We start from the raw sequence: 57,671 nt of genomic DNA, 5'->3' as shown, positions 1-57,671 counted from the left end.
GCGGTTCAACTCCGCGAAGTGCCGTGCAGCAGCATGCGGTATTCGGTCGGCGTGATGCCGACGGTCGCCTTGAACTGGCGCGTGAACGCGCTGTGGTCGGTGTAGCCGCACAGCGCTGCGACGTCGGTGACCTTGTCGTGCGACACCAGCAGCGCCGTGGCGGCGTCCAGGCGGGTTTTCAGCAACACCTGGCGCGGCGTAAGATGAAACACTTTGTGAAAGTAGCGCTCCAGTTGCGCGACCGACATATTCGCCATGGCCGCGAGCTGCTTCAGATTCAAAGGCTGAACGTAATTTTCCTGGATGGACTGCACGACCGCGGCGAGGCGGCTGTAGGCGGGATGGCTGCTTTCGTCCGCTTTCAGATCGCGGGAAATACCGGCCAGGCCCACCACTTTGCCGGCAGGATCGCGCAGCGGCTGTTTGCAGGTCAGACACCAGCCCGGCTGGCGGCCGGGATACAGATGCAGTTCCAACTGGTCGATCATCTGGTTGCCGACGTTGATGATCGCCTTGTCCTGCGCCGTGTAGATACGCCCGAAGCGGCGCGGGAACACGTCCTCGGCCGTGCGGCCGAGCAGCGCGGACTTTTCCTTGAAGCCGCAGCGCGACGCGAGCGTGCGGTTGACAAGCGCGTAGCGCGCCTCGGCGTCCTTGACGAAGAACACGACGTCCGGCATCGCGTCGAAGACAGGCTCGAGGAGCCTGAAGTGCGACAGCATGCCGGAAAGCGTTGCGTCGTCCGGTTCGAGCGGATGAGCCACCGTGTTCATCGTGCGGGTTCCGTTGGTCGGGGGCGTTAGTGGGAGCGGTTGGGGGAGTGTTTGGTTTTGTGGTCTAGGAATTCGGGTTGCGGGTTGCGGGTTGCGGGTTGCGGGTTGCGGGTTGCGGGTTGCGGGTTGCGGGTTGCGGGTTGCGGGTTGCGGGTTGCTCGGTTGCGGACCGACGCTCGGTGCGAAGAGCTCGGCGCTCGGCCCATGCGCCCGACACGTGCGGTCGATTATAGGGCCGCGCCGCCACCGACAATATCCGCTGGACGCGTGGACGCGTGAACGTCCCGCAACTCATTCAACGGGCGGCGCCTCCACAACCAACCCCATCAACGTACCGATTTGGGCCGGACTGAAGGGCGGACACGGCGCGCCGGCCTGCCATCCAAAATACACGCTAGCCGCCGTGCCGCAGATTCTTCCCTGGCAGGCGCCCATGCCGCAACGCGTATGCAGCTTGGCCTCGCGCCAGTTGGCGAGGGCGCGCACCTCGCCGATGCTCACGTCCTCGCAGCGGCACAGCAGCGTGCTATCCGCCGGCGGCGTGCGCGCCAGGTCCCGCAATGCGAACGCCGTATCGACGCGGCGCCCGAACCGGCGCCAGCGTGCACGTTGCGCGTCGAGCGCGGCATGGTCCGCGCCGGCGCCGCTTGCCGCGAGACCCGCGATCTCGCCTTCCACAGCGGCCAGCTCCGCGCCGCCGACACCGGTGCATTCGCCCGCCGCGAACACGCTTTCGACCGACGTACGCTGCGCGCCGTCGACAATGATCTCGCCCGCTTCGCCGATCGCGCAGCCGAGCGCCTGGGCCAGCGTGATGTTCGGCACGAGTCCATAGCCGCAAGCGACGCGATCGCAATCCAACGTCACTCGCCTGCCGTCGCGGCCACGCCTGACGGTAACGCGCTCGACGCGGCCCTCGCCCTGCACCTCTTCGACGATGCTACCGGTCCAGTAGTGCAAGCCCGCGAAACCACGCGTCATGCCGACGGCTTGCCGCAACTTTGCAGGCGCCGCCAGCAGGGAAACGCCGAAGCGCGCGACGTCGAACGCCGAAGCCTGCTCCACCACCGCCACCACCCGTGCTCCGGCCGCGCGCGCCGTAGCGAGCGCGGCAATCAACAAAGGACCGCTGCCGGCAATCACGATCCGCTCGCCACGCACCGGCATGCCGCCCTTGATGAGCGCCTGCAACCCGCCCGCGCCGGTCACGCCGGGCAAGGTCCAGCCGGCGAACGGCAGGAGCCGTTCACGTGCGCCGGTCGCGAGAATCAGGTGCTCGTAGGAGACGCACGCGCCGCCGAATTCCGTCGATTCGAGCAGCAGGCCGCGAGAACTCAACGGCGCAACGACGCGTGTCGACGGCCAGTGTGTGATGGCGCTTTGCCCGCCGATCGCTGTGAGGAGGTTCTGCAGTTGCGCCTGCGGCGCGTGGCCCGGACCTTGACGCCAGATCTGGCCGCCCGCGCGCGGATTGTCGTCGACGAGCGCAACCTTAGCGCCCGCGCGCGCGGCAGCGGAGGCGGCGTTCAAACCAGCGGGACCAGCGCCGACGATGACGATGTCGAAGTGCTGTTTCATCGGATGCCCGCTCATTGGTTCGACTTGGCCAGGCCGGCGCCCGTGGCGACGATATCCAGGTGTCGTTTCATCGGGTGAGCGTCCGTTGGTCCCAAGTTGGCCGAGCCAGCGCCGAAGGCGACATTATCTGAGCGCACTTTCATCGAGGGTCCACCGCTTCGTTCGACTCGTCCAGACAAGCCTCCACGACCACAATATCCAAGTGCAACCTCATTGCGCACCCGCCGTGTCCTGAGTACGAACCACCTGCCCTTCCCGACACAAAGTCTGGCACGCCAACGCATGCGCCCGGGCGTCGATCGTCACGCGGCATTCCTGACACACACCCATGCCGCATAGCGCGGCGCGAGGTTGGCCGCCCACCGACGTCCGCGTGCTGCGAACGCCCGCTAACACGAGCGCCGCGGCCACGGTCGTGCCGGCATCGACATCGATACGGTGGCCGTTGATCGTCACGCTCACGCGCGTCGCTGCACCCGCGCTATTCATGAATCACCTTTTGGGCAAAACGAACCGGCAAATAAGGATCGAGAGGAATCGCCGTGCCAATCTCCACGATTTGCGCTGCAAGCAGCTTCGCAGTCGCAAGCGAGGTCGTCACGCCCAGCCCCTCGTGTCCAGCGGCGAGCCACACACCTGGCGCAAAATCGCCGGCTGGACCGATCAGCGGCAGGCCGTCCGGCGATGCCGCGCGAAACCCGGTCCACGCGCGAATGCCATGAAGAGTCGGCAGCACCGGCAAATAACATGCAGCGCGCTGCAGCATCTGCGCGAGCACGGGCAGGTCGACGGCGGGATCGGTGGTGTCGAACTGGCGCGATGAGCCGATTAACAATTGTCCCGTCGGTCGCGGCTGCGCATTGAATGCCACCGAGGTACCGGCCGCATGATGCGCGCTCTTGATGTAGCCGAGTTCGAGCAGTTGATGCCGGATCAGGCCGGGATAGCGGTCCGTGATCAGCAGATGGCCTTTCTTCGGCTGCAACGGCAGCGACGCCACCAATTGCTGCGCACCCAGACCATTCGCCACGATCACGTGCGCCGCGCCGATGTGTTCGCCGCTCGTCAGCGTGACGCCGCTCGCGCTGACCGACGCCACCGCGGCCCCCAAACGTAGATGGATTTTTGCCGCGCCCGGCGATCGCGTCAGCAGCCACTCGGCGACGGTCGGCGCGTACACGATGCTGTCGTGCTCGATCCGCAAACCGCCTGCCATCGATGCCGCCAGCGCCGGCTCGCAAGCCCGCAGCGCGGGCGCGTCGAGCAATTGCGCGGCGATTCCCTGAGCCTCGAACGCGGCATGCATCGCGCGCGCGGCCTGCCACTCTTCTTCGTCGGCGGCGACCCAGAGCGTGCCGCAGCGCGCGAACGCGTCGCGCGGCCGAAGTTGCCGCGCGAGCTCCAGCCACAAGTCTCGTGAATAGCGGCTCAGCGCGAATTCCGCCGGCGAGTCGTTCATCACGACGATGTGGCCCATGCCCGCCGCCGTCGCGCCGCCGCCGATGCCCTGCGCGTCGAGCACCTCGACCCGCATGCCGAGCGCGGCCAGTTCCGCCGCGCATGCCGCGCCGACAATGCCTGCCCCGACGATCAGCGCGTCCGCCGTCATGCCGCGGGGATGCCCCACGCGAACGGATCGCGCTCGTCGAAGCAAAGGCGCGCTTCTGCCGTGATGTACGCGTGACCGGTGATGGTGGGAATCACGTGGACGCCGTCGCCGGCGTGGCGATAGCTCGCCTCGAACACGCTGCCGATAATGCTTTCCTGCCGCCAGACCGCGCCTTCGGCCAGCTTGCCGTCGGCAGCAAGGCACGCCACTTTGGCGCTCGTGCCGGTGCCGCAAGGCGAGCGGTCGTACGCACTGCCGGGACAGAGTACGAAGCTGCGGCTGTCGAGGCCATCGCGCGAACCCGGTCCGAACAGTTCGATATGGTCGATCAACGCGCCGTCCGCGCCGGTGATGCGCTGTGCGATCAGCGCATCGCGAATCGCGCCGCTGAACGTGGTCAGTTCGCCGATCCGCGACGCTTCCAATGCGCGCCCGTGGTCCGCGACGAGAAAGAACCAGTTGCCGCCCCAACCGATGTCGCCGGTCAGCATGCCGCAACCCGGCACTTCCACTTGCACCGACTGGCGATACCGGTATGCGGGCACGTTGCGCACGGCAACGCTGCCGTCGTCGTTGAGCGTCGCTTCGACAATGCCAACCGGCGTCTCGATCCGATGCCGTCCCGGCCCGATCCGTCCCAAGTGCGCCAGCGAGACGACGAGTCCGATCGTGCCGTGCCCGCACATGCCGAGATAGCCGACATTGTTGAAAAAGATCACGCCGGCCGCGCACGTCGGGTCGTCCGGCTCGCAGAGCAGCGCGCCCACCACCACGTCCGAGCCGCGCGGTTCGGTGACGATGCCCGCGCGCCAGTCGTCGAACTGCGTGCGCAACACGTCGAGCCGTTGCGCCAGCGTGCCGCCGCCGAGATCCGGGCCGCCCGACACCACGAGGCGGGTCGGTTCACCGCCGGTGTGCGAGTCGATGATATCCAAGGTTTTCATGATGCCCATGTTAGAAACGGCGGGCGGGCGAGTCTTGGTGTGCTTACGCGCGGATTGTGACGATTTCGGCATAGCCATGCGATGACGCCATGGCCTTTCACGCTCCTGTTGACACCACTCGGGACAGGCGTGCACCAGGCACCGTTTGCGTAACCCGCAGCGCATGCCGTCATGCTGCTCACGCGCACTTAGCGCCACCTCGCCCTTCATCCTAAAATAGGCGGCCCACCCTGATTCGATGACTCGACGGGCAAATCCGCTATGCCGAAATCGTCATCTGCCACGCGCGATTCACGCAAGACGGCAGGATTTTCCCTGCTTACACTGCGCTGAACACATCAACACTCAGGAGAGCAGTCGTGGCGCATATCTGGGAAGGCGTATTGCCCGCAGTCACCACCAAATTCAACGCAGATTTCAGCATAGACCGCGCGTGGACCGGCAAGAATATCGAGGCGCAGATCGACGCTGGTGTGGACGGCATCATCGTGTGCGGATCGCTGGGCGAAGCGTCGACGCTCTCGCTCGATGAAAAGCTGCAAGTGCTCGACATCGCCGTCGAGGCTTCGCGCGGCCGCGTGCCGGTCCTGCTGACGATCGCCGAAAACAGCACGCTCGACGCCTGCCGCCAGGCCGAGGCCGGCAGCCGTCATGGCGCGGCCGGTTACATGGTGCTGCCGGGTCTGCGTTACCTGTCGGACCGCCGCGAGACGCTGCATCATTTCCGCAGCGTCGCCGACGCGAGCACGCTGCCGCTCATGATCTACAACAATCCGCTCGCCTACGGCGTCGACATGACGCCCGACATGTTCGCGGAGATCGCCGACGAGAAGAAGATCGTCGCGATCAAGGAATCATGCGGCGACGTGCGGCGCGTGACCGACCTGATCAACGCGGTCGGCGACCGTTTCGCGATTCTCTGCGGCGTCGACAATCTCGCGATGGAGGCGATCCTGATGGGCGCGCATGGCTGGGTGGCCGGTCTCGTATGCGCGTTTCCGCGTGAGACGGTGGTGATCTACAAGTTGCTGAAAGCGGGACGCCTCGAGGAGGCGCGGGCGATCTACCGCTGGTTCGCGCCGCTGCTCGCGCTCGACGTGTCGGCGAAGCTGGTACAGAACATCAAGCTTGCCGAAGCGATTGTCGGACTCGGCACGGAGCCGGTTCGGCCGCCGCGTCTGCCGCTGGCCGGCGACGAACGCAAGGCCGTTGAAGCATTGATTCGCAAGTCGCTCGAAACGCGGCCCGCGCTGCCGCAGATTTGATCCGACGCGACTGGTTGGCGTCAGGCCGCCTGCTTTTCGACGTCGATCTGCGCATTGATAACCGCGGCTTCAGCCTGACGCAGATGCAGCAGCCGGTAGCCGCTTTTGTAAACCGGTTGCAGCCGGAATTCGTTTTGCGGCTCGATCTCGAGCAGGAGGCGCAGCCGCGAAACGTGGCTGTCGATGGTGCGGGTGAATTCGCGGAACTCGCGACCCCATACCATCGCGAAGATGTGGTCGCGCGACAGCACGCGGCCGATGTTGGAGAAGAACAGCGACGCCAGCCGGTACTGCGTGCCGGACAGCTGAACCGGCTGGCCGCGCAGCATGACGAGCTGACGGTGCGTGTCGAAATGGTAGGGGCCGACATCGAAACTGGCGGAGCTGAACCGGTCCGGATACGCCCGCCGCAGCAGTGCCGCGACCCGCTCGCGAAACTCGGCGGCGCGCAGCGGCAACGCGGCATAGTCGTCCGCGCCGGCGACGAACGCCCGCACGATGTTTTCCTCGGCCGTGTCCGCCGACGCGAACATGACCGGCAGACGGTCGCCGCCCACCGCGCGCGCCGCGCGCAATACCTCGGCGCCCGAGAGGCGCAGGCCCTGCCAGTCGAGCACGAGCAGATCGACCGTGGAACGCGCGAGCGCTCTCGACATGCTCAGGCCGTCGTCATAGGTCGAGCAGGAATGGCCGGCGCTCGTCAGGACCTTTTCGATCGACTGACGCATGACCAGGTCACGCTGAAGAATCGCAATACGCATGGGATGACTCGTAAGATAGCTCGGACGCGATTCTCAGAGGCGGCCCCATTCCATCCCATAGGAGCAATCCTAATTTACATATGAATCGATCCGCCCGGACAACGCCGCTCCGCATTCCTACATTCGCTAGCGACAAGTCCTGAAAGCACCGTCGTCGCGCTTGATGTCGAAAAAGCACATTCCCGGGAACTTTTCTTAATCTAATTAAGCACCTCCCGAAGCAGTCGGCTTTCATCCTGTAAAATCCCGCCTGGCCTCAATCGTTATCGCGCTTGCCCTACCCGGGCCGGCGCGCCGGTGTCCCGTGCTCTACCCAGCGCTTGCCACACTTCTCGCCCGACGACCGCCGTATTTCCACGCGCTACGTGTGGCTCCCAATTCAAGACATGACATAAGCAATGCAAGCGACAAATCTGGGTGGAGCGCAGGCTGTCACCCCACGCCCTCTTGGGCGCAGCGATTACAAAACGCTCGGACTCGCCGCCCTCGGCGGGGCGCTGGAGTTCTACGACTTCATCATCTTCGTATTTTTCGCGCCGGCGATCGGCCAGCTGTTCTTCCCGGCGGCAATGCCGGACTGGCTGCGTCAGGTACAAACCTTCGGCATCTTCGCGGCAGGCTATCTGGCGCGGCCGCTGGGCGGCATCATCATGGCGCATTTCGGCGACCTGTTCGGCCGCAAGCGCATGTTCACGCTGAGCGTGCTGCTCATGTCGGTGCCCACGCTGATGATGGGCCTGCTGCCCACTTACACCAGCATCGGCGTGCTGGCGCCGGTCCTGCTGCTGCTGTTTCGCGTGATGCAAGGCGCGGCGGTCGGCGGTGAAGTCCCGGGCGCGTGGGTGTTCGTCTCGGAACACGTGCCGCCGCGGCACATCGGCTATGCATGCGGCACGCTGACGGCCGGCCTCACGGCGGGCATCCTGCTCGGCTCGCTGATCGCCTCGGCGGTGAACCGCAACTTTGCGCCGGCGGAAATCTCCGCCTACGCGTGGCGCATTCCGTTCCTGGTGGGTGGCGTGTTCGGCATGTTTTCGGTGTATCTGCGCCGCTGGCTGCATGAAACGCCGGTGTTTGCCGAACTCAAGCAGCGCAAGGCGATTGCCGCCGAAGTGCCGCTCAAGGCCGTGCTGCGCGACCACGGCCGCGCCGTGGTCGTCTCGATGCTGCTCACGTGGATGCTCTCCGCCGCGATCGTCGTGGTGATCCTGATGACGCCGACGCTGCTGCAAAAGCAGTTCCACATCGCGCCGGCCACGGCGCTGCTGGCGAACTGCGTGGCGACGCTGTGCCTGACGATCGGCTGTGTCATGGCGGGCTCGATTGCCGGCCGCATCGGCGCGGGGCGCACGATTTTCATCGGCGGCCTCGCGCTGGCGGTGACGTACTACGTGATGTTCCAGCAACTTGCCGTCGACGCCTCCACGCTCGTGCCGCTGTATGCGGTGGCGGCCCTGTTCGTCGGTGTGATCGGCGCGATTCCGTTCGTGATGGTCAAGGCGTTCCCGCCGGTGGTGCGTTTCTCGGGCATCTCGTTCTCGTACAACGTGGCATACGCCGTGTTCGGCGGCCTTACGCCGATCGCCGTCTCGCTGATGATGAAGTCGAACCCGATGGCCGCGCCGATGTACGTCGGCGCGATCTGCATTCTCGGGGCATTGACCACGCTGTTCATCAAGGACGCGCCGCAAAAGCACTGATCGGCTGCTTGTGCTTTGCAACGACGGCGCACCGCAAACGGTGCGCCGTTTGTGTTTGCATCGTCGGGCTCGACGACGGCTTTCGCTTGCGCGTGACAGCGTGACATCCACACTTCACGCCGCTCCGAAACATGGTGCGCTGCATCGAGCCTACGATGTATCGCATGAACTCCTCAAACTCCCTCCATTCGTCCGCACTCGGCCGTGTTCTCGCGACGGTCAGTGTCGGCTTCGTCGTCACCCAACTCGATGTGACCATCGTCAACATCGCGCTGCCGAAACTTGGCGCGGATCTGCATGCGAATGTCGCCGGCCTGCAATGGGTCGTCGACGCCTACACGCTCGCGTTCGCCGTGCTGATGCTGTCCGCCGGCGCGCTCGGCGACCGCTTAGGTGCGAGGCGGCTGTACGCGGCCGGCATCGTGCTATTTGCGCTCGCGTCGCTCGCCTGCGGCCTCGCGCTCGATTCGGCCATGCTGGTCGCAGCGCGCGCGGTGCAAGGCGTCGGCGCCGCCGCCATGCTGCCGAACTCGCTGGCGCTGCTCAATCAATCGTACGGACACGATCCCAAACTGCGGGCGCGTGCGGTCGGACTGTGGACCGCGGCGGGCGCGATCGCGATCGCGGCGGGGCCGGTGGTCGGCGGCCTGCTGATCGCGGCGTTCGGCTGGCGCAGCATCTTTCTCGTCAATCTGCCGATTTGCGTTGCAGGCTTCCTGGCGACCTTGCTGTGGGTGCCACGGCCAGCAGCCGCGACGCGTCAAAAGCCGTCGTCGCCCGCAACTGCGGCCTCCGACACGAAGCCACGCGGGATCGATCTGGGCGGCCAGTGTCTTGCCATCGTTGCGCTGACCGCGTTCGTCGCTGCCGTGATCGAATGGCGGCCACTAGGTCTCGGCCACCCGCTCGTGGCCGGCGGCTTCGTGCTCGCGCTGATCGCGGCGAGCGCCTTTGTCCTCGTGGAATCGCGCGTCGCGGCGCCGATGCTGCCGCTCTCGCTCTTCAGCAAACGCTCCTTCAGCGTGGCGGTGCTGTTCGGTATCTGTGTGAATCTGACGTACTACGGCGTGGTGTTCGTTCTGAGCCTGTATTTGCAGCGCGTGCGCGGCTATACGCCGTTGCAGGCGGGCCTTGCATTCCTGCCGTTGACGGGCGGCTTTTTGCTGTCGAATGTGGCGAGCGGCTGGGTGGTCGGCCGCTTCGGCGTGCGGGTGCCGATGATCGCCGGCGCGATCACCGCCGGGCTCGGCTATGGTCTCCTGCATTTCGTCGATGCCGGCACGCCGCTCATCGGCCTGCTGCTGCCGTTTCTGCTGATTCCGTCGGGCATGGGCCTGGCGGTTCCGGCGATGACCACCGCCGTGCTCGCCTCGACGGACGCGCCCCGTGCAGGCACGGCGTCCGCCGTGTTGAACACGGCACGGCAGGCAGGCGGCGCGGTCGGCGTGGCGGCTTTCGGCGCGTTGGCGAGCGGCGCGGCTGCGGCGCAGATCGTGGCGGGCATGCGGGTATCGACCGCCGTGTCGGTCGGCTTGTTGGTGATCGGCGGCGTGCTGAGCTGTTTCGTGCATCCGCAGCCACAGTCGTCGGACGCCGCGCATCGCCATACGGGTCGCGAACGGGTCGGCGAATCGCGCTGAGGGTGTCGCCTGTCAGGATCGTGTGCACAAAAAACGACCCCCGCGATGCTTGCGCATGGCGGGGGTGGTACCGCTGGTTCGGCGGCAAATGGCTAGTTCGCCACGCCGCCTCCCGGCTTACAGCGACGCTTCCTGAATCGTGCCGGTGTCGATGGCGCGCTCGATCAGCCCGTCGTTTTGCGCTTTGGCGATGGCGTCGGCGATCAGCTTTTCCGGTTCCTCGATCTCGGCCTTGATCGTGCTGATGAACCCGGACGCATCCAGAACCACCAGCGTCTTCGCCGAATCAGCCAGGCTGATGATCACCCGATGCGGCGTGGGCCCCTCACCAAGACTCGCGCACAACTGCGTGGCCTTGCCGGCAATGATTTGCTCAAAACTTTGAATCATTATTTGCTCCCTTGGTTACGGCCAGAATCGAAAGCGACTCGCACAGACTACCTCAACCGCCGCGTCAAAGCCCGAGTCCGCTGCGCGGCGCTCGCGCACCGTCGATGCTGATACGGCCCGCGCCCGTCACGAACAGCAGCAGGAAACCGCCGGCAATGCCGATGTTCTTCCAGAAATGAATCACCATGTCGCGCTGCAAGGCGGCGTCGGTGACATTCCAGAAATCGTGGCCCAGAACGGCGGTCGCCACCGTGTACACCGCCATGATCAGCGCGAGCGGCCGCACCTTGAAGCCGACGATCAGCAACAGGCCGCCGAGCGCCTCGACCGCCGTTGCGATCGGTGCGGCGATCTGCACGAACGGCACGCCCTTCGAATGCAGGTAGCCGACAAAGCCCGCGTAGCCCAGCAGCTTCATCACACCGCCCCACAGAAACAGCACAGCAAGCGCAATACGGGCGATGAGGATAACGCCGGAATCGACGGGACGCGACATGAGGCACTCCAGTAGATGAATAAGCAGCAGACCCGGCCAGCAGCCCGCAGTTCCCCACTTTGCACCGGACGACAGGGCGTTTGCCCGCCTTTTCCTAGCACGAACCAGGATGAACGGCACGCAACCCGCGGCATGCCGGGAATGGAAAAGCGTCCATGCGGCCCTCCAGGTAGCGGCCACGGCGAGCGCCGCTGGCGCAATCGCCGCCGTGCTTATACGTGAGGATACGTTGCGACTTCGATCAGATTGCCGTCCGGATCGCGGCAATACACCGAGGTCATCTTGCCGCGCGCGCCGTCGCGCTCCACCGGACCGGCCTCGATTTCGACGCCTTGCGCGAGCCAATGCGCCTTGACTTCGGCCGGGCTCGTGGTCGTGACGAAGCACAGATCGGCGCTGCCGGGCACCGGTTCGCGGCCGGTGAACCACCCGACAGTGTCGGCGGTCACGGGGCGCAAATTGATCTTCTGATTGCCGTAGAACATCGCCACCCGCGTGCCGGTGCGCGACTCGAACTCGGCGCGCCGCATGCCGAGCATACGTGCGTACCACGCCGCGCTGACTTCCACGTCGGCGACGTTCAGAACGAGATGATCGAGCGTGTCTATCGAGAAGCTCATGGTTTTCGTCACCGTGATGTAGGGCGATGCGCGGCGACGGATCAGCTCGATCCGCCGTCAGCGGCCAGACGAAAAATTAGCACGTGCGCGAGATCCGCGTGCGGCGGCCGGCGCGTTGCGCTCATGGCTTCGCGCCGCAATGGAGTTGGCGAAGGTTACGACTGAGGCGCGTCCGGCGCGAGCAGAACGCCCTTGGTGAAGACGAAGCAACCATAGCCGCGCTCTTCACCGGTCGCGATCACGCAATACGCTTTGCGCGCCCGTTCATAAAACGCAAACCGTTCAATCGACGCGAACGGCACGTCGCGCCCTTCCGCGGCGTTGATCTCGGCCTGCGCCTCGCGCTGCACGGCCGGAATGGTGTGCGGCTCGGCCACCACTTCCATGCGCGACGCGGGGTGCTCGATGAAGGTGTCCAGCGGCATCACCGACAGCACCGCGCGAATCGCGCGCGGCGAGCTCACGCCATCGAGGCGGAGCACTTTGCCCAGCACGCTCTCGCGCGCAACCGAATCGCTGGGGAAATTGGCGTCGCAGATGACGAGTTCGTCGCCATGGCCCATCGCGCGCAGCGCATGCAGGATATCGGCATTCAGCAGCGGGTCCAGATTCTTCAGCACGGTGTCTCCTTGTAGTCCGGTTGGCGGCTGACCGCCGAGGTTTGGACGTGGGTTATCGGGTCGCGCGAAGCGGGCGGTCACGCGAAACGACCGGTTCATGCCCGCACTCGGGTCGGGCCGAAGCAGCGGGCGCCCGGCTCGGCGAACGCGTGTCCGCGCGACGATCGCATTCCAGCGGACGATTGTAGCAAGCAACGTCGTGGGCATTCGTCGAGAGTGGCGCGAGGCGGCTGCACGTCGCGTTGTTGGAGCCGGCGGTCGGGCGGACGCGCTGCATGGCCGGCACGGTCACGGCTTCACCGCACTGCCAGCGCAACCAGCCGACCACTGCCAGCAGCACGAGACCCGCGCCGCCCAACACCGGCTCGCGCCAGCCCAGCAGCGCGATGAACATGAACGCGCGCGCTCCGGCGAGCAGCGCGAAGCCGGCCACCGCGCTGGACAGCGAGTCGAGTGCGCCCGCCAGGCGCGCCAACGTGATGGCCGATTGGGGAGCCGTGGCGGCAGCGGGCTCGTGCATGATCGTCTCCGTAAAAAAGTTTTTGGTCAGACTCCGTCGGGCACCTGGTCGAGGAAGCCGGTGACGGCCTGCAAGCGTCCATGCGGATCGATCACACCGAAGTCGGATCCCTTCACGATCGCGTCGCCCGCGGGCGTGGTCAGCTCCCACGAGAAACGCAGCCGGGGTCAGCGAAGCCGTCGATCTGGCCCGTACGGCGAAACGTGTGATGCGGGAAGCGCTCGTGCACCGCGCGGATCATCGCGTCGATGCCGGCGTGGCCCGCGCCCGCCAGCAGCGGGTCGCGATAGTCGGCGCCGGCGCTCCATGTCGCGGCGATCAACTCGCGACGGCGCACGCCATCGGTTTCGTTCCATGCGTCGAAATAACGGTCGATCAGATCGGTATGCGCGTTCATCTCCAGACTCCTTGATTGGCAGCACTGAGCACTACGCTCGGCAGACTCGTTGTATGCGGCGGGCTCGGAGTGAAGATTGACGGCTCGGACGCGCTGCGTCGATTACGTGACAGGTAAGCATCCTCGCGCTTCGTTGTTCGTCGGATTGGCCATCCGGCCGAGTCGTCAGCCACGCTGGCAGCCGCTAACCTCGTGTGGCGAATGGGGCCGCGCGTCGCCGGCGCGCCGCACACGACGTACTCGACAATCACGGACACGGGGGCCTTTTTTAATATGGTTTTCACACTTGCAAGATCGTATCCACAAGGATACACTGCACAGCAGATCGGTTCACCGCCTGTGTACGAAGTCAACCGCACCGAGCAATTCGACGCATGGCTTGCAACGCTCGCGGATTTACGAGCGAGGGCAAAAATACTCGTGCGGATCCGGCGTGCGGAACGCGGGCATTTCGGCGACGTGAAATTGCTGGAGGACGGTGTATCCGAGATGCGCATCGACTGCGGCCCGGGCTATCGGGTTTATTTCGCGCGTGAAGGGCGCATGGTGTATCTGCTTCTCTGTGGTGGCGTCAAGGCCACCCAGCCGGCCGATATCAAGCATGCCAAAACAATGTGGGCAGCAATCAGAAAGGAACTGTCATGAGCAAAATCAAAACCGCGCGGTTCGACGCGTCGGACTACCTCGATAGCGAGGAAGCGATTGCCGAGTATCTCAACGCAGCGCTTGAAGACGGCGACGCCGACGTGCTGCTTGCCGCCATCGCCGACATCGCCAAAGCGCGCGGCATCGCCAAGGTTGCGGCAGACGCCGGACTCGGGCGCGAAAGCCTCTACAAAACACTCGCACCCGGATCCAAACCGCGTATGGACACGGTGCTCAAGCTGCTGCGCGCGCTCGGCGTCAAACTCAACGTGGTGCCGGAAGGCGTAGCGGCGGCCTGAGTCGCATTGCCGCTTGTGGCGACTTCACAGGGCGGTCAGCAGGTTGGATAAGCTGGGCGGTCAGGAATGTTCCGGGGTTTCGTAGGCCTGGCCGGGTGCATTCCGGGGTATTCCGGGGTATTCCATTACCCCTCAGGTAATGGATGGCTAGCGCGGTTTGGCTATCATCGGTGGCATGAACACACTTTCTCTTGCGCAAAACGTCCCGTCGCATGCATCGGCGGCCAGCCGCACAGTCGGCGACCTGCTGCGTGAATGGCGCCAGCGGCGAAGAATGAGCCAGTTGCTGCTTGCAGCTGAAGCCGATATTTCGACCCGGCATTTGAGCTTCGTCGAATCGGGTCGCGCGGTGCCGAGCCGGGAAATGGTCATGCATCTTGCCGAACGGCTCGACGTACCGCTGCGCGCACGCAATGCACTGCTGGTCGCGGCCGGTTATGCGCCGCTGTTCCGCGAGCGTGCGCTATCGGATCCGCAGTTGGCCGCCGCGCGCGAGGCCGTCGAGTTGGTGCTGAAAGGACACGAGCCCTACCCGGCGCTCGCTATCGACCGGCACTGGACCATCATTGCCGCGAACAACGCGCTCGCGCCTCTGCTAACCGGTGCCAGTCCGGAACTGCTAAAGCCGCCGGTCAATGCGCTGCGCCTGAGCTTGCATCCGGAGGGCATCGCGGCGTCGATCGTCAATTGGCACGCATGGCGCGAGCACATTCTGGCTCGGCTGCAGCGACAGATCGACGTGAGCGGCGACAGCACGCTGAGCGCGTTGCGCGACGAACTGGCTGCCTATCCGGCGCCGCCGGACGCGGAAGCGGCCGGGCACGACAACGCCACCGTCAATCAGATCGCGGTGCCGTTGCGGCTACGCACGCCGATCGGCGCGCTGTCGTTTTTCAGCACGACCACGGTCTTCGGCACACCGGTCGACGTGACGCTCTCGGAGCTCGCCATCGAGGCGTTCTTTCCAGCCGATCAGCAAACTGCCGCCGCACTGCGCGAATTCGGCGAGAGCCAGCGCACCGAGGCGGGCCGCCAACCGTAGCCTGATGACGGAAGACGATGCACACTGCCGCGCTAAGCTCATGCCCTTTCACTCGCCAGATTGACGCGGAGAGACGCACTTGAACGACAACGCCGTACTCGTACGTCAACTCGGTCCCGACGACCGCGACGACCATTTCCAGCTTCGCCTGCGCGGACTGAGGGCTCATCCGGAGTCGTTCGGCCAGAGTTACGAGGAAGCGCTCGCCAAAGGTCCGTCACAACACGACGCGATGCTGAAGGGCTTACATGCGGCTCAAGGCGATTTTTTGCTCGGCGCTTACGCATCGGCTGGAATGCCGTTGATCGGCGTGGTCGGCCTGATCCGCAATCCAGGCGACAAGCAGCAGCATAAAGCCGCCCTGATCGGCATGTATGTCGCGCCGGAAGCGTCGGGTCGGGGCGTCGGTCGAGCCCTGCTCAATGAATTACTGGCGCGGGCCTCGCGCGTGGAGGGTTTGCGGCAAATCCAGTTGCACGTCGGCAGCCGTAACGAAGCGGCGCGGAAACTGTATGAGTCGCTCGGCTTCCGCAAATTTGGCTGCGAGGTCGGCGCGCTGAATGTCGGCGGCGTGTTTCATGATGCGGATCTAATGGCGCTGTTTATCTAATAGATACTGGCGGCGAGCGTCGCGCCCCGTCACCCTCGTTCGGCCGCCCTGCCGCAGCACGCGATCCGTGCTACTTTTTGACTGCCTTGTCGCCACACCGGCCCCGACAACGGTTCTCCAACCGCCCTCGGGCTGGTCTCGACCCATCGCTTGTCAGTCAACTCACATATGTCCGACCTCTCCACTTCGCATCCGCGCGTGCCGCGCCGTTTCGATACCAATCCGAAACCGCTCGGCGCCGCGCTCGTTCTGATCGCGCTCGGCGCGGTTTATCTGGCGCAGACTGTCAGCGGCCGCCAGGCCGCGCTCTACCTCGTCGGCGCGCTGCTCGGCATGTCGCTGTATCACGCGGCGTTCGGCTTCACTTCGGCATGGCGGGTTTTTATCGCCGACGGCCGCGGCGCCGGCCTGCGCGCCCAGATGCTGATGCTCGCGCTCGGCGTGTTGCTCTTCTTCCCGGCACTACAAGCCGGTACGCTGTTCGGTCATCCGGTGGTCGGACTTGTCGCGCCGGCGGGCACGTCAGTTCTGGTCGGGGCCTTCATGTTCGGCATCGGCATGCAATTGGGCGGTGGCTGTGCGTCCGGCACGTTGTACACCGTGGGTGGCGGCAGCACCCGCATGATCGTTACGCTGGCGGCGTTCGTCATCGGCTCGGTCGTGGCGACCGCGCACATGCCGTTCTGGACCGCCTTGCCGTCGCTCAAACCGCTCTCGCTGGTGACCGCGTTCGGCGCGGGCTGGGCCATCGCGCTGAACCTGCTGGTGTTCGCCGCCATCGCGGCGCTCACCGTTCTGATCGAATGGCGCCGTCACGGCCAACTGGTCAACGAGCCGCCGCGCCGGCCGCACACGTCGCCGTGGTTGCATGGTCCGTGGCCGCTGTTCGTCGGCGCGATCGCGCTGGCTCTGCTTAACTTCGCGACACTGGTGCTCTCGGGGCGTCCGTGGGGCGTGACGTCCGCGTTCGCGCTCTGGGGCGCCAAGCTCTTTGCCGCGCTCGGCATGGACGTGGCCGATTGGCCGTATTGGGCCGCTCACGCCAATGCGAACTCCCTCGCCGCCCCTGTTACACATGACGTCACCTCGGTGATGGATATCGGCATCATCCTCGGCGCAATGTCAGCCGCCGCGCTGGCCGGACGTTACGCGCCCGTGTGGAAAGTGCCTGCCCGCTCGCTGATCGCGGCAGTGATCGGTGGCCTGATGCTTGGCTACGGAGCCCGCCTGGCCTACGGTTGTAACATCGGCGCCTACTTCAGCGGCATCGTATCAGGCAGCTTGCACGGCTGGCTGTGGCTGGCCGCTGCTTTCGCCGGAAATGTGCTGGGCACACGCCTGCGGCCTGCCTTCGGTCTGGATGTCGAACGCGTTCGATCCGCCGGCTGCTAGATGTTACGTAAGACGTTACAAATGTGGCCTGGTTTGTAACCGGGGCCGCACCAACCTGTTACACCTCTGCTGTGTCCCCATTGCAGCACTTTATAACGGTATTTATTACTCTATATCGTGCACGCTTTCTGTTTCCTTTCTGAGTCGAGCGGGAATTACCGATTCGCAACCGGCCCGCTCACCTTCCTCAGACAAACCAGCCAAACGCCTGTGATACAAGGGTTTCCATGGATCAGACAAACGCCTCTGATAGCGGAAAATCCACGTCGCATCGTCTATTACAGGACCGTGAAAGAGTTACCGAAATTTGATGTATCTTTTTGAGATATTTTTTTGAGAAGGGATTGATTTCTTGTTTTACCCTTCATACAATTCGTCCCAAGCTGTTACGAAATGTAACGCGATGTATCAAAAGGTCGCTGTCTGTATCAGGTGGTGACCCGTAGCCGGAGGACAACGTTTCCGGCGAGGCACAAAAGACATAACGGCAAAAAATGCCGACATAGTAATTCGGGGCTTCGGAAAAAACAGAAATGGACCGTAGCAGCGAGACGCTGGATTCTATCCGCGAGATTAACTTGTCTTACATCATGCTTGCGCAACGCATGTTGCGTGAGGACAAACCGGTCGGCATGTTCCGGCTGGGACTGTCGTCGGAACTGGCTGATTTGCTTGCCGGACTGTCGCTCGCGCAGATCGTCAAGCTGGCTGCTTCCGATCAGCTTTTGTGCTTCTTCCGCTTCAACGACCACTCGATGTTGTCGGCGTTGACGCAAACGACGAAGCACACCGCAGTGGCACCGACTCACGCGGCGATCCTGCTTGCAGGCCAGCCGGCTGAACAGTTCGCTTAATCGAGGTGACTGCGATGCTCAAGCGTAGCCTGACGGAAGACGCACAGGAAGTATTCCGCGCCATTGCACTGATCGAACTGGGCGCACGCATGCAAGTGCTGGAGAGTGAATTGACGCTCTCGCGCGACCGCATGATCCGCCTGTATCGCGAGGTCAAGGGTGTGTCGCCACCCAAGGGCATGCTGCCCTTTTCGGCGGACTGGTACATGACGTGGCTCGCGAACATCCACGCGTCGCTGTTCTACAACACGTACCTGTTTCTGAAGAACGAAGCGCGCTGCTCGCATCTGGATGCGCTGACCAAAGGGTATCGGCTGTATCTGGAACATTGCCAGCACAGCGAAACCGAACCCGTGCTGGACTTGACGCGTGCGTGGACGCTGGTGCGTTTCTTCGACGCCGACATTCTGCAATTGACCAAATGCTGCCGTTGCACCGGCAAGTTCGTGGCGCACAAACACGATCTGCAGCACAACGTGGTGTGTGGCGCCTGCCAGCCGCCGTCGCGTGCCGGCAAGACCAAGAAAGCCGCGGCCGCCCGCCAGGAAGCGCTTGAAGCAGCGCAGATCGCGCAAGCTGCCTGAGTAAAGCGCCGCTGACTCGATGAGGGCAGGTCCAGCCCAATTCGAACCGAAGCCTTGATTAGAAAGTCCGCCTCCGAGCGGACTTTTTTTCGTCCCATTCGCGCCGCTGCCTGGAAAAGGCACACGGCGAAAAGCCACATCAGCCGGCCAGTCCCACCGTCTGCAGCACCAGCCACAGGTTCGCCGCGCTGATCACCACGAACAGCGTCCACGAAACGAACCGCGTCAGCAGCGTGTTGGCGAATTCACCCATCAATGTACGATCGCTGGTCATGCGAATCAGCGGATAAAGCGCGAACGGCAGTTGCAGGCTCAGCACGACCTGGCTTGCGACCAGTAACTTGCCGACCGCACCGTTGCCCATCATCTGCACGCCGATCAGCGCGGGGATCAAGGCCAGCGTCCGAGTGATGAAGCGCCGCTGCCAGCATGGAATCTTCAGCTTCAGGAAACCTTCCATGATGACCTGCCCCGCCACGGTGCCGGTGAAGGTCGAGCTTTGTCCCGAGGCGAGCAGGGTCACCGCGAACAACACCGCCGCGAAACCGGTGCCGACGATCGGCGCGAGCAGCTTGTAAGCGTCTTCGATTTCGGTGACCTGATTATGGCCGGTGGCATGAAACGCCGCGGCGGCAAGAATCAGGATCGCCATGTTGATCAATAGCGCGAACACCAGCGAGCCGATCGTATCGATGCGCGACATGCCGATCGCCGAGCGGATGCTGGCGGGGTCGCGCTTCACCGCGCGCGTCTGCACGATCGACGAATGCAGATAAAGGTTGTGCGGCATGACCGTCGCGCCGAGAATGCCGATCGCCAGATACATGGGTTCGCGCGAGCTCAAAGCCTGCCACGACGGAATCAGCCCCTGCGCGACCGACGGCCAATGCGGCTGCACCAGCGCGAGCTCGATGATGTATCCCACGCCGATGGTCGCGATCAAGCCGAGCATGATCGCTTCGAGATCGCGGAAATTCTTGCCCTTCAGGCCGAGCACGATCAGCGTATCGAACGCAGTCAGCAGGACGCCGGTAGTCAGCGAACATTTGAACAGCAGATGGAAGGCGAGCGCGCCGCCCAGCACTTCGGCCAGATCGCAGGCCACGATCGAAAGCTCCGCGAGCAGCCACTGAAAGCGCGCCACACCCGGCGAATACCGATCTCTCGACAACGCCGCGAGATCGCGTCCGGTCGCGATGCCGAGGCGCATGCTCAGGCATTGCAACGCCATCGCCGCAAGACTCGACAGCATGACGACGAACAGCAGGCTGTAGCCGTAGCGCGATCCGGCTTCGATGTCGGTGGCCCAGTTGCCCGGGTCCATATAGCCGATCGAGATGAGCAGGCCGGGGCCCGCGAATTGCAGGATCTTCTTCCAGAAAGGCGCGGCCGGCGAGACGGCCACGGAGCCTTGAACTTCGGACGGGCAAAACGGCGCCGTTGCGGTGGTCGGTAGTTTGAACTGCAATCCGGAAATCTCTTGAAGGGGATAAAACGCGGCGGCTCGTGCCGGCCGCCGCGAGCCGCCTCAAGTGTACAAAGAAACTTCCGGCAACGCGCCAGTGAGCGCGTATCGGCCGACGTCGCGCACGCGATAGTCGAGCGGATCATGCAGCGTATGCACGCGGGCATTGCGCCAGAAACGGTCGAGCGCGAGCGGCGCGTGCGTCGCGCGGGCGCCACAGGCGTCGAACAGTTTTTCGCTGACGTCGAGCGCGGCGCGATGCGCGACGATCTTCGCCTCCGACGTGGCGAGCGCAACCTGCGCGCGGGCCTCCGCGGTAAGCGCCGGACCTTGTTGCCACGCGTCTTCCAGCAGCCAGGCCGCACGCGTCGCCAGCGCTTCGGCGCTCACCGCCTGCAGGCGCATTTCGCCGAAACGCTGGATCAGGTAGGGATCGTCGGTGGCCTTGTCGACGCCGGAATAGATCCACGCCTTGCCGTTCCGCGTGACGTAGGCACGCGCTTCGTCGAGCGCGCCTTGGGCAATGCCCACGAACAGATTGGTCAGCACCTGTTGCGAGATCAGCGTGCGCAAACTTGCATGCGGCGTGTCAGGCCGCACCATCACTTCATGCGGTTCGATCTTGACCCGCGTGAAGGACACGCTGCCGCTGTCGGTCTGCCGCTGGCCGATCGGGTTCCAGTCTTCGTGAACGGTGATGCCTGCACGCGTCGTCGGCACGACGCCGAAGACCGGTTTGCCGCTGAGCGGATCGTGCGCGGAGACCGTCATCATCTGCGAGCCGCGTGTGCCGGAGCAGAAGCCCTTCTGGCCGTCGAGCAGGTAGCCGCCGTCATCGGTTGCGCTTGCAACGAGCCGCGTGTCGAGCGGATTGACGGCGTTGCCCCACCACCATCGTCCTTCGACGGTGCCGCTCAGATAGCGGGCACGTTGTTCCGGATTGCCCCATACATTGACGCTGACCACCTGCAGGCAGGTGAAGCCCAGCAAATGCGCGAGCGCGCTGTCCACCTGCGCGATCTTGCGAATCGTCTCGTAGATGTCGGGCCAGCGCGCGCCAAGGCCGCCGAATTCGCGCGGCACCGCGAGCGTGAGCAGGCCCGCGTCGGCGATCCACTGTTTTTCCCGCGCTGCGTGGCCGCCGTCGATATCGCGCTGCGCGGCGCTGGCGCGCAACGCGTCGAGCAAACCTGCGAGATCGCGCACTTCGGACGCAGCGAATGCCCGAGGCGTTTGCAACGCATCGGCATGACGAGGATCGTTCATGCAGTTTCCACTTGAAGAATGGTTCGGCGAGCGGCGCCGGACGAGCGCCTATGGCTACGCTCGATGCCGTAGCTAGCATGATAGGCGGCGATCCGCGCGCGGCAAATGTGAGCAGTATTCTTCATGCAAATAGCGGCCTCACGGTTAGTGCGATCACACCCGCTGCGCAAGCCGCCGCACGAACCGGTCGCCGACGAACTGCACCGTCGTGACGATCGCGATCAGCAGCACGATCACCGTCACCATCACAGTCGTGTCGAAGCGCTGATAGCCGTAACGGATCGCCAGATCGCCAAGGCCGCCCGCGCCGACAGCTCCCGCCATCGCCGAGGAACCGATCATCGCCACCACGGTAATCGTGAAGCCGCCGAGAATGCCCGGCAGCGCCTCGGGCAGCAGCACATGCCGGATGATGTGACGGCGCTGCGCGCCCATGGCCTGCGCGGCTTCGATCAAACCGTGGTCTACTTCGCGCAGGCTCACTTCGGCCACACGCGCAAAAAACGGAATCGCCGCGATGCTGAGCGGCACGATCGCGGCCCATACGCCGATCGTCGTGCCGATCAGCAAACGCGTTAGCGGCAGCAACGCAACCAGCAGAATGATGAAGGGCGTGGAACGGAACGCGTTGACGAGCGCACCGAGCGTGTTGTTCACCGCGCGCTTCTCGAAGATGCCGCCGCGTGTCGTCGTGACGAGCACCAGCGCCAGAGGAATGCCGATGAGCGCCGCGAACAATGCGGACACGCCGACCATGACGACGGTGTCGCGAATTGCATCGGCGAGTTCGGAGAGCCACAACTCAGACATAGCCCAATACCTCGACATGATTGGCATAGCGGCGCGCGCTGTCGAGCAGCGCCGCGATCTGCTTCTGCACCGTGCTGCCATCGTCCGCGCGTAGTTGCGCCGACACCACGAGGCGCCCTTGCGCATGCCCCTGAATCCGGTCGATGCCGCCATGCACGAAATTCACGCGGCCGCCATCGACACTCAACGCCGACGCAAGGCCGCCGAGATCGGGCTCGCGCGCATCGACGCCGGTGAAACGCACGTCCAGCAAAATCCGCGCGTGCGCTTGCGCGATGTCGTTCAGCGGCTTGATTCGTTGCGCGAGATCAATCGGCAAGTCATGCACCAACGTGCGCAACAACGCGCGCGTCGCCTCATGTTGCGGATCGCCGAACACGCGCCAAACGGGACCGTTCTCCACCACTTCGCCGCGCTCGATCACCGCAACCGTATCGCAGACCTCGCGAATCACCCGCATTTCGTGCGTGATCAATACGATGGTCAGATTCAGTCGCTGATTGATATCGCGCAGCAACGCGAGAATGGCTTGCGTCGTTTCGGGATCCAAAGCAGAGGTCGCTTCGTCGCAGAGCAGAATATCCGGGTCGGTGACCAACGCGCGCGCAATGCCGACGCGCTGTTTCTGGCCGCCGGACAAGCTCGCCGGATACGCGTCGCGTTTGGCGGACAGGCCCACTAATTCCAGTAGCGCATCGACTTTCTTGTCGATCGCCGCTTTCGGCACGCCAGCGATTTTCAGCGGCAACGCAATGTTCTCGCGTACCGTCTTCGCCGAAAGCAGATTGAAGTGCTGAAACACCATGCCGATGCGCCGGCGCAATGCCACGAGTCCGCGCTCGTCGAGTTCGCCGACGCTCTCGCCATTCACGCGCACCGCGCCCGAACTCGGCTTTTCCAGACCGTTGACGAGCCGCAACAGCGTCGACTTGCCGGCGCCGCTGCGGCCGATAATGCCGAACACTTCACCACGCGCCACATTCAACGTGACGTTGGCGAGCGCCGCGGTCGACACGCCGCGGGCGTCGGCGAACACTTTGCCGACGTTGTCGAATATCACGGCGGGTTGCGTCGCCGTTGCATGCGAATCAGGATTGACGGCGAGAGACGGCGCGTCTTCGATGAATTGCGGCACGTCGAGAAGATTGGTCATGGTTTAGTTGCTCTCCTACGCTTCTGCAGCGGCTCGCACGCGCCGGCGATGCTGCGCGCCCGCATGCACCTCCGGCAGCCGGGCACGCCCTCCGCCGAACAGTTTCTCCCGCAGCGTCGGTGCGGGATCGTAATCTTCCTTATAGACGCCGCGATTCTGCAATTCCGGCACCACCAGATCCACAAAGTCTTCGAACGACTCGGGCATCACCGTGCGCGTCAGATTGAAGCCGTCGACGCCCGCTTCCTCGATCCACGACACCAGTTCGTCCGCGATCTGCTGCGGCGATCCCACCACTGGCTTCGCGCGGCCGCCGAGCGTCATTTGTTCGAGCACTTTGCGTTTGGTCCACACACCGCTCACGCTCTTCTTCGAAATCGCCTCGACGGCCGATTGCATCGACTCGGTCTTCACGTAGGAGATCGGTTCGTCCAATTCGTATTGCGAGAAGTCGATGCCGGTCGAACTGGAGAAATGCGCGATGCCGCCTTCGGCGCTCGCATAACGGCGGTATTCCTCGAATTTCTCCTGCGCGGCCCGTTCGGTTTCGCCGACTACAACGGTGATGCCCGCGAAGATCTTGATGTCGTCCGGCGCGCGGCCAAAGCTCACCGCGCGCGCGCGGATGTCGTCGACAATCGAGCGCGTCAGTTGCTTGTTCTGCCCGCCGACAAACACGCACTCCGCGTGACGTGCCGCAAAATCGACACCACGGCTGGACGATCCCGCCTGGTACAACACCGGTGTGCGTTGCGGCGACGGCTCGCTGAGATGAATCGCGTCGATCGAATAGTACGGACCGTCGTGCTTCACGCGATGCACCTTGTCCGGATGCGAGAAGATGCGCGCCGCGCGGTCGCGCACCACCGCGTCGTCTTCCCAGCTCTGCTCCCACAGCTTGTAAACCACGTCCATGTAATCGTCGGCGCGGTCGTAGCGGTCGTCGTGGCTGATCTGCTGCGCGAGGCCCATGCCGCGCGCCGCGCTGTCCAGATAGCCCGTCACGATGTTCCAGCCCACCCGGCCTTTGGTCAAATGATCGAGCGTCGACATGCGCCGCGCGAACAGATACGGCGGTTCGTAAGTCAGATTCGACGTGACGCCGAAGCCGATGTGTCTGGTCACGTGCGCCATGGCGGGCACGATCAGCGACGGATCGTTGATCGGAATCTGCACCGATTCGCGCAGCGGCGTTTCCGGGCCGCCTTGATAAACGTCGTACACGCCGACGATATCCGCGAGAAAGATCCCGTCGAACTTGCCGCGCTCCAGCGTTTGCGCAAGACTCGTCCAATAGTCGAGGTCGGTGTAATGCGCCGAACGGTCGCGCGGGTGCGTCCACAATCCGTGATTGATGTGGCCGACCGCATTCATGTTGAACGCATTCAGCAGGATTTTTTTCTTCGCCATCGTGCGGCTCCTTGGGCTTTGCGGTTTCGGCCAAGCGCGCGGCTTACCACGCGACAGCGTAGAGATTGCCGAAGGCTTTATCGAGCGCGGCGCGCACTGCCGGCGAATGCTGATAGATCGCGATGAACTTGCGGATACGCGGATCGTTCGCGCTTTCCGGACGCACGACCCATTGAATCGCGTAGTTTTTGTTTTCCAGGCCGTCGAACAGCAGCGCGCTATTCGGATCGGTGGTGCCGGCGAGCTTGATGAAACTCGGATAACCCTGTGCGAGATCGACGTCGTCGAGCGAACGCGCCAGTTGCGATGCTTCCAGCTGTACGATCTTCAGATGCTTCGGGTTGTCGATGATGTCGAGCGTCGTCGCGCGATAGTCGATGCCCGGCTTCAGCTTGATGAGACCGGCGCGCTGCAGCAACAGCAGGCCGCGTCCGCCGTTGACCGGGTCGTTGGCAATCGCGACCGTGGCGCCGTCTTTCAATTCGTCGAAGCGTTTGATCTTCTTCGAGTACAGACCGATCTTCATGATCGTGCCCGGCGCGATTGCGACGAAGTTATAGCCGCCCTGCTTCTTCGCATTCTCGAGAAACGGAATGTGCTGGAAGTAGTTGACGTCGATGTCCTTGTTGGCGAGCGCCGCGTTCGGCGTATTCCAGTCCGTGAACTCGATGATCTTCACGTCGAGGCCCTGCTCTTTCGCTTCGCGCGCGGCGATTTTGAGCGCTTCGATTTGCGGGCTGGTTGCGGTGCCGATTTTCAGCGTGGGCGAGTCGGCCGCTGAAGCGGGCGTGGCCTGCAACGCGAGCGCGAGACCGAACGCGCTGATGAGCGAGAATGCCGGCGTGTGGAAAAAGCGCTGCAAGTTAGACAGAAAAATGCGCATGGTGAACTCGTCAGTTTCGGGCGTGGTTTGATTCAAGGCGAGCCGATCCGATGGCATGCTTTGAGGCGCCTACAAAGGGATTAGCTCTGAGACAAATCAGGCTTGCCGGATAGGTCGGGCAACGGAAAGTTCGCAACGTGCGGCTTAAACCGCGCGTGGCAGCGACAGGACGCGCAATGCGGTCAGCGCGGACAGCGGAAGGTCGGACAGGTCATCGCCTCTCTCCAGATGAGGTGCGACTCATCATAGTGGGCGACAAAGCGGCGGTCTACGAAGGGATTTTTGGAAGGAAAGCGGGAAAAATGATTTGGACAAAAAACGCCGGGCCGCACTTTCGCGCGACCCGGCGTCTGCCACTCGTCCGTGATTCGACGAGTTATTGCTTCGCCACCTGTTGCACGGCAGCGGCCGCCGTCACCGGCGCGGATGCCGGCGCAACAGCGCCCACCGCCGTATCCGCCGCTTTCACATCACCCCAGCCACCGCCCAACGCGCGAATCAGATTGACGGTCGCCACCGCCTGCGTGCCCGACAGATGGCTCGCCTGCAATTGCGAGGTCAGCACCTGCCGCTCGCCGTCGATCACGTCCAGGTAGCTGACCGCACCCTCCGTGTACTGCGTGCGCGACAGATGCGCCGCCCGTTGCGAAGCCTGAACCGCATCGTTCTGCTCGCGCATCTGGTCATCGAGCAAACGCAAATCGGACAGGTTGTCCTCCACCTCACGGAACGCCACCAGCACCTGCTGACGATACTGCGCCACGTCCTCGTCATACTTCGAACGGGCTTGCGCGAGGTTCGCCTTGCGGCGGCCGCCGTCGAACAACGGCAGCGTCAACGCCGTGCCGGCGAACGGCCCGAGAATAAACGCACGGCTCGACCACTTGAACAGATCGCCGAGCGTCGCCGATTCGAAGCCGGCGCCGCCGGTGATATCGAGTTTCGGGAAGAACGCCGACTTTGCGAGGCCGACACGCGCATTCGCCGCCTGCATCGCGCGCTCCGCCGCCGAAATATCCGGCCGGCGTTCCAGCAGATCCGAAGGCAAGCCCGGCGGCACGCGCACCGTGACCGGAACCAGCGGCGCTTCCGCGAACGAGAAATCCGCCGGCGGCTTGCCGAGCAGAATCGCGAGACTATGCTCCGACGCCGCGCGTTGACGCGCCACGCCCACGGCGTCCGCACGCGCGCTCGCCAATTCGTTGCGGGCCCGCGATACATCCAGTTCGCCGATATCGCCTTCCTTGAAGCGCCGTTCGACCAGCTTCAGCGTGTCCTCGCGCAACGCCACAGTACGACGGTACAAGTCCTGATCCGTATCGAGCTCGCGCAACTGGAAGTAGTTCTGCGCAACGTCTGCCTGCAAGGACAATTGCACCGAACGGAACAGCGCTTCGCTTTGCTGTTCGTCCGAACGCGACGCGTTCACGTTGGAGCCGACCCGCCCGAACAGATCCGCTTCGTAGGACGCAGTGGTTTGCGCGCGCCAGATGGTGCCAGTGGTGCCACCCACGCTATCCGGCTGAAATTGCGACGCCGCGGAAGCACGCTCGCGCGTCGGGCCGAAGCCCGCATCGAGCTTCGGGAACCAGTCCGACTTCGCGGCCTGCGTCACTGCACGCGCCTGCTGTACGCGCGCTGCCGCCGCCTTCAGGTCCTGATTCGCGGCCGAGGCCTGCTCCTCAAGTGCATTGAGTTGCGGGTCGCCGAAAATCGTCCACCATTCGCCGCGATGCGCGTCGTCGGCGGGCTGGGCCTGCTTCCACGTGCCGTTGTCCTGCGCCGATACACCCGACGCAGCCGAGGGCGCAGAAGCAGCCGACGTGGCCGACGCCGCCGGCGCTTCCTTGAACGCAGCCGGCGCATCCACCTCCGGCCGCTTATACGTGGGTTCCAACGAGCAGGCGGCGAGCAACGCGACCAGCAAACCGCTGGCAGCCGCCCGGCCCCACCCTCTCAAAGATTCAAAGCGTTTCATTATTATTTTCTCCTCAAGCGTCCGTCACCGGCGCGCCATAGTGCGGCGAATCTTTCTGCGCGACGTGAATCGTTCCGCCCGCCAGCGTACGCAGCACCACATAGAACACAGGGGTCAGCATCAGACCGAACAGCGTGACGCCGAGCATGCCGAAGAACACCGCGATACCCATCGCATGACGCATCTCCGAACCGGCTCCGCTCGACAGCACCAGCGGCACCACGCCCATGATGAATGCGATCGACGTCATCAGAATCGGCCGCAAACGCAAGCGGCTCGCCTCGATCGCCGCCGACAGCGGCGTATGCCCGTCATGCTCCAGTTCGCGAGCGAACTCGACGATCAGAATCGCGTTCTTCGCGGACAAGCCCACCAGCACCATCAAACCGATCTGCGTGAAGATGTTGTTGTCGCCGCCAGTGAGCCACACGCCGGTCAGCGCGGACAGCACGCTCATCGGCACGATCAGAATCACCGCGAGCGGCAGCGTCAGGCTTTCATACAGTGCCGCGAGCACGAGGAACACGAGCAGCACGCTGATCGGGAACACCCACAAGCCCGCATTGCCGGCCAGAATCTGCTGATACGTCAAGTCGGTCCATTCGAGCTTCACACCGTGCGGCAGAACTTCCGCCGCCACGCGTTCGGCCGCGGCTTGCGCTTGACCCGACGAGAAGCCCGGCGCAGGCCCACCGTTGATGTCGGCAGCCGTATAGCCGTTGTAACGCACCACCATTTCCGGACCGAACGTTGGCGTTACCGTCACCAGCGAAGAGAGCGGCACCATGTCGCCCGCGGCGTTGCGCGTCTTCAGTTGCAGGATGTCGTCGGCGCGTTGACGGAACGGCGCGTCCGCCTGCACTCGCACCTGATACACGCGCCCAAAGCGGTTGAAGTCGTTCACATACAGCGAGCCGAGATAGATCTGCATCGTGTTGAACACGTCCGTGACCGGCACGCCGAGCTGCTTGGCCTTCACACGGTCGAGGTCCACATTCAATTGCGGCACGTTGATCTGATAGCTCGAGAAGGTCGGGCCGAGTTCAGGCGTCTGCGCGGCCTTCTTCACGAACGCCTCCGCTGCCTTGTTCAGTTCCGCGTAACCGAGCGCGCCGTGATCCTCCAACTGCATCTTGAAGCCGCCGAGCGTGCCGAGACCAAGCACGGGTGGCGGCGGGAACACCGCGACGAACGAATCCTTGATCGCACCGTATTGTTGATTCAGCGCACCGGCAATCGCACCGGCCGACAGTTTCTTGTTGCCGCGATCTTTGAACGGCTTGAGCGTGACGAACACGATGCCCGCGCTGGAGCTGTTCGTGAAGCCGTTAACCGACAGTCCCGGAAACGCCACCGCGCTCTCCACGCCCGGCTGCTTCAGCGCAATCGAGCTCATGTCGCGAATCACCTTCTCCGTGCGATCCAGCGACGCACCGTTCGGCAATTGCGCGAAGGCGATCAGGTACTCCTTGTCCTGCGCCGGCACGAAGCCGCCCGGCACCACACGCGAGATCAGCACGGTCGCGCCCAGCAGAATCGCGTAGACCACCAGCATCGCGCCCTTACGGCGCAGCACGCCGGTCACGCCGCGGCCGTACTCCGTCGAACCGCGATGAAAGACCTTGTTGAAACGCCTGAAGAAACCACCCAGCACGCGATTCATCACACGCGTCAGGAAGTCTTCCTTTGCGCCGTGGCTGCGCAACAGCATCGCGGACAACGCCGGCGACAGGGTCAGCGAGTTGAACGCCGAGATCACCGTCGAGATCGCGATGGTCATTGCAAACTGCTTGTAGAACTGGCCCGTCAAACCAGTCATGAACGCGAGCGGCACGAACACGGCGACGAGCGTCAACGCGATAGCGATAATCGGCCCGCTCACTTCCTGCATGGCCTTATAGGTCGCGTCGCGCGCACTCAGCCCGTTTTCGATGTTCCGCTCGACGTTCTCCACCACCACGATCGCATCGTCCACCACGATCCCGATGGCGAGCACCATGCCGAACAATGACAAGGCGTTGATCGAGAAGCCGAACGCGAGCAGCAACGAGAACGTCCCGACAATCGATACCGGCACCGCGATCAACGGAATGATCGAAGCACGCCACGTCTGCAGGAACACGATCACGACGATCACCACCAGCGCGATCGCTTCGAGCAGCGTATGCACGACCGCCTCGATACTCGAGCGGACGAACTGCGTCGGGTCGTAGACGATCTTGTATTCGACGCCCGCCGGCATATCTTCCGCGAGTTCCTTCATCGCGGAACGCACCTGATCGGAAATCGCGAGCGAGTTTGCGCCCGGCGCCTGGTTGATGGCGAGCGCCACCGCCGGCTTGTTGTCGAGCAGCGAACGCAGACCGTATTCCGAAGCCGCGAGTTCGATCCGCGCAATATCCTTCAGGTAAGTCACGCCGCCGTCCGGCGTGGTCTTGACGATGATGTCGCCGAATTCGCCCTCAGTCCTCAGACGGCCACGCGCATTCACCGACAACTGCAATTGCGTGCCCGGCACCGAAGGCGATGCGCCGATCACACCGGCTGCCACCTGAATGTTCTGCTCGCGGATCGCGTTGACCACCTCGGTCGCCGTCAGGCCGCGTTGCGACACTTTCTGCGGATCGAGCCAGACGCGCATCGCGTAGTCGCCCGAACCCCACAACTGCACTTCGCCGACACCCTGAATCCGCGCGAGCCGGTCCTTGACGTTCAGCAGCGCGTAATTGCGCAGATACGTCATGTCGTAGCGATTGTTCGGCGAGATCAGATGCACCACCATGGTCAGCGTGGGCGAGCTCTTGATCGTCGTGACGCCAAGGCGTTGCACGTCTTCCGGCAGACGCGGCAGCGCCTGATTGACGCGGTTCTGCACGAGCTGCGTCGCGAGGTCCGGATTGGTGCCGAGCTTGAAGGTCACCGTGAGCGTGAGATTGCCGTCGCTATTCGCTTGCGACTGCATGTACAGCATGTTCTCGACGCCGTTGATCTGCTCTTCGAGCGGCGAAGCGACAGCTTCGGCGATCACTTTCGGATTGGCACCCGGATACTGCGCGTGCACCACCACTGAAGGCGGCACGACTTCCGGATACTCCGAGATCGGCAGCTTGAAGAGCGAAATAATGCCCGCCAGCAGGATCAGTACCGACAGCACGCCGGCAAAGATCGGTCGATCGATGAAGAATTTGGATATGTTCATGGGAAGCTCTTAACGTTGGAGCAAGCGCCGCGCAATCGGGCCGCGGCGCGCGAGGCTCACGAATTCTTGTCCGCTTTGGTGCGCGTCTGCGTTTGGGCCTGCGATTGCGCTGGCGACTGCGGTTGCGTTTGCTTCTGTGCGAGCGGTGCGCTGTTGGGATCGTCATCCGTTGTCATCGGCACCATGTGCGCGCGCACCGCGTCACCGGGACGCACGCGCTGTATGCCGTTCACGACGATCCGGTCAGTGGCTTTCAGGCCGCCCTTCACCACGCGCAGATTGCCCTGCATGCCGCCCACATCGATCGAGCGATATACGACGTGATTGCCCTGATCGACCACCAGCACGAACTTCTTGTCCTGGTCGGTGCCCACCGCGGCGTCGTCGATCAACAGTGCCGGATGCGGCTCGCTGCCGCCCACTTTCACGCGTGCATAGAGACCTGGAATCAGTGCGCCGTCCTGGTTATCGAAACGCGCGCGCACGCGGATCGTGCCCGACGACGTGTCGAGCCGGTTGTCCACCGACTCGATCACGCCGCTGCGCGAGTAGCCGCTTTCGTCCGCGAGACCGAGTTCCACCGGCACCTTGCCGCCGTCTTTCGCGCGGCTCAGGTATTGCAGATACGTTTGTTCGTCCGCGTCGAACGATGCGTAGATCGGCGACACCGACACCAGCGTGGTCAGCGGCGCAGCCGTCGCGCCCGCCGAGATCACGTTGCCCACGGTGATTTCCGCACGCGACACACGGCCCGAAACCGGCGCGACAATCTTCGTGTAGCCAAGATTGATGCGGGCGGTTTCGAGCGCGGCTTGCGCGGCCTTCAGGTTGGCGCTCGCCTCACGCGCGGCGTTCTGCTTCTCGTCGTAGTCGCGCTTGGCGATCGCGTTGTCGGCGATCAGGCGTTGCGCGCGCTCCCAATCGCTTTGCGTGTAGCCCGTGCGCGCCTGCGCGGCGGCGAGTTGCGCTTCGGCGCGGTCCACCTCGGCCGCATACGGACGCGGGTCGATCACGAACAGCGTGTCGCCCTTCTTCACGAGCGCGCCGTCCTTGAAGTTGACCGACACGATGGTGCCCGGCACCTGCGAACGCACGTCCACTTTCTCGACGGCTTCGAGACGGCCCGAGTAGCTCTGCCAATCGGTGATCGTTTTTTGCACCACCGTGGCCACATCGACTTCCGGCACGATGGTCGGCGCGGCGGGCGAGCTCGCGTCCACGCGAATCGCGCCGAACGTGCCCAGCCCGGCCACGACGATGACGGCAAGTGCGGCAATCGCCACACGGCGACGGGAAAGAGGAAGGATAGTCATGTGTAGCTCCCGAGATCGTTGATTAAAGTTTTGCTTATTTCTATTTCAGCGATGGGCGCGTGCATCGAAGCGCCACTGAAAAAATCGCACTGCTTCCTGCAGGGCGGGCGGATGATCGGCCAGCGCGGCATGCGACACGCTCGGATAGCGGACCACCTGGGTCAGCACACCGGCATCGATCAGGCTGCTGGCATATTTCTCCGCTTCCACATGCAGCACGTCGTTTTGCGCCGTCGCGATCAGCGTGGCCGGCAGGCCTGCGAGGCGCGACGATTCGAGCGGCGCGGCGTACGGATGCATACGCTGCGACGCTTGCGGCAGATACGCGCGATAACACGCCGCGCACTCTTTCGCCGTGATGTCCGAGCCGAGACGCTTCTCGTCGCCAAGGCGCGTGAGACTCGGATCGAGCATCGGCCCGAACAGCGCCTGCGCTGAAATTCGTACGTCGCCACGGTCCCGCGCGATGAACGCGAGGCAATTGGCCAATTGCCCTCCCGCATCGTGGCCGGCTACGCCAACCTTCTTGCTATTGCCGCCAAACGCGCGCGCCCGTGTCTGCACCCACAACGCCGCGCGGTGCGCGTCTTCAGGTGCGGCCGGAAACGGAAACTGCGGTGCCAGCGAGTACCCGACCGACACGACCAGAGCCGGTAAGTGTTCTGCGAAATAGCGCGACGCGTAGTCGGCCTGGTCGATCGAGCCCTTCGTGAAGCCACCACCGTGGAAATAAAGCAGTACCGGCAGTGAGGTTTTCTTTTCCTGTCTGTACAGACGCAACGTGATGTCCTGCGCGTGCCCTTCGATCTGCACGTCAGTAACTTCGAGTGCCGTGCTGTCGGCCTCTGCCGGGCTGCTGCCGGTAGGCACAAAGGAGTACGGCGGTTTAAATGCTTCCATGTCGAGCCGCGCAATGCGCATAGAACTTCAATGGTGCGAATTGTGGGTTCGGCAGACTCGTAAATAAATGCCTATAATCCGGCAACACAATTCGGCGCCCCTGAACAATCGAATGCGATTGCCTGCGGATTCGCGGTGGAGTGCAATCCTGCTCAGTGCGCCAGCCCCTATTGGAGGTCTGCAATGGACCGGCTTCAGGCCATGCAAGTGTTCACTCGTGTCGTCGACACCAACAGCTTTACCCGCGCGGCGGAAACGCTCGACCTGCCGCGCGCGTCGGTTACCACGATTATTCAGAACCTCGAAGCGTTCCTTGGTACGCGTCTGATGCATCGGACCACGCGCCGTTTGTCGCTCACGCCGGACGGCGCGGCGTACTACGAACGCTGCGTGCGCATCCTTGCGGACGTCGAAGAGACCGAGGCCAGTTTTCAAAGCGGCAACAAAAAGCCGCACGGCAAGCTGCGCATCGACATGCCGGGGTCGATCGGCCGCTTGCTGGTGATTCCTTCGCTGTGTGAATTCCACACGCGCTATCCGGACATCGACCTGCAACTCGGCCTGACGGACCGGCCGGTTGACCTGCTGCAGGAAGGCGTAGATTGCGTGGTGCGGGTCGGCGCGCTACAGGATTCCTCGCTGGTGGCGCGCCGGATCGGTTTGTTCGAGGGCGTGACCTGCGCCGCCCCCGACTACATCGAGCGCGCGGGCATGCCGACGTCGCTCGAAGACCTGGAGAATCACAAAGCAGTCAATTACTTTTCGAGCCGCACGGGTCGCACGCTCGATTGGGCCTTCCTGGTTGACGGCAAAGAAATCGAAGTGAAAATGAAGAGCATCGTCTCGGTGAACGACGCGGACGCCTACGTGACCTGCGGGTTGGAAGGCTTCGGCCTGATTCAGCCTGCGCTCTTCATGGTGCTGCCGCATCTGCGGTCGGGCCAACTGGTCGAAGTACTGCCGGAACTGAAGCCTTTGCCGATGCCAATTTCGGCAGTCTATCCGCACAGTCGTCATCTGTCGCCTAAAGTCCGCGTTTTCGTAGACTGGATCGCGGAGTTGTTCGACCGTTGTCCGTTATTGAGCGGACGTGGCAGTCTGGACGCAACGTGCACGAAGCGCACTTTCGAAGAACGCGAGTCTGCTCCAATGCTCGATACGCCCGTGATAACTGAATGGGTCGCATAAGACGGGTGAATTGAAGTACAGAAACTGGAACAGTGAATTTCAACCGCGGCTCTAATGCCGCGGTTTTCTTTTGCGGCAACACCGGTAAGGCGTTTCACTCGGCATTAAAACGATTGTTCTGGAATCGCGACAATTCATTTCGCGAAAGTGCGATTTATCCGCACCGCCTCGAAGTCTACATTTCACCCTGTCGCAGCGCCGCTCGTGCTGCAAATGAATCGACAGGAGTGAATCATGAAACGCAATCTCTTAGCAGGTCTGGCTCTTTCGCTGCTCGTGAGCGCCCCGGTGTTTGCACAAAGCAGCAGCGGCGGCATTGGCCGCGCCGGCTCGTACAACACGCAACCCGCGCCGACCACGGCCGCCAAATCTCGTGCAGAAGTGAAGGCCGAACTGGTCGCAGCGTATCGTGATGGCTCGTTGCCCGCGCTGAATCGCACGACGTACCCTAACAAAGGCCTGATCGGTCAAACCCAGGCCGAACGCATCGCGCTGCAGGAAGGCACGAGCGGCGACGTTACGCGCGTGGCCAACGGACAGTAAAACCAGCTTGCCGCAATGATTCGGTTTCCAAAAGAAATATTCATTGCGGCGCTATTCATGCACTCTTCAAAAAGGAGCTCATCATGACACCCTCGGAACTCGACCATTGGGATACCGACACGCCTGTGTGGACGCCGTACCGCGCGCCGCAACACTAAGTGTCCAAAGTAGCAGCGAGTGCCCGCGGATTTTTCCGCGGGCACAGTCACATGTGCACAGACCTAGCGCCTCGGCACGCCGTCACGCCACTCGCCCCAATGCGTGGAGATATCCTGCACGAGCGGATTGCCCGACAGGAACAGGTTCTGGATGGCGATCGTAAAGCCGCCTTGCGCGGCATAGTTCAGCAGGTTGTCCGCACTCGTCTGCCCGTCGTAGGGCCGGTCGAAATCGGAGCCCGCCCGCAACACGGCAACGCGATTCAAATCCACCTTGTGTACTGAAGCCGCGCGCTTGAGCGCCTCATAGGTGGCGTTGTCCTCTTGCTGCGTCGTGCAGTAGACGCCTTTTCCATCGGTCAGAATTTTGGTCCAGTCGCGGGCTCGCTGCCCAAGCAGCGTACCTGACCACCAGGTGTCGCCCGCAAGCGTGTCGCATTGAATGACGGCCGGCGGAAGGTTCGCCGGCGGATATGAGTACTTGGCCCGCGCGGCCTGAGCCTGCGCGTTATCGGAGAGCGTCACGTGGCGAGACAACGCGAACGCCGTATTCGCGAGCCGCGTGTTCAACTGGAACACTTCAGTACGATAGTCGAGCGGCGGCTTGTCCGACGGACTCGTCGTATTGATGCCGAGGTAGCCGGTATTCCAGCTGGGCGGAATCTCGCGCCCGTCGATCTCCCACTGAATCCCGAAGTCGACCAGATACTTCGCCCACGCGGCGGAGCCCACCGTGCCCTGCTGCGGATCGATCCCGGCAATGCCGGCAACCATGAAGTACGTGTGCCGCAAATCGAAACGCGGCGAAAACGTCAGCGCCATGATCGACGCAGCAGCGTTGGTGTGTCCCATGCCGGTGGTCATCACGCATACGTCCTGCTTGTTGCAATGGACCGTCGGGTAATCGGGCGACAAGCCGTCCACCGCAATTTCGCGCCACGGGCCGAGGTTATCGAGCCATACCTGGCCTTCCGGCCCGAACATCGAAATGATCATCACCTTGACGGGCTGCCCGTGCGAGCCGCCGTCGCCGCGCGAGAAACCGTCGTTATCGTCCGCACTGGCCGGACCGGACGAAAAGGCGGCGCATGCCGCGAGGGTAATGGCGCAGACGGCGCCGAGTGAGCGAGTCAGCATCGTGATCTTCCTTTTGCTTTTGATGCAGGTTGGGAGAGAGTGCTGCTTTCAGGCCGAAAGAAGTATAGGTGCGAAGAAATTATTTTCCACTACGCGATGCGCTCCCGGTCAGCGTTGACGGGTCCTGCTGGAAAACCATGCAACTCGGCTCCGTACGCGTTCTTCAGCGTTTTCTTATAATCGATAGTCCGCAGCGCACCGGCTTTGTGCACTTCATAACAGGAGCACCACGATGGATTATGTGAAACTCGGCCGTACCGGCCTCGATGTATCGCGTCTTTGTCTCGGTTGCATGAGCTACGGCGTGCCGTCTCGCGGCACGCATCCGTGGTCGCTGGACGATGAAGCGGCGCGCCCCTTCATCAAGCAGGCGCTCGATCACGGCATCAATTTCTTCGACACCGCCAACGTCTATTCCGACGGCACGAGCGAGGAAATCGTCGGCCGCGCGCTCAAGGACTTTGCGAAGCGCGACGAGATCGTGCTGGCCACCAAGGTGAATAGCCGCATGCATCCGGGCCCGAATGGCGCCGGCCTGTCGCGCAAGGCGATCATGTCGGAGATCGACCACAGCCTGCGGCGCCTCGGCACGGACTACGTGGACCTGTATCAGATTCATCGTTGGGACTACGGCACGCCGATCGAAGAAACCATGGAAGCGCTGCACGATGTCGTGAAAGCCGGCAAGGCGCGCTACATCGGCGCCTCGTCCATGTATGCGTGGCAATTCGCCAAGGCGTTGCACGTGGCTGAGAAGAACGGCTGGACGCGCTTCGTGACGATGCAGAACTACGTGAATCTGCTGTATCGCGAGGAAGAGCGCGAAATGCTGCCGCTCTGCGAAAGCGAAGGTATCGGCGTGATTCCGTGGAGCCCGCTCGCGCGCGGCCGCCTGACGCGCGACTGGAACACCGAGAGCGCGCGCTCCGAGACCGACGAATTCGGCCAAACGCTGTACGCCCAGACCGAAGACGCGGATCGGCGAGTCGTTGAACGGGTCAACCAGATAGCCAAAGAGCGCGGCGTACCGCTTGCGCAAGTGGCGCTCGCGTGGGTGTTGCAAAAGAAGCCGATCACCGCGCCGATCGTCGGCGCGACCAAGCTGCATCATCTCGACGATGCGGTGGCCGCGCTTTCGCTGAACTTAAGCGCGGACGAAATTCGTCAGCTCGAAGAGTTGTACGTGCCGCACGCGGTGACGGGCTTCAAGTAAGCCGTAGACGTGCCGCTCAAACGCGCGGCACCTCTGGCTCGAAAAACACCCAGCGGACTTGCGGGAACGTGGCCTGCAAGTCCGCTTCGATCACGTTGATCGCATCGACCATGGCGCGGCCGCTCGCGTAGTCGATCATTTCTGCCTGCACGGCCACCACTACGTGACGCCCCCATTGCAGCGTAATCATATTGATGATGCTGCGAATCTCGGTGCGCCCGCGCAGATGCGCCTCGATAGCGCGCCGCACTTCGGGGCTCGCCGATTCGCCGACGATCATCGACTTCACTTCACGCGCCACCAGCCACGCAATCACCATCAGCAACACGCCGACGCCGATGGAACCCAACGCGTCATAGACAGGATTGCCGGTCATCATGGTGAGCAGCACGGCCGCGAAGGCCATTGCCAGTCCCGCCAGCGCGGCGATATCTTCGCCCGCTACCACGAGGAGTTCGGATTCGCGCGTCTCCCGAAACCAGCGCCACATGCTTTTGTCGGGATGCGTCTTGCGGATTTCCTTGACGGCGCCCCACAAGGAGAGCGCCTCCAGCACCACGGACACGCCGAGCACCGCCAGCGCCACATAGGCATACTGCAACGGCTCGCGCACGAACAGACGATGCACGCCCTCATACACCGAGAACGCACCGCCGACAAAGAACAGGAGAAGCGCGACCAGCAGCGAATAGAAGTTGATCTCCCGCCCGCCACCCATGGGATGCAACGGGCTCGCCGGCTTGCGCGCTTCACGCAGACCGAACAGCAGCAGCAATTGATTGCCGCAATCGGCGGTGGAGTGAATGGCCTCGGCGAACATCGAGCCGGAACCGGTGAACGCGGCGGCCGCGAACTTGCAGATGGCGATGCCGAGGTTGGCGGCGAGCGCATAGAAAATGGCTTTCGGCGATTCTTCTTTCATCGTCGTGGAAGGCGTCCGTGAGTTTGCAAAGAGCTTTCGATGGGCAACAGCCCGTATTATGGACATGCCGGAAGGCATGCGTCCAACCCGGGTGTTGTTTGCAACGTGCTCCGCTTGCGCTTTCGTTTGCGCTTTGCCTCGTTCGCCTTCCTTCGCCTTCCTTCGCCTGAAGCCTTGTTACGCCCTTTCGAGCGCCGCCATTTCACGCACGATCACGAGCAGCATCGACAGGCTCGCGCCGCCGGTGGCCCGCAGGTCGGCCAGCAGGTGAGCGTAGCGTTCCAGTTGCGCTGTGCGCTTTTCACGCCATGCCTCGACCAGCGCCTCAGGGCTGGAGGCATCATCGGCGTCGGCCAATGCGCTCGTCGTCAGCGCGCGTTTTAGCCGCGCAATGTCGGCCACCGCCGTGGCGCGCGCCAGCATGTCCCAGTGCGTGGGCGCCGGCAACGCGGCCGCGCGCTCGCTGATCCAGCTGGAATTGAGCAGCGTGCCGAGCGCGAAATAGACGCCCGCCACCAGTTCGAGACTGCGCCCGCTGGCCGATGCCACTTCGGCGATATCGAGCAACGCGGCCGAGATCTCGCCGCCCGCGATCCGCACCGCCAGCTCGCTATCCACACCGGCATCCGCGAACACGCGCTGGCGCTCGGAGAGCGCTTCGAGATCGGCGCTCGGCAACAGCGCGGGCCATTGCGGCGCAAGTCGTTGCGCCGCGTCGCGGCAACGCGCGAGCAGGCCGGCCACGTCGCGGTCGCTGACCGCGCCCGATTGCAATTGCCGCAGGAACCACAGCGCGGAACGCTCGACCAGCCGCGCGACTTCGACGAACATGCGCGCCTGGATGTCGTCGGCGACGCGGTTGTCGAGCGCGTCGATGCTGCGCCAGACGTCGTCGAGATTGAACACGTCGCGCGCCATGATAATGGCCCGCACGATCTCACCAGGTTGCGCATCGGTTTCTTCCATCAGCCGATGCACGAACTCGCAGCCCACACGATTCACCAACGCGTTGGTCAGATGCGTCGCGAGAATTTCCCGGCGCAGCGGGTGGCGTTGCATCGGCTCGCTGAAGCGCTGCCGCAACGGCTTCGGGAAATACTCGACCAGCATGTCGCTGACAAGCGGATCTTCCGGCATCGGCGATTCGAGCAGCGCGTCGTACAGCCACATCTTGCTGTAGGCAAGCAGCACCGCGCGCTCCGGCGTGGTGAGCCCTTGTTTGGCGGCCTGCCGTTCAGCGACTTCTTCATCGGTCGGCAGAAACTCGATCACGCGATTCAAACGCCCTGCGCGTTCGAGGTAGCGCATCAGGCGAGCTTCCGCATCGAGCAATTCGACGCCGTAGCGGCCCGCAATCGACAGCGCCTGCGTCTGGTAGTAGTTGTCCTGCAGCACGAGCAGGCCCACCTCGTCGGTCATTTCGGCGAGCAATGCGTTGCGTTGCTTCTCCGTCATTTCGCCGTCGGAGACGACCAGGCCAAGCAGAATCTTGATGTTAACCTCATGGTCCGAGCAGTCTACGCCCGCGGAGTTGTCGATGGCATCGGTATTGATCCGGCCGCCGCGCTGCGCGAACTCGATGCGCCCGAGTTGCGTGAGACCGAGATTGCCGCCTTCGGCCACGACCTTGCACTGCAGATCGGAACCGTTGACACGGATAGCATCGTTGGCACGATCGCCGACTTGCAGATGCGTTTCGCGGCTCGCCTTCACATACGTGCCGATACCGCCGTTGTACAGCAGATCGACGGGCGCCTGCAGAATCGCGCGCATCAATTCAGCGGGCGCGAGCGCCGGCGCGCTGATGCCGAGCACCGACTGCACCGCCGGCGAGAGCGGAATCGTCTTGGCGCTGCGCGGAAACACGCCGCCTCCCGCCGAAATCAGCGAGGGGTCGTAGTCGGCCCAGCTCGAGCGGTCGAGAATGAACAGACGCCCGCGCTCGGCAAGACTGACCGCCGGATCGGGATTCGGATCGAGAAAGATATGCCGATGATCGAACGCGGCCACGAGCTTGATATGCGGCGACAGCAGCATGCCGTTGCCGAACACATCGCCCGACATATCGCCCACGCCGACCACCGTGAAGTCCATGGTCTGCGTATCCACACCCATTTCGCGGAAGTGCCGCTTGACCGACTCCCACGCGCCGCGCGCGGTGATGGCCATTTTCTTGTGGTCGTAACCGACCGAGCCGCCGGAGGCAAACGCATCGTCGAGCCAGAAGCCATATTCCTGCGAGATCGCGTTCGCGTAGTCGGAGAACGTGGCCGTGCCTTTGTCCGCGGCGACCACCAGGTAGGGATCGTCGGGATCGTGGCGCACCACGTCGGGCGGCGGCACGATGGTCGTGCCGGCCAGATTGTCGGTCACGTCGAGCAGGCCGCGCAGGAAGGTCTGATAACACGCAATGCCTTCGCGCATCCACGCGTCGCGTTCGGTTTGCGGCGGCGGATTCTTCACGACGAAGCCGCCTTTCGAACCGACCGGCACGATCACCACGTTCTTCACCATCTGCGCCTTCATCAGGCCGAGCACTTCCGTGCGGAAGTCCTCGCGCCGGTCCGACCAGCGCAGGCCGCCACGCGCCACGCGGCCGCCGCGCAAATGCACGCCTTCCACACGCGGCGAGTACACCCAGATTTCGAACATCGGTTTCGGTTCGGGCAAGCCAGGCACTTGCGCGGGATCGAACTTGAAGGACAGATAGGGCTTTGGATGTCCGTCGGCATCGAAACGATAGTAGTTCGTGCGCTTGGTCGCTTTGATGACGCCGAGAAATTGCCGCAGTATGCGGTCTTCGTCGAGATTCGGCACCTGGTCGAGCGCGCTGTCGATCGTATGGAGCCAGCCGTCGACGCGCGCTTCGCGCGTCTCGCCCAATGCCGGGTTGAAGCGGGCGATGAACAGCTCGACCAGCATGCGCGCGATGGCCGGATTGCCGGTCACCGCTCGCTCGATGTACGCGTCGCTGAAAGTCGAACCTACCTGCCGCAAATACTTGGCGTACGCGCGCAGGATCGTCACCTCGCGCGCATTCAATTGCGCGCGCAGCACAAGGCGATTGAAGTCGTCGCTTTCGATCGCGCCGGTCCACACCTTTTCGAAGGCTTCTTCGAAGAGATCCTTCACGCGTTCGATGTCGAACTCGGCGTCGTCCGCGAGTTCGAGGCCGAAGTCGTGAATCCATGCGGGCGTCGCGCCCAGCGCCTCGATCAGATAGGGGCGCTCTTCATCGACACGCACGCCGAGATGTTCGAGCATCGGCAAACTGCGCGACAAGGCGATCGGCAGACCCGCGCGATACACCTTGAAGCGAAACGCGCGCGGGCCCGATTCGATCGGGCGGTACAGGTTCATCGCGAGCCGTTCGCTGCCTTGCACGTGTTCGATCAGTTCGATATCGCGCACCGCCGTGCGGGCGGGATAGTCGTCGCGATAACCGGCGGGAAACGAATCGCCGTAGTGTTGCAGCAGACGGTTGCCCTGCTCTTCGCCGAATGCGTCGAGCAGGGCATCGGCGAGATCGTCCTGCCAGCGGCGTGCGACCTGCACGAGCCGCGCTTCCAGCTCGCGTGTATCGACGTTGGGCATGCCGCCCGGCTTCGCATGCACGACGAAGTGAATGCGCGCCAGCGTCGACTCCGAAAGCAGCGGCGTGAACTCGACACTCTCGCCGTTGAATGCATCGGCGAGCAAGTTGGCAATGCGCTGACGCAGATCGGTGTTGTACTTGTCACGCGGCACGAACACGAGACACGACACGAACCGGTCGAAACGGTCGCGCCGTATGAACAGCCGGGTGCGCTGATGCTCCTGCAAACGCAGCACGCCTAGCGCGATATCGTAGAGCTGATTCTCTTCGGCCTGAAAGAGCTCGTCGCGCGGATAGGTTTCGAGCACCGTGACGAGCGATTTCGCCAGATGACCTTTCGGCAGGAAACCGGCTCGTCTCACGATATTCGCGCATTTGCGCCGCACGATCGGAATCTCCGCGGCCGACACGAAATATGCCGTGGATGTATAGAGACCGATGAAACGCCGCTCGCCGGTCACCTTGCCGTCCGCGCCGGTCAGCTTGATGCCGACATAGTCCAGATAGCCCGGCCGGTGCACGGTGGCGCGTGAATTGGCCTTGGTCAGAAAGATCGGCGACGAACCTGAAATGATCTCGGCAGCGGCCGGCGGCAAGGGCGTGATCTCGGCGGCGCCGGCGGGCCGCAAGGCATCGCGCAGAATACCCAGACCCGAACCCGGCACCGCGCGCAGACCGTAGCCGATGTCATGCTGCACCAGTTCGTAATCGCGCTGGCCGAGAAAGGTGAAATGATCGGCCACCATCCATTCGAGAAACGCGCGGGCTTCCAGGCCTTCCGGTCCGCCCTCGCCGGCTTTCATGCCTTTGATCGTGACGCGCGCGAGTTCGACGATCTTCGGCCAATCTTCGACGGCCGCCCGCACGTCGCGCAACACCTTGGCGATTTCGTCACGCAGCGCGTCGAGTTTTGCCGCATCGCCGCAACGGTCCACTTCGAAATGGATGAACGAAGTCAGGTGTGAACGCGAGTCGGCAGGTTCTTCGGCGCCTTGGCTCACTCGTGCGATGCTGCCGTCGGGCGCGCGCCAGATGCGGAACACGGGATGCACGACCGAATGCAGCGCGAGGCCTTGACGGTTGACGGCCATGGAAACCGAATCGACGAGAAACGGCATGTCGTCATTGACGATTTCGATCACCGTGTGATCGGAGTGCCAGCCGTGCTGTTCGAGGATCGGGTTATAGACGCGCAGCCGTTCGGCGCCGGGCGTGAAGCGCTGTGCCGTTTGCCAATGTGCGAGCGCCGCACCGTACAGATCCGCAATCGAGCGGCTTTGCAGGTCGTCGGCGTCGACGAAATCGTAGTAGTGCCGCAGAAAAGGTTCGACGACCTTGAAGGTTGGCTCGGGCAATCGCCCGCGCGCGAATTCGACGACATCGTTCAGCAAGTGCGTGACGGCTTCTTCGTTCTTTGCTTGCATGATCAACTCCCCCGGCTGGGCGGCAATGGCGGGTATGGCTTGATACTCGCTTGATTCGCATGCATCGTCTGAAGGGGAATTATGCACCCGACGACCGGCATGCGACGGACGACGGCACTTAGGTTATACCCGCTGCCGGTGAATGCGTCGTTACGGCGCGCCTGGCCGTTAAAGCACGGCCCTGGGAACCGCGTGCTCCTGCGCGAGCCATGCGCGAACCTGTTCGCTGGTCCACGCCGGGTCGTCGTGCGGCAGGTCGTGGCCGGCCCACGGATGCTCGCAATGCAGGGCGCCCCAGGCCGCCGCCAGCTTTGCCGAGCAAACGGGGTCGACCAGCTTGTCGACACGCGAAGAGAGGATCAGCAATGGGCATTCCGGCCGCGCCGCGCCCGCGGTGAAACGTGCCGCGGCCCACAGTTGCCGTAACGCATTGCCACGGCTCACAGGCGCGCTGCGGCGAATGCGGCTCCAGGCGTCGAGATCGTCGCCGAGCGTCTGCACGTTATTGCATGTCAGCCGATGAATGCCGTGTTCCGCGCGCGGCGCGTCGCGCCAGTGCGCGGCCACGCCCAGCAGGCCGGACCATGCCGAAGGACGCAAGCGCTCCTGCATCTGGCTGAACGGCCGCATGCTCGTGTTGATGAGCACCAGCCGCTCGATCTCGTAGGGATGCCGTTGCGCCCAGTCCGTCGCCACCATGCCGCCGAGCGACATCGCCAGCACGCAATAAGGACCTGGCATGCCGCTTTGCAGAGCAGCATGGCGCACGAAGCCGACCATGTCGGCGACCGTCGACGGCGCGCGCAAGTGCGCGAATTCGCCGTTGCCCGGCAAATCGAGCGGCAGCAGACGGCCGGGCGCGCCCACGTGAAGGGCCGACTCATTGACCGCGCCATGCAGCAAGCCGGGCAAGCGGCCCCAGTGGCGAACTTCACGCGTGAGGCCGCGTAGCAGGATCCACGTGCTCATACGCTTTCCGGTTTATACCAATGGTCGATCGCGCTTTGCAGCAATTGCTCACGACGATTGCCTTGCGGCAGCCAGCGCTGCGAAGAAAAGGCCGCGCGCGCCAGAAAGTCGAGCAGGTTCGCGTGACGCCGCAGCACACGCGCCGTGCGATGCGCCTTCACCGGATTGAACATGCCCTGACGCGAAAACAACTGGCGCGGATTCTTCTTGATCCACAGCCAGGAGCCGAGTTCGAGGGTCATCGGCAGAAAGACGTTGGGCGCGGGCGCGCGGTCGTAGGCGAAGTCCCACAGATCGCCGTGCAATAAATATTGATGGCTCTGCGGTTCGAACGCGTAGCCGTGATGAGGATGCGCGCGTTCGAACATGGTTTTCAGCACGTACATTTCCGGCAGATGCGGCATCACTTTGCGCGTGCGTGCGTATGGAAACCAGATGCTGTCGCTCCAGCCGTAGCCCGAATGGCAATCGAGCGCGATGCTCAACGGCCGCGTGGCCAGTTCGGTTTCGACCACTCGTAGCAATGCCGAAGCCTCGGGCTCCATTGGCGCGCCCACGCGGCCCCGATACCACGGCAGCCACGCGCCTACGCGCTGGCCGCCCGCCAGTAACGGCACGCGTTCGTCGGCGTTCTGCGGCGCGTTGCGCATCAGGTCGACGCCGTTGGGGTTGGCGCGCGTGGCCGCCCACATACCGCCCGGATTGACGATCGGCATAAAGATCAGACGAATCGACTGCAATTGACGCACCAGCAGTTCGTCCCATTCGAGCCGCGCAAGCAGCGCGCGCATGTAGTCGAGCACCAGTTGCGAGCCGATCCGCTCGAGCCCATGAATGCCGCCGAAAAAACCGATTGCCGGCGCCTGCGGGTCGGTCGAACCGATGCTCGCAGTCTGCACGGCAAATTGCCGGCCGCGCACCGTCGTCTCGCAGACCGTGCGGATCGCGAAGCTCGCGCTGCCCTGCTCGAGGATCGTTCTGAGATCTTCGTACTCCGCAAAACTGTCGGGAAGGAAGCTCAGAGGCTGCATGACGATGTCGCAGGCAATTGCAAGGTTAATGGGGACGGCACACCGATTGACGCAATATAGCCTGGCCGGCAGTGATCATGCTGAAGCCGCGCGGTTCGATGCAAATCCTGTCACAGGCATGTCATTTTTCATTCGAACGAATGACTCCGATTTGCCTTGCCGGCGACGTAAAAAAGACATGCATAGATATAGTCGTCTAGACGTTGCGATGCCTTCACTCAACCGTCACAGACGCTTCCTAGAATGAGCCCCACACGTGCCGGCAAAGGCCGGATGCATCAAGGGGTACTCATGGAAACAATTAGGGAAGCGATTCGTATCGAACGGTTGAGCAAGACGTTCAGCAACGGCCGCAAGGCGCTGGACGAAATCGATCTGCGCGTCGAACCGGGCGAAATGGTTGCGTTGATCGGCGCCTCGGGCTCGGGCAAGTCGACGCTGCTGCGTCATATCGCGGGCTTCACGGCTTCGGATGCGCAGCCGTCGCAAATCTCGATTCTGGGCCGGCCGATTCAGCAGAATGGCCGCATCGTGCGGGAAGTGCGCAGCATTCGCCGCGATATCGGCTTCGTGTTCCAGCAATTCAACCTGGTGAACCGGCTCTCAGTCGAAAGCAATGTGCTGATCGGCGCGCTCGCGCGGCTGCCGTTGTGGCGCCGACTCAGCGGCCGTTTTCCGCGCGCCGAGCGGGCGTTGTCGATGGCCGCGTTGAACGAAGTCGGCATCGGCGAACATGCACGCGAACGCGCCGCCAATCTCTCCGGCGGCCAGCAGCAGCGCGCCGCGCTTGCTCGTGCGCTCGTGCAGCGCGCCCGTATCGTGCTCGCGGACGAGCCGATCGCCTCGCTCGACCCCGAGTCGTCGCGCCGCGTGATGGAGATGCTGCGCACGCTGAACGTCGAGCATCAACTCACGGTGCTGGTGTCGCTGCATCAGATCGATATCGCGATGCAGTACTGCCCGCGCACGATTGCGCTGCGCCGCGGCAAGGTGGTGTACGACGGCCCTTCCGCCGCACTCACGCCGGTCTTGCTCAAGAAGCTCTACGGCGACGACGCGCGCGAACTACTCGATGAATCCGCCATCAGCGCGGAAGATCTCGACACAAAGACCGCTAACGGCAGCACACCCCCTCAGGACACCGCGCCCGCCTCTGCGCGCTATGCCTTCGCACTCAATCCGGCGCACTCGAACTGAGCGCGCCCATTCATTCTGTCAACTCAACCGGATCTCAAACAATGAAATTCCTGCGTTCATTGATCACGTTGGCCGTCGGCGCCGCGACCCTTGCTACTGTCGCCGCTGCGCAAGCCGAGGACCTCAATCTCGGCATCATTTCGACCGACTCGTCCTCCGTGCTGAAACAGCGCTGGGAACCGCTGATTCAGGACATGAACAAGCAAACCGGTCTGAACGTGAAAGCGTTCTTCGCGACGGACTATGCCGGCATTATCGAAGGCATGCGTTTCAACAAGGTTCAGGTTGCGTATCTCGGCAATGCGTCCGCGATCGAAGCGGTGGATCGTTCGCAAGGCGAAGTGTTTGCCAAGACCGTGTACGCGAATGGCGACGCAGGATATAAGTCGGTGTTGATCACCAACGTGAACAGCCGCTTCAAGACACTCGACGATGTATTCAAGAATACGAAGGATGTCACGCTCGGCTTCGGCGATCCGAACTCCACATCCGGCACGCTGATTCCCGGCTACTACCTGTTCTCCCAGCACAACACGCCGGTCAATACGTCGTTCAAGACCGTGCTGCCTTCCAGCCATGAAGCGAATCTGCTGGCCGTCGTGAACAACAAGATCGATATCGCGACCAACAACACCGAAATGCTCGACTCCTTGAAGAAGCAGCATCCGGACAAGTTCGCGCAAGTGCGCGTGCTATGGACCTCGCCGCTGATTCCGTCGGACCCGATCGTGTGGCGCAAGGATCTGCCGCAAGCCACCAAGGACAAGCTGCGCAACTTCTTCGTCAACTATGCGAAGACCGACGCGCACGAAAAGGCCGTGATGGCCGGCATTTTCGGTTACGGCGGCTTCGCGGCATCGTCGGATGCGCAGTTGCTGCCGATCCGCCAGGTCGCGCTGTTCCAGCAGAAACAGAAGATCGAGAGCGACACGCATCTCTCCGATGACGATCGCAAGACCCAGTTGGCCGCACTCGACGCGAAGCTGAGCGCGCTCAATACCGCGCAATCGAAGCAATGAACACGGCCGATCTGATCACGTCGCCGGCGCGAGCGAGCGACGTGCTCGACGCCCAGGCGGCGCGTCATCCCGCGCTGGCTGCCGGCAAGCGCAGCTGGTTGTCGCTCGCCGGCTGGATCGCGGTGCTTGCGGTGTTGGGCGGCGCATGGCACGGCGCCGACATGCGTCCGCTGGATCTGCTCAGCGACTCCGGCAACATGGGCCAGTTCGCCAAGGACTTCTTCCCGCCCGACTTCACCGAATGGCGCAGCTATCTGCACGAGATGTATGTGACGCTCTCGGTGGCGGTGTGGGGCACCGCTCTTTCGCTCGTGTGCGCGGTGCCGTGCGGACTGATGTCCGCTCACAACATGGCGCCGATGTGGATCGTGCAGCCCATGCGCCGCGTGATGGACGCGTGCCGCGCGATCAACGAGATGGTCTTCGCGATGCTGTTCATCGTCGCGGTCGGCCTCGGTCCTTTTGCGGGTGTGCTGGCGCTGTGGGTGCACACCACCGGCGTGCTCGCCAAGCTGTTCGCCGAAGCAGTCGAGGCCATCGATCCGCGTCCCGCCGAAGGCGTGCGCGCCACCGGCGCGACCAGTCTCGACGAAATCATTTATGGCGTACTGCCGCAAGTGCTGCCGTTGTGGATCTCGTACGCGTTGTATCGCTTCGAATCTAACGTGCGCTCGGCGATGGTGGTCGGCATGGTCGGTGCGGGCGGTATCGGCGTAGTGTTGTACGAGGCGATCCGCTCGTTCAACTATGCGCAAACCGCCGCGGTGATGATCATGGTGATCGTGGTCGTGACGGTGATCGACCTTGTTTCCGCGTGGCTGCGCGAACGTGTGACCTGAAGTCGACAGCCTGACTGTACGTGGGCGCGGTGGCGGGAGGTCTGGCGAAAGCGTCGCTTCGTCGGCTTTCCGCCGCGCGCCGTTGCGCGCCACGTTTCGACCTGCATGCGCGGGACCGCCCAACTATGCAGCGTCTTTTTGGCGCCACAAATCGCCTTAATTTTCCAAATAAAACCCCTTCGATCGAGTCGTCCACTCCGCCATTCCGGCGTTCTGCTGGAATAATCACGGGCTCATGGCCCGCACGCCGGCCTCGCTTCTCCTCTCCCGGTCTTCGATGGAAACCTTGGTCGTTTTGCTGGTGCTGCTCTCCGCGCTGCTCCACGCTACGTGGAACGCGTTTCTGCATCTTTCCGAAGATCGCATCTGGCTGCTCGGCATGATGGCGATGCCGTATATCGCCGTCAGCGCGGTCGGCGTGATCGTGCTGCCCATGCCGGCGCCGGCGGCGTGGCCGTATATCCTGGCATCCGTGGCGCTGGAATTCGGTTATCTGCTGGCGCTGCTGCGCGCCTACAAAAGCGGCGACTTCGGACAGATCTATCCGATTGCGCGCGGCCTTTCGCCCATGCTCGTATTCGTCGGCGCACTGGTCTTCGCGCATGAGGCGCTCAAGCCGCTGGCGGCAATCGGTGTGGCGCTGGTGTCGCTCGGCATCGTCTCGCTGGCGTTCCGGCGCGGCATGCGCTTTTCGGGTGAGAGCGTGCCCTTCGCGCTTCTTACCGGTTTCTTCATCGCGACATATTCGGTGGTCGACGGCATCGGCGCGCGCCTGGCGGGCAATGGCCTGAGCTACATCATGTGGGTCTATCTGATCTGGAATGTCCCTCAGTTTCTGCTCGCCTGGCATTGGCGCGGCGGCGCCAAGGGACTGTTTATCGGGCGGGTGATGGTGCTCAAGGGCATCGCAGCGGGGCTGCTCGCGTTGAGTGCCTACTGCCTGATCATCGAGGCATACCGCTACCTGCCGATTGCGATGGTCTCCGCGCTGCGCGAGATGAGCTCGATCTTCGCGGTGCTGATCGGCTGGCTGTTCATGCGGGAAAAGCTGACCGCGCGGCGTGTCGTTGCTTGCGCGCTGGTGACATTGGGGGCGGTGTTGATACGGGTTTGACGGCCGGCGGCTGCCAAGTCGTTTCGTTTATTGCGATTTCGAATATTTCGATTTAAAATGACGCAATCGAAGGAGCCGAGTCGCGCCATGAACACCACAATCCATCCCACCCCGCTTCCGTCGCAACAGGAGGCCGAGCTTGCCCGCACCTCTAGCCGGAATCTGTCAGTGGTGCTGTCCAGCCGCGCCGAAACACAGCAGTTCGACTTCAAGGACGACAGAGGTCAAACGCGCACCGTCGAGCTGCCGACTTCGGTCGTGCGTCTGATGGTCGATGTTCTGACAGAAATCGGCCAGGGTAACGCCGTCTCCATCATTCCGATTCATGCCGAACTCACCACACAAGAGGCAGCTGATCTGCTGAATGTGTCACGGCCGTACTTCGTGCAGTTGCTGGAGAAAAAGGAGATTCCGTTCCGCAAGGTGAACACTCACCGGCGCGTGAGGTACGAAGACGTGATGGCCTACAAGAATCGCATTGATACGCAGCGGCGCAAGGCGCTGGACGAACTCGCGGCATTGTCTCAGGACATGGGCCTGGAATAACCGATGTCGTCACACTTCACCGCTGTCTACGACGCTTGCGTTCTGTACTCCCAACCATTACGTAACCTGTTGATGCGTCTGGCCCTGACTGACCTTTACCGGGCGCGTTGGACCCGCATTATCCATGACGAATGGGTGCGAAACCTGATCGCAAACCGGCCAGACCTGGATCGCGCCAAAATCCATCGCGTCCGAGAACTTATGGACGCCCATGTTCGCGATGCACTAGTCGAAAACTTCGAGCATTTGATACCGGCCATCGAACTGCCGGATCCCACTGACGCACACGTCGTCGCCGCAGCCGTTCACTGCGGAGCCGAACTTATTGTCACGTTCAATCTAAGAGACTTTCCAGCCGCCGCCTTGAGTACGTTCAACGTAACCGCGCAGCATCCCGACGACTTCATTGCCGACCTGTTCGATCTCAACCAGGCGAAGGTACTCGAAGCCATGGCCGAGCACAGAAAATCATTGAGGAACCCGCCGAAGTCGGTCGACGAAAATCTCGACACCCTTGCAAGGCTCGGCCTCACGCAAACCGTTTCAGCGGTTCGGCCGTACAGCATCGCGATCTGAGCAGAACTCCCTGCGAGTTCACACAAACTCCGGCAACGTCGCATCGATCGCATCTGCCAGCGTATTGAAAGCCGGTGCGATTTCCTCATCCGGCACGCACGCGTAGCCGATCAGCAAACCCGACGGCGCCAACGCCGGCTGCGCGTAATACCCCGACAACGGCCGCACCACGATATTGCGCTCCAGCGCTGCAGCCGCCACCCGTCGGTCATCGGTGCCATCAGGCAACTGCATCACGAGATGCAAGCCGGCGTCGCCGCCCACCGCCGGCAACGCGTCGCCGTAACGCTGCGCGGCGGCATCCAGCAGCGTCTGCCGGCGCTGTCCGTACAGCGTGCGCATCTTGCGGATATGCGACGTGAAATGCCCTTCGGCGATGAACTCCGCAAGCATCGCCTGCTGCAGCAGTTGCCCCTCGCGATACAACTCGGCGCTCGCAGTGGCGAAACTCTCCGCCAGCGCTTCCGGCACCACGAGGTAGCCGATGCGCAACCCCGGAAACAACGTCTTGCCGAAGCTGCCCACGTAAATCACCTGCCCCGACGTATCCAGACCTTGCAGCGAAGCCAACGGCCGGCTGCCATAGCGGTATTCGCTGTCGTAGTCGTCCTCGATGATCCAGCACTGGTTCTGCCGCGCGTATTCGAGCAGCATGCGGCGTCGCGCGAGACTCATTACCATGCCGAGCGGATATTGGTGCGAAGGCGTGACGAGCATCAGCTTCGGCGGCTGCGCGAGGTCGTCGGCGCAAGGATTGATGCCTTCCTCGTCGACGGCGATCGGCCGCGATTCCAGGCCCGACACGTGCAGCACGCTGCGCACGCCCCAGTAACATGGGTCTTCGGTCCAGATCACGTCGCCGGGATCGGACAGCAGGCGCACGGCCAGATCGACCGACTGGTGAATCCCGGTCGTGATGATGATCTGCTCCGGCGTGCAGCGCACTGAGCGCGAAGTGCGCAGATAGTCCGCCAGCGCATGCCGCAGCGAAGCCAGGCCGCCGCCCGGCGCATACGTCAGCAGGTCCGGGCGTAGCCGCCGCCAATATTTGTTGTGCAGACGGCTCCAGACGCGCGCCGGAAACTTCGTGACGTCGGGCACGCCCGGCATGAACGCGCCCCACTGCCGCTTGGACACACCCGCTCCCGCGATCAGCCGCGCGCCGCGCGTGGACAGCGCGCGCCGCGCCTGCTGCGGCGCCGGCTCGGAACGCGCGGCGGGCGCCTCGGCGTCGGGCACGCCTACGATCTCGTCCGGCGCGCTATCGGCGACAAACGTGCCGCGTCCGGTCGCCGAACTGACATAACCTTCGAGTACGAGCTGCTCATACACCTGTGTCACGGTGTTGCGCCCAATGCCCAACTCCTGCGCCAGCAACCGCGACGACGGCACCTTGCTGCCCGGCGGCAATTCGCGCGACAGGATCGCCTGCTGCAACAGCCGGTGCAGTTGGCGATAGATCGGCTGGCCGTTGCCCCGGTCGAGGCGCTGGGCCAGCCAGTCGGACAAAACGCTCGCGCGCATGATTGGCTCCTACATTTTTATTGAAATGGCTCTGAAGTTAAGAGCCAAATCTCATTATAGTCGCTGCATGTGCTGCGCTGAGCGCGCGGCGTCCGCAAAAACCGAGGAGCGAAGGAGATAACCATGAAGAACGCAGAACTGAAAAGCCGCAAAGACGCCGCCACGCCGCGCGGCGTGGGAGTGATGTGCGATTTCTACGCCGAGCGCGCTGAAAACGCGGAACTGTGGGACGTCGAGGGCCGCCGTTTCATCGACTTCGCCGCAGGTATCGCCGTGTGCAACACGGGCCACCGCCACCCGAAGATCCTCGCCGCGATTCGCGATCAACTCGATCATTTCACCCACACGGCGTATCAGATCGTGCCGTACGCGTCGTATGTCGAACTGGCCGAAAAACTCAACGAGCGCGCGCCGGGCGACCATCCGAAGAAAACCGCGTTCTTCACGACCGGCGCCGAAGCCGTCGAAAACGCCATCAAGATCGCCCGCGCCGCGACCGGCCGTCCGGGCGTGATCGCCTTCACCGGCGGTTTCCACGGCCGCACGCTGATGGGCATGGCGCTGACCGGCAAGGTCGCGCCGTACAAGATCGGCTTTGGCCCGTTCCCGTCTGACGTGTTCCATGCGCCGTTCCCGAATCCGCTGCACGGCGTGACAACGGCCGACTCGCTGAAGGCCATCGAATTCCTGTTCAAGGCCGACATCGATCCAAAGCGCGTGGCCGCGATCATCTTCGAACCGGTTCAGGGCGAAGGCGGCTTCTATCCGGCGCCGGCCGAATTCGTGCGCGCCCTGCGCAAGCTGTGCAACGAGCACGGCATCCTGCTGATCGCCGATGAAGTCCAAACGGGCTTTGCGCGTACCGGCAAGCTGTTCGCGATGCATCACTACGACGTGGTGCCCGATCTGATGACGGTCGCCAAGAGTCTCGCCGGCGGCATGCCGCTATCGGGCGTGATCGGCCGCGCCGATGTGATGGACGCCGCGGCGCCTGGCGGTCTCGGTGGCACGTATGCGGGCAATCCTCTGGCGGTTGCCGCCGCGCATGCGGTGCTCGATATCATCGACGAAGAAAAGCTCTGCGAGCGCGCCACGTTGTTGGGTGACCGCGTCAAGGCCAAGCTGATCGCGCTGCAAAGCGACGTGCCGCAAATCGCCGATGTGCGCGGCCCCGGCGGCATGGTCGCCGTCGAATTCTGCAAGGCGGGCGGCACGGAGCCGGACGCGGAGTTCACCAAGCGCGTGCAGACGCGCGCGCTCGAACGCGGCTTGCTGCTGCTGGTGTGCGGCGTGTATTCGAACGTGGTGCGCTTCCTGTTCCCGCTGACGATTCAGGACGCGGTCTTCGACGAAGCCATGGCGATTCTCGAAGACGTGATCAAGGACAGCGTCACCGTCGCGGCTTAAGGAATCCACATGACCACGTTGAGCTTGAAAGACCCGTCGCTTCTGAAGAGCCACGCGTACATCGCGGGCGAATGGCAAGGCGCCGACGACGGCACGACCTTCGAAGTAAACAACCCCGCCACGGGCGAAACGATCGCGACGGTGCCGCGCATGGGCACGGCGGAAACCCGTCGCGCCATCGACACGGCCAACGCCGCGTGGCCCGCATGGCGCGCCACGACCGCGAAGCAGCGTGCGGTGATCCTGCGCAAATGGCATGACCTGATGATGGAGAACGCCGACGATCTGGCGAAAATCCTCACCACGGAACAGGGCAAGCCGCTCGCCGAAGCCAAGGGCGAAATCCAGTACGCCGCGTCGTTCCTCGAATGGTTCGCGGAAGAAGGCAAGCGCGTGAACGGCGACACGATCCCGACGCCGGCCAGCGACAAACGCATTGTCGTGACGAAGGAGCCGATCGGCGTTTGCGCGGCCATCACACCGTGGAATTTCCCGGCCGCGATGATCACGCGCAAGGTCGGCCCGGCGCTCGCGGCGGGCTGCCCGATCATCGTCAAACCGGCTGAAGCCACGCCGCTCTCCGCGCTCGCGCTCGCGGTGCTGGCCGAACGCGCCGGCGTGCCGCGCGGCGTGTTCAACGTCGTGACCGGCGAGCCGAAAGCGATCGGCGCGGAAATGACGGGCAATCCGATCGTGCGCAAGCTGTCGTTCACCGGCTCGACGCCGGTCGGCCGTTTGCTCATGGCGCAGTGCGCGCCGACCGTCAAGAAGGTCTCGCTCGAACTCGGCGGCAATGCGCCGTTCATCGTATTCGACGACGCGGATCTGGATGCCGCGGTGGCCGGCGCGATTGCATCGAAGTATCGCAATAGCGGCCAGACCTGCGTGTGCACGAACCGTTTCTATGTGCACGACAAGGTCTACGATACGTTCGCCGACAAACTGCGCGTCGCCGTCGAACAGCTCAAAGTTGGCCGTGGCATCGAAGAGGGTGTAACGCAAGGTCCGCTGATCAACGAAGCGGCAGTGCTGAAGGTCGAGTCGCATATCGAAGATGCGCTTGCGAAAGGCGCGCGCATCGTGACCGGCGGCAAGCGTCACGCGCTCGGTCATGGTTTCTTCGAGCCGACCGTGCTCGCGGATGTCACGCCCGCCATGAAGGTGGCACGCGACGAAACCTTCGGGCCGCTCGCGCCGCTGTTCCGCTTCTCGTCGGATGAAGAAGTGATCCGCCTCGCCAACGACACCGAGTTCGGTCTCGCGTCGTACTTCTATAGCCGCGATCTCGGCCGCGTCTGGCGTGTCGCGGAAGCGCTCGAATATGGCATGGTCGGCATCAACACGGGCCTCATCTCGAACGAAGTCGCGCCGTTCGGCGGCGTCAAGCAATCGGGCCTGGGTCGCGAAGGTTCGCATTACGGCATCGACGATTACGTGGTGATCAAGTACATGTGCGTCGGCGGGATCTGAAGGCACAGCTTGAAATGTGAAAGTGAGAAGCGGCCACGTCGGCATATCCGGCGTGGCCGTTTTTTGTTGGCTCTACGGCGACTGACCCGCTGTGTGGTGGCAACGTCCGCTATTACGCCGGGAACGCAAACGGATCTCTATTCCGCCAGACCTGTCGTTAAACTGCTGGCACAATTGCGGCACTTGAGCTCGGTGCACGCAGCCGAATAACGACCGTTAAATGAAACGCTTCGAAATGCTGGCCAACACCATGGCCGATGAAATTCGCTCGGGCAGCCGGCCAGTCGGCTCCCGCATGCCGTCGCTGCGGCATCTCACCACGCAGCACGGCGTCAGCCAGTCCACCGTGTTTCGCGCCTATTACCTGCTCGAAGAGTGGGGCTTGATTCGAGCACGTGAACGCTCGGGCTACTACGTCGCGCCGGGCGCCGCGCTCGAACACAAACCAGCGCCCCAACCGCCAGCCGCGCTGGAGTCCGCCAAGGTCGAGATCAGCGAGCTTGTCTTCTCGGTGCTCGAAGCCGCGAAGCATCCCGATGTGGTGACGTTCGGTTCGGCCTTTCCATCTCCACAACTTTTTCCGCTTCAGCGTCTTGCCAGGTCGCTCGGGCATTCGAGCCGTTTGATCAGTCCGTGGAGCACCGTCGTCGATCTTCCGCCGGGCAATGAGCCGTTGCGTCGCCAGATATCGCTGCGTTACATGGGGATGGGCGTTGCTCAGCCGATGGAGCAACTCGTCGTCACCAATGGCGCGCTGGAAGCATTGAACCTGTGTTTGATGGCCGTCACGCGCCCAGGCGATGTGGTCGCGATCGAGTCGCCCGGATTCTATGCGGCCCTGCAGGCCATCGAGCGCCTCGATCTGCGGGCGGTCGAGATTCCGGTCGATCCTGTTTCGGGCATCGATTTGCAAGCGCTCTCGGATGCCCTCGACAAGCATCCTATCCGCGCATGCTGGTTCATGACCAACTATCAGAATCCGACCGGCGCGGCGATGTCGCAGGAGAAAAAGAAAGCGCTGGTCGAACTTCTGGCCCAGCGTGACGTGCCGCTTATCGAAGATGACGTGTACGGCGAACTGCATCACGCCGCGACCTACCCGCTGCCCGCCATCGCCTTCGACACGAAAGGGCTCGTGATGCACTGCAGTTCATTTTCGAAGACGCTCGCGCCGGGATACCGCATTGGATGGGTCGCCGCGGGACGCTTCGCCGAGAAGGTGCAGCGCCTGAAGTTGATGACCACGTTGTCGGCCAGCATTCCCGCTCAGGCAGCGATAGCGGACTATCTTCAGCACGGCGGGTACGACAAGCATCTGCGGAAGCTGCGCGGTGCATTCCGCAATCAACTCGCCTCGATGGACGCCGCGCTGCGCCGCTACATGCCGGACGATTCGCATTGGACGCTGCCGTCCGGCGGCTATTTTCTGTGGTTGCGGCTGCCGTCGAATGTCGATGCGATGCAATTGCACCGCCTCGCAATAGAGAACGGCATCAGCATCGCGCCAGGTCCGATTTTCTCCGCGCGGCACGAATTCCGGAATCATATCCGCCTGAACTTCGGTCATCCGTGGAGCGGCAGCACTGAGAGCGCCGTCCAAACACTGGGCTCGCTGCTCGAGCAGGCGAGCCGATAAACCGTGCGCTCGCTGTGAGCGCACCGCAAGCGTCAATGCGCCACGTTGACCGCAAGCCGCGCGAGTGCAAACAGCGTCGCGCCGAATCCGCCGGCGAGAACTACCGCGACCAGCGGCAGCAGGGGCAGCTTGACGCCCGCCATGTCGGCCTGATGCGAGGCGCCGCGGCGGATGCCGAAAAAACTCCACAGTACGATTCGCGTCATCTTCAAGAGGTTCATCGCGTCACCTTCAAGGCAGGGTTGTTGTATCTCACGCGATAGTCTGAACCCGTCCGGTCACCCAAAACAGTAGCAGTTGCGATCAATTCCAGCGCAGCAGCCTTGTGCTTCTGTCCGGCCCGCGCACCGCCGGTTCGCTCACCATCTGCTAGCGTGTTTTCAGTGGCATCTGCTGCTTTTCAGCGGCCGCTATTGCCTCTATCGTTCGCCAGAAGCCTTCGGATCGGCGCGGCACGTCATGTGTCGATGCCGATGCAACCACGGCTCCTTCCAACGCAAACGACGCTCAGTCAGACCGCGCCATGCAGGGCGGTCGTCACACCGGACCATGTACCAGTACACCGAGTTTGACCAATCATTCGTGCGCAGCCGCGCTGCGCAGTTTCGCGACCAGCTCGAACGCTGGCAGTCCGGCAAGCTGAGCGAAGACGACTTTCGTCCGTTGCGTCTTCAGAACGGATGGTACGTGCAACGGTATGCGCCGATGCTGCGCGTGGCGATCCCCTACGGCGAGTTATCGAGCAGGCAGTTGCGCATGCTCGCCCGGATCGCGCGCGAATACGACGAGCCGGAGGCCGAGGTCTACCGCCTCGCCAGCGAAGCGCAGCGCAAGCTCGGCACCGTCCGCCTGCCCACGAACTATGCGCATTTCACGACGCGCACCAACGTGCAGTTCAACTGGATTCCGCTCTCGAAAGCCGCGGACGTGATGGACTTGCTCGCCAGCGTCGACATGCACGGCATTCAGACGAGCGGCAACTGCATCCGCAACATTTCCTGCGACGAACGCGCGGGCGTTGCGCCTGACGAAATCGCCGACCCGCGT

51 protein-coding genes and 1 pseudogene (1 of these 52 only partly in view) are annotated in these 57,671 nt (G+C 63.1%); 23 read left to right on the top strand and 29 right to left on the bottom strand.

Annotated elements, in window-relative coordinates:
- Positions 1-5 precede the first annotated feature (5 nt).
- The 5 genes from ACFSNN_RS07350 to ACFSNN_RS07330 all read right to left on the bottom strand — a co-directional run bounded on the left by ACFSNN_RS07350 (position 6) and on the right by ACFSNN_RS07330 (position 4,913).
- On the bottom strand, positions 6-773 hold the full coding sequence (locus ACFSNN_RS07350; RefSeq protein WP_134459411.1) for an AraC family transcriptional regulator: 768 nt from the start codon (positions 771-773) through the stop codon (positions 6-8).
- A gap of 291 nt (positions 774-1,064) precedes the next feature.
- The gene (locus tag ACFSNN_RS07345) at positions 1,065-2,351 is read right to left on the bottom strand and encodes an FAD-dependent oxidoreductase (protein WP_244322870.1); all 1,287 of its coding nucleotides are present in this window, start codon (positions 2,349-2,351) and stop codon (positions 1,065-1,067) included.
- 210 nt (positions 2,352-2,561) lie between these two features.
- Positions 2,562-2,840, bottom strand: coding sequence for a (2Fe-2S)-binding protein (locus ACFSNN_RS07340; RefSeq protein WP_134459415.1), 279 nt, complete (start codon positions 2,838-2,840; stop codon positions 2,562-2,564).
- Positions 2,833-3,960: an NAD(P)/FAD-dependent oxidoreductase gene (locus ACFSNN_RS07335; protein ID WP_134465459.1), complete on the bottom strand. Its 1,128-nt coding sequence runs from the start codon at positions 3,958-3,960 to the stop codon at positions 2,833-2,835. The genes ACFSNN_RS07340 and ACFSNN_RS07335 overlap by 8 nt, the downstream gene beginning before the upstream one ends.
- A complete protein-coding gene (locus tag ACFSNN_RS07330; RefSeq protein WP_134459417.1) occupies positions 3,957-4,913 on the bottom strand; it encodes a 4-hydroxyproline epimerase in 957 nt (318 codons plus the stop codon). The genes ACFSNN_RS07335 and ACFSNN_RS07330 overlap by 4 nt, the downstream gene beginning before the upstream one ends.
- 350 nt (positions 4,914-5,263) lie before the next feature.
- Between ACFSNN_RS07330 and ACFSNN_RS07325 the strand changes: the two genes are divergently transcribed.
- A complete protein-coding gene (locus ACFSNN_RS07325) occupies positions 5,264-6,169 on the top strand; it encodes a dihydrodipicolinate synthase family protein (protein ID WP_134459419.1) in 906 nt (301 codons plus the stop codon).
- A gap of 20 nt (positions 6,170-6,189) precedes the next feature.
- On the opposite strand, the gene ACFSNN_RS07320 is transcribed toward ACFSNN_RS07325, so the two are convergent.
- Entirely contained in the window at positions 6,190-6,930 is a 741-nt protein-coding gene (locus ACFSNN_RS07320) for a response regulator transcription factor (RefSeq protein WP_134459421.1), read from the bottom strand.
- A gap of 398 nt (positions 6,931-7,328) precedes the next feature.
- On the opposite strand from ACFSNN_RS07320, the gene ACFSNN_RS07315 reads away from it, so the two are divergent.
- Both ACFSNN_RS07315 and ACFSNN_RS07310 read left to right on the top strand, forming a co-directional pair.
- Positions 7,329-8,630 carry an MFS transporter gene (locus tag ACFSNN_RS07315; RefSeq protein WP_134459423.1) on the top strand — a complete coding sequence of 434 codons (1,302 nt, stop codon included), beginning with the start codon at positions 7,329-7,331 and terminating at the stop codon, positions 8,628-8,630.
- Positions 8,631-8,785: 155 nt separating this feature from the next.
- Positions 8,786-10,270 carry an MFS transporter gene (locus ACFSNN_RS07310; RefSeq protein ID WP_134459425.1) on the top strand — a complete coding sequence of 495 codons (1,485 nt, stop codon included), beginning with the start codon at positions 8,786-8,788 and terminating at the stop codon, positions 10,268-10,270.
- A 117-nt stretch (positions 10,271-10,387) separates the two neighbouring features.
- On the opposite strand, the gene ACFSNN_RS07305 is transcribed toward ACFSNN_RS07310, so the two are convergent.
- The 6 genes and pseudogenes from ACFSNN_RS07305 to ACFSNN_RS07280 form a co-directional block, all read right to left on the bottom strand.
- The gene (locus tag ACFSNN_RS07305; protein ID WP_134459427.1) at positions 10,388-10,660 is read right to left on the bottom strand and encodes a hypothetical protein; all 273 of its coding nucleotides are present in this window, start codon (positions 10,658-10,660) and stop codon (positions 10,388-10,390) included.
- Positions 10,661-10,724: 64 nt separating this feature from the next.
- Positions 10,725-11,156, bottom strand: a complete 432-nt coding sequence (locus tag ACFSNN_RS07300) for a DoxX family protein (protein WP_134459429.1) — start codon at positions 11,154-11,156, stop codon at positions 10,725-10,727.
- Positions 11,157-11,368: 212 nt separating this feature from the next.
- Entirely contained in the window at positions 11,369-11,776 is a 408-nt protein-coding gene (locus ACFSNN_RS07295) for a VOC family protein (protein WP_134459431.1), read from the bottom strand.
- Between the two features lie 155 nt (positions 11,777-11,931).
- Positions 11,932-12,396, bottom strand: coding sequence for an RbsD/FucU family protein (locus ACFSNN_RS07290; protein ID WP_134465460.1), 465 nt, complete (start codon positions 12,394-12,396; stop codon positions 11,932-11,934).
- A 52-nt stretch (positions 12,397-12,448) separates the two neighbouring features.
- Complete coding sequence (locus ACFSNN_RS07285; RefSeq protein ID WP_134459433.1) at positions 12,449-12,916, bottom strand: hypothetical protein; 468 nt, start codon at positions 12,914-12,916, stop codon at positions 12,449-12,451.
- 26 nt (positions 12,917-12,942) lie between these two features.
- A pseudogene (locus ACFSNN_RS07280) lies at positions 12,943-13,313 on the bottom strand (nuclear transport factor 2 family protein).
- Positions 13,314-13,586: 273 nt separating this feature from the next.
- Between ACFSNN_RS07280 and ACFSNN_RS07275 the strand changes: the two are divergent.
- The 7 genes from ACFSNN_RS07275 (at position 13,587) to flhC (ending at position 18,739) form a co-directional block, all read left to right on the top strand.
- On the top strand, positions 13,587-13,958 hold the full coding sequence (locus ACFSNN_RS07275; protein WP_134465461.1) for a type II toxin-antitoxin system RelE/ParE family toxin: 372 nt from the start codon (positions 13,587-13,589) through the stop codon (positions 13,956-13,958).
- On the top strand, positions 13,955-14,257 hold the full coding sequence (locus ACFSNN_RS07270; RefSeq protein ID WP_134459435.1) for an addiction module antidote protein: 303 nt from the start codon (positions 13,955-13,957) through the stop codon (positions 14,255-14,257). The genes ACFSNN_RS07275 and ACFSNN_RS07270 overlap by 4 nt, the downstream gene beginning before the upstream one ends.
- A gap of 175 nt (positions 14,258-14,432) precedes the next feature.
- Entirely contained in the window at positions 14,433-15,299 is an 867-nt protein-coding gene (locus ACFSNN_RS07265) for a helix-turn-helix domain-containing protein (protein WP_134459437.1), read from the top strand.
- A gap of 79 nt (positions 15,300-15,378) precedes the next feature.
- Complete coding sequence (locus ACFSNN_RS07260) at positions 15,379-15,909, top strand: GNAT family N-acetyltransferase (protein WP_134459439.1); 531 nt, start codon at positions 15,379-15,381, stop codon at positions 15,907-15,909.
- Between the two features lie 168 nt (positions 15,910-16,077).
- Positions 16,078-17,301: a YeeE/YedE family protein gene (locus ACFSNN_RS07255; RefSeq protein WP_134459441.1), complete on the top strand. Its 1,224-nt coding sequence runs from the start codon at positions 16,078-16,080 to the stop codon at positions 17,299-17,301.
- Positions 17,302-17,834: 533 nt separating this feature from the next.
- Positions 17,835-18,155, top strand: a complete 321-nt coding sequence (gene flhD / locus ACFSNN_RS07250; protein ID WP_007177882.1) for a flagellar transcriptional regulator FlhD — start codon at positions 17,835-17,837, stop codon at positions 18,153-18,155.
- Between the two features lie 14 nt (positions 18,156-18,169).
- Complete coding sequence (gene flhC, locus ACFSNN_RS07245; RefSeq protein WP_007177883.1) at positions 18,170-18,739, top strand: flagellar transcriptional regulator FlhC; 570 nt, start codon at positions 18,170-18,172, stop codon at positions 18,737-18,739.
- 139 nt (positions 18,740-18,878) lie between these two features.
- On the opposite strand, the gene ACFSNN_RS07240 is transcribed toward flhC, so the two are convergent.
- The 10 genes from ACFSNN_RS07240 to ACFSNN_RS07195 form a co-directional block, all read right to left on the bottom strand.
- Positions 18,879-20,207, bottom strand: coding sequence for an Nramp family divalent metal transporter (locus tag ACFSNN_RS07240; protein WP_134459443.1), 1,329 nt, complete (start codon positions 20,205-20,207; stop codon positions 18,879-18,881).
- Positions 20,208-20,267: 60 nt separating this feature from the next.
- Positions 20,268-21,470, bottom strand: a complete 1,203-nt coding sequence (locus ACFSNN_RS07235) for an acyl-CoA dehydrogenase family protein (RefSeq protein ID WP_166799313.1) — start codon at positions 21,468-21,470, stop codon at positions 20,268-20,270.
- Positions 21,471-21,623: 153 nt separating this feature from the next.
- Positions 21,624-22,280: a methionine ABC transporter permease gene (locus tag ACFSNN_RS07230; RefSeq protein WP_134459445.1), complete on the bottom strand. Its 657-nt coding sequence runs from the start codon at positions 22,278-22,280 to the stop codon at positions 21,624-21,626.
- On the bottom strand, positions 22,273-23,433 hold the full coding sequence (locus ACFSNN_RS07225) for a methionine ABC transporter ATP-binding protein (protein ID WP_134459447.1): 1,161 nt from the start codon (positions 23,431-23,433) through the stop codon (positions 22,273-22,275). The genes ACFSNN_RS07230 and ACFSNN_RS07225 overlap by 8 nt, the downstream gene beginning before the upstream one ends.
- 15 nt (positions 23,434-23,448) lie before the next feature.
- Complete coding sequence (locus tag ACFSNN_RS07220) at positions 23,449-24,843, bottom strand: LLM class flavin-dependent oxidoreductase (protein ID WP_134459449.1); 1,395 nt, start codon at positions 24,841-24,843, stop codon at positions 23,449-23,451.
- A gap of 43 nt (positions 24,844-24,886) precedes the next feature.
- Positions 24,887-25,726: a MetQ/NlpA family ABC transporter substrate-binding protein gene (locus tag ACFSNN_RS07215; protein WP_134459451.1), complete on the bottom strand. Its 840-nt coding sequence runs from the start codon at positions 25,724-25,726 to the stop codon at positions 24,887-24,889.
- A gap of 376 nt (positions 25,727-26,102) precedes the next feature.
- A complete protein-coding gene (locus ACFSNN_RS07210; protein WP_134459453.1) occupies positions 26,103-27,704 on the bottom strand; it encodes an efflux transporter outer membrane subunit in 1,602 nt (533 codons plus the stop codon).
- A gap of 13 nt (positions 27,705-27,717) precedes the next feature.
- The gene (locus ACFSNN_RS07205; protein ID WP_134459455.1) at positions 27,718-30,903 is read right to left on the bottom strand and encodes an efflux RND transporter permease subunit; all 3,186 of its coding nucleotides are present in this window, start codon (positions 30,901-30,903) and stop codon (positions 27,718-27,720) included.
- A 56-nt stretch (positions 30,904-30,959) separates the two neighbouring features.
- On the bottom strand, positions 30,960-32,216 hold the full coding sequence (locus ACFSNN_RS07200) for an efflux RND transporter periplasmic adaptor subunit (protein ID WP_134459457.1): 1,257 nt from the start codon (positions 32,214-32,216) through the stop codon (positions 30,960-30,962).
- A gap of 45 nt (positions 32,217-32,261) precedes the next feature.
- On the bottom strand, positions 32,262-33,116 hold the full coding sequence (locus tag ACFSNN_RS07195) for an alpha/beta hydrolase (protein ID WP_134459459.1): 855 nt from the start codon (positions 33,114-33,116) through the stop codon (positions 32,262-32,264).
- Between the two features lie 183 nt (positions 33,117-33,299).
- Here ACFSNN_RS07195 and ACFSNN_RS07190 point away from each other — a divergent pair, with 183 nt between their 5' ends.
- Positions 33,300-34,304 carry a LysR family transcriptional regulator gene (locus ACFSNN_RS07190; protein ID WP_012426421.1) on the top strand — a complete coding sequence of 335 codons (1,005 nt, stop codon included), beginning with the start codon at positions 33,300-33,302 and terminating at the stop codon, positions 34,302-34,304.
- A 234-nt stretch (positions 34,305-34,538) separates the two neighbouring features.
- Positions 34,539-34,847 (top strand): DUF4148 domain-containing protein, encoded by a 309-nt coding sequence (locus tag ACFSNN_RS07185; protein WP_134459461.1) that lies wholly within the window; start codon positions 34,539-34,541, stop codon positions 34,845-34,847.
- Between the two features lie 221 nt (positions 34,848-35,068).
- Here ACFSNN_RS07185 and ACFSNN_RS07180 read toward each other — a convergent pair whose 3' ends face one another.
- On the bottom strand, positions 35,069-36,142 hold the full coding sequence (locus ACFSNN_RS07180; RefSeq protein ID WP_134459463.1) for a purine-nucleoside phosphorylase: 1,074 nt from the start codon (positions 36,140-36,142) through the stop codon (positions 35,069-35,071).
- A 232-nt stretch (positions 36,143-36,374) separates the two neighbouring features.
- Here ACFSNN_RS07180 and ACFSNN_RS07175 point away from each other — a divergent pair, with 232 nt between their 5' ends.
- Positions 36,375-37,355, top strand: a complete 981-nt coding sequence (locus ACFSNN_RS07175; RefSeq protein ID WP_134459465.1) for an aldo/keto reductase — start codon at positions 36,375-36,377, stop codon at positions 37,353-37,355.
- 16 nt (positions 37,356-37,371) lie between these two features.
- Here ACFSNN_RS07175 and ACFSNN_RS07170 read toward each other — a convergent pair whose 3' ends face one another.
- From ACFSNN_RS07170 to ACFSNN_RS07155, 4 genes are all read right to left on the bottom strand, one after another.
- Positions 37,372-38,277 carry a cation diffusion facilitator family transporter gene (locus ACFSNN_RS07170; RefSeq protein WP_012426417.1) on the bottom strand — a complete coding sequence of 302 codons (906 nt, stop codon included), beginning with the start codon at positions 38,275-38,277 and terminating at the stop codon, positions 37,372-37,374.
- A gap of 177 nt (positions 38,278-38,454) precedes the next feature.
- A complete protein-coding gene (locus ACFSNN_RS07165; protein ID WP_134459467.1) occupies positions 38,455-43,296 on the bottom strand; it encodes an NAD-glutamate dehydrogenase in 4,842 nt (1,613 codons plus the stop codon).
- Positions 43,297-43,464: 168 nt separating this feature from the next.
- Complete coding sequence (locus tag ACFSNN_RS07160) at positions 43,465-44,265, bottom strand: alpha/beta fold hydrolase (RefSeq protein WP_134459469.1); 801 nt, start codon at positions 44,263-44,265, stop codon at positions 43,465-43,467.
- Entirely contained in the window at positions 44,262-45,296 is a 1,035-nt protein-coding gene (locus tag ACFSNN_RS07155; protein ID WP_134459470.1) for a M14 family zinc carboxypeptidase, read from the bottom strand. Before ACFSNN_RS07155 ends, ACFSNN_RS07160 begins: the two co-directional genes overlap by 4 nt.
- A gap of 291 nt (positions 45,297-45,587) precedes the next feature.
- Between ACFSNN_RS07155 and phnC the strand changes: the two genes are divergently transcribed.
- The 6 genes from phnC (at position 45,588) to ACFSNN_RS07125 (ending at position 50,587) form a co-directional block, all read left to right on the top strand.
- Positions 45,588-46,493, top strand: coding sequence for a phosphonate ABC transporter ATP-binding protein (phnC, locus tag ACFSNN_RS07150; RefSeq protein WP_134459472.1), 906 nt, complete (start codon positions 45,588-45,590; stop codon positions 46,491-46,493).
- A gap of 41 nt (positions 46,494-46,534) precedes the next feature.
- Entirely contained in the window at positions 46,535-47,512 is a 978-nt protein-coding gene (gene phnD, locus ACFSNN_RS07145; RefSeq protein ID WP_134459474.1) for a phosphonate ABC transporter substrate-binding protein, read from the top strand.
- Positions 47,509-48,351: a phosphonate ABC transporter, permease protein PhnE gene (gene phnE, locus ACFSNN_RS07140; protein ID WP_134459477.1), complete on the top strand. Its 843-nt coding sequence runs from the start codon at positions 47,509-47,511 to the stop codon at positions 48,349-48,351. The genes phnD and phnE overlap by 4 nt, the downstream gene beginning before the upstream one ends.
- Before the next feature lie 277 nt (positions 48,352-48,628).
- A complete protein-coding gene (locus ACFSNN_RS07135; protein WP_134459480.1) occupies positions 48,629-49,465 on the top strand; it encodes a DMT family transporter in 837 nt (278 codons plus the stop codon).
- A gap of 87 nt (positions 49,466-49,552) precedes the next feature.
- A complete protein-coding gene (locus ACFSNN_RS07130) occupies positions 49,553-50,011 on the top strand; it encodes a helix-turn-helix domain-containing protein (protein ID WP_106301897.1) in 459 nt (152 codons plus the stop codon).
- 3 nt (positions 50,012-50,014) lie between these two features.
- Entirely contained in the window at positions 50,015-50,587 is a 573-nt protein-coding gene (locus ACFSNN_RS07125) for a PIN domain-containing protein (RefSeq protein ID WP_134459483.1), read from the top strand.
- Between the two features lie 18 nt (positions 50,588-50,605).
- On the opposite strand, the gene pdxR is transcribed toward ACFSNN_RS07125, so the two are convergent.
- Complete coding sequence (gene pdxR, locus ACFSNN_RS07120) at positions 50,606-52,111, bottom strand: MocR-like pyridoxine biosynthesis transcription factor PdxR (protein ID WP_134459486.1); 1,506 nt, start codon at positions 52,109-52,111, stop codon at positions 50,606-50,608.
- A gap of 123 nt (positions 52,112-52,234) precedes the next feature.
- Here pdxR and ACFSNN_RS07115 point away from each other — a divergent pair, with 123 nt between their 5' ends.
- The 3 genes from ACFSNN_RS07115 (at position 52,235) to ACFSNN_RS07105 (ending at position 56,624) form a co-directional block, all read left to right on the top strand.
- Positions 52,235-53,518, top strand: a complete 1,284-nt coding sequence (locus ACFSNN_RS07115) for a 4-aminobutyrate--2-oxoglutarate transaminase (RefSeq protein WP_012426408.1) — start codon at positions 52,235-52,237, stop codon at positions 53,516-53,518.
- A 9-nt stretch (positions 53,519-53,527) separates the two neighbouring features.
- On the top strand, positions 53,528-54,988 hold the full coding sequence (gabD, locus tag ACFSNN_RS07110; RefSeq protein WP_134459489.1) for an NADP-dependent succinate-semialdehyde dehydrogenase: 1,461 nt from the start codon (positions 53,528-53,530) through the stop codon (positions 54,986-54,988).
- Positions 54,989-55,208: 220 nt separating this feature from the next.
- The gene (locus tag ACFSNN_RS07105; protein ID WP_134459492.1) at positions 55,209-56,624 is read left to right on the top strand and encodes an aminotransferase-like domain-containing protein; all 1,416 of its coding nucleotides are present in this window, start codon (positions 55,209-55,211) and stop codon (positions 56,622-56,624) included.
- 32 nt (positions 56,625-56,656) lie between these two features.
- Here ACFSNN_RS07105 and ACFSNN_RS07100 read toward each other — a convergent pair whose 3' ends face one another.
- On the bottom strand, positions 56,657-56,845 hold the full coding sequence (locus ACFSNN_RS07100; protein ID WP_134459495.1) for a DUF2970 domain-containing protein: 189 nt from the start codon (positions 56,843-56,845) through the stop codon (positions 56,657-56,659).
- Positions 56,846-57,173: 328 nt separating this feature from the next.
- On the opposite strand from ACFSNN_RS07100, the gene ACFSNN_RS07095 reads away from it, so the two are divergent.
- Positions 57,174-57,671: the 5' end (the start) of a nitrite/sulfite reductase gene (locus ACFSNN_RS07095; protein WP_134459497.1), read on the top strand. The gene runs 1,293 nt beyond the window's last position; 498 of the gene's 1,791 nt are visible here — the first part of the coding sequence; the start codon lies at positions 57,174-57,176; the stop codon falls past the right edge of the window.

Origin of the sequence: Paraburkholderia dipogonis, assembly GCF_042680985.1 — a bacterium.
Taxonomy (GTDB): Bacteria; Pseudomonadota; Gammaproteobacteria; order Burkholderiales; family Burkholderiaceae; genus Paraburkholderia; species Paraburkholderia phytofirmans.
This window is presented reverse-complemented; position numbering and strand designations above follow the sequence as displayed.

Coding starts and splice junctions, on each gene's coding strand:
- ACFSNN_RS07350 (WP_134459411.1), bottom strand. CDS start 773: ATGAACACGGTGGCTCATCCGCTCGAACCGGACGACGCAACGCTTTCC.
- ACFSNN_RS07345 (WP_244322870.1), bottom strand. CDS start 2,351: ATGAAACAGCACTTCGACATCGTCATCGTCGGCGCTGGTCCCGCTGGT.
- ACFSNN_RS07340 (WP_134459415.1), bottom strand. CDS start 2,840: ATGAATAGCGCGGGTGCAGCGACGCGCGTGAGCGTGACGATCAACGGC.
- ACFSNN_RS07335 (WP_134465459.1), bottom strand. CDS start 3,960: ATGACGGCGGACGCGCTGATCGTCGGGGCAGGCATTGTCGGCGCGGCA.
- ACFSNN_RS07330 (WP_134459417.1), bottom strand. CDS start 4,913: ATGGGCATCATGAAAACCTTGGATATCATCGACTCGCACACCGGCGGT.
- ACFSNN_RS07320 (WP_134459421.1), bottom strand. CDS start 6,930: ATGCGTATTGCGATTCTTCAGCGTGACCTGGTCATGCGTCAGTCGATC.
- ACFSNN_RS07315 (WP_134459423.1), top strand. CDS start 7,329: ATGCAAGCGACAAATCTGGGTGGAGCGCAGGCTGTCACCCCACGCCCT.
- ACFSNN_RS07310 (WP_134459425.1), top strand. CDS start 8,786: ATGTATCGCATGAACTCCTCAAACTCCCTCCATTCGTCCGCACTCGGC.
- ACFSNN_RS07305 (WP_134459427.1), bottom strand. CDS start 10,660: ATGATTCAAAGTTTTGAGCAAATCATTGCCGGCAAGGCCACGCAGTTG.
- ACFSNN_RS07300 (WP_134459429.1), bottom strand. CDS start 11,156: ATGTCGCGTCCCGTCGATTCCGGCGTTATCCTCATCGCCCGTATTGCG.
- ACFSNN_RS07295 (WP_134459431.1), bottom strand. CDS start 11,776: ATGAGCTTCTCGATAGACACGCTCGATCATCTCGTTCTGAACGTCGCC.
- ACFSNN_RS07285 (WP_134459433.1), bottom strand. CDS start 12,916: ATGCACGAGCCCGCTGCCGCCACGGCTCCCCAATCGGCCATCACGTTG.
- ACFSNN_RS07275 (WP_134465461.1), top strand. CDS start 13,587: ATGGTTTTCACACTTGCAAGATCGTATCCACAAGGATACACTGCACAG.
- ACFSNN_RS07270 (WP_134459435.1), top strand. CDS start 13,955: ATGAGCAAAATCAAAACCGCGCGGTTCGACGCGTCGGACTACCTCGAT.
- ACFSNN_RS07265 (WP_134459437.1), top strand. CDS start 14,433: ATGAACACACTTTCTCTTGCGCAAAACGTCCCGTCGCATGCATCGGCG.
- ACFSNN_RS07255 (WP_134459441.1), top strand. CDS start 16,078: ATGTCCGACCTCTCCACTTCGCATCCGCGCGTGCCGCGCCGTTTCGAT.
- flhD (WP_007177882.1), top strand. CDS start 17,835: ATGGACCGTAGCAGCGAGACGCTGGATTCTATCCGCGAGATTAACTTG.
- flhC (WP_007177883.1), top strand. CDS start 18,170: ATGCTCAAGCGTAGCCTGACGGAAGACGCACAGGAAGTATTCCGCGCC.
- ACFSNN_RS07235 (WP_166799313.1), bottom strand. CDS start 21,470: ATGAACGATCCTCGTCATGCCGATGCGTTGCAAACGCCTCGGGCATTC.
- ACFSNN_RS07230 (WP_134459445.1), bottom strand. CDS start 22,280: ATGTCTGAGTTGTGGCTCTCCGAACTCGCCGATGCAATTCGCGACACC.
- ACFSNN_RS07225 (WP_134459447.1), bottom strand. CDS start 23,433: ATGACCAATCTTCTCGACGTGCCGCAATTCATCGAAGACGCGCCGTCT.
- ACFSNN_RS07220 (WP_134459449.1), bottom strand. CDS start 24,843: ATGGCGAAGAAAAAAATCCTGCTGAATGCGTTCAACATGAATGCGGTC.
- ACFSNN_RS07215 (WP_134459451.1), bottom strand. CDS start 25,726: ATGCGCATTTTTCTGTCTAACTTGCAGCGCTTTTTCCACACGCCGGCA.
- ACFSNN_RS07210 (WP_134459453.1), bottom strand. CDS start 27,704: ATGAAACGCTTTGAATCTTTGAGAGGGTGGGGCCGGGCGGCTGCCAGC.
- ACFSNN_RS07205 (WP_134459455.1), bottom strand. CDS start 30,903: ATGAACATATCCAAATTCTTCATCGATCGACCGATCTTTGCCGGCGTG.
- ACFSNN_RS07200 (WP_134459457.1), bottom strand. CDS start 32,216: ATGACTATCCTTCCTCTTTCCCGTCGCCGTGTGGCGATTGCCGCACTT.
- ACFSNN_RS07195 (WP_134459459.1), bottom strand. CDS start 33,116: ATGGAAGCATTTAAACCGCCGTACTCCTTTGTGCCTACCGGCAGCAGC.
- ACFSNN_RS07190 (WP_012426421.1), top strand. CDS start 33,300: ATGGACCGGCTTCAGGCCATGCAAGTGTTCACTCGTGTCGTCGACACC.
- ACFSNN_RS07185 (WP_134459461.1), top strand. CDS start 34,539: ATGAAACGCAATCTCTTAGCAGGTCTGGCTCTTTCGCTGCTCGTGAGC.
- ACFSNN_RS07180 (WP_134459463.1), bottom strand. CDS start 36,142: ATGCTGACTCGCTCACTCGGCGCCGTCTGCGCCATTACCCTCGCGGCA.
- ACFSNN_RS07175 (WP_134459465.1), top strand. CDS start 36,375: ATGGATTATGTGAAACTCGGCCGTACCGGCCTCGATGTATCGCGTCTT.
- ACFSNN_RS07170 (WP_012426417.1), bottom strand. CDS start 38,277: ATGAAAGAAGAATCGCCGAAAGCCATTTTCTATGCGCTCGCCGCCAAC.
- ACFSNN_RS07165 (WP_134459467.1), bottom strand. CDS start 43,296: ATGCAAGCAAAGAACGAAGAAGCCGTCACGCACTTGCTGAACGATGTC.
- ACFSNN_RS07160 (WP_134459469.1), bottom strand. CDS start 44,265: ATGAGCACGTGGATCCTGCTACGCGGCCTCACGCGTGAAGTTCGCCAC.
- ACFSNN_RS07155 (WP_134459470.1), bottom strand. CDS start 45,296: ATGCAGCCTCTGAGCTTCCTTCCCGACAGTTTTGCGGAGTACGAAGAT.
- phnC (WP_134459472.1), top strand. CDS start 45,588: ATGGAAACAATTAGGGAAGCGATTCGTATCGAACGGTTGAGCAAGACG.
- phnD (WP_134459474.1), top strand. CDS start 46,535: ATGAAATTCCTGCGTTCATTGATCACGTTGGCCGTCGGCGCCGCGACC.
- phnE (WP_134459477.1), top strand. CDS start 47,509: ATGAACACGGCCGATCTGATCACGTCGCCGGCGCGAGCGAGCGACGTG.
- ACFSNN_RS07135 (WP_134459480.1), top strand. CDS start 48,629: ATGGAAACCTTGGTCGTTTTGCTGGTGCTGCTCTCCGCGCTGCTCCAC.
- ACFSNN_RS07130 (WP_106301897.1), top strand. CDS start 49,553: ATGAACACCACAATCCATCCCACCCCGCTTCCGTCGCAACAGGAGGCC.
- ACFSNN_RS07125 (WP_134459483.1), top strand. CDS start 50,015: ATGTCGTCACACTTCACCGCTGTCTACGACGCTTGCGTTCTGTACTCC.
- pdxR (WP_134459486.1), bottom strand. CDS start 52,111: ATGCGCGCGAGCGTTTTGTCCGACTGGCTGGCCCAGCGCCTCGACCGG.
- ACFSNN_RS07115 (WP_012426408.1), top strand. CDS start 52,235: ATGAAGAACGCAGAACTGAAAAGCCGCAAAGACGCCGCCACGCCGCGC.
- gabD (WP_134459489.1), top strand. CDS start 53,528: ATGACCACGTTGAGCTTGAAAGACCCGTCGCTTCTGAAGAGCCACGCG.
- ACFSNN_RS07105 (WP_134459492.1), top strand. CDS start 55,209: ATGAAACGCTTCGAAATGCTGGCCAACACCATGGCCGATGAAATTCGC.
- ACFSNN_RS07100 (WP_134459495.1), bottom strand. CDS start 56,845: ATGAACCTCTTGAAGATGACGCGAATCGTACTGTGGAGTTTTTTCGGC.